51 protein-coding genes are annotated in these 56,020 nt (G+C 70.2%); 26 read left to right on the top strand and 25 right to left on the bottom strand.

All coding sequences use genetic code 11. From position 1 onward, the window contains the following. Positions 1 to 214 precede the first annotated feature (214 nt). The 5 genes from KLK06_RS63055 (at position 215) to KLK06_RS14825 (ending at position 3,802) form a co-directional block, all read left to right on the top strand. A complete protein-coding gene (locus tag KLK06_RS63055) occupies positions 215 to 298 on the top strand; it encodes a putative leader peptide (RefSeq protein WP_311132608.1) in 84 nt (27 codons plus the stop codon). Between the two features lie 108 nt (positions 299 to 406). Continuing rightward, positions 407 to 2,080: a nitrite/sulfite reductase gene (locus KLK06_RS14840; protein WP_214635998.1), complete on the top strand. Its 1,674-nt coding sequence runs from the start codon at positions 407 to 409 to the stop codon at positions 2,078 to 2,080. Continuing rightward, complete coding sequence (locus KLK06_RS14835) at positions 2,077 to 2,247, top strand: DpnI domain-containing protein (protein WP_214635997.1); 171 nt, start codon at positions 2,077 to 2,079, stop codon at positions 2,245 to 2,247. The genes KLK06_RS14840 and KLK06_RS14835 overlap by 4 nt, the downstream gene beginning before the upstream one ends. After that, complete coding sequence (locus KLK06_RS14830) at positions 2,244 to 2,972, top strand: phosphoadenylyl-sulfate reductase (RefSeq protein ID WP_214635996.1); 729 nt, start codon at positions 2,244 to 2,246, stop codon at positions 2,970 to 2,972. Before KLK06_RS14835 ends, KLK06_RS14830 begins: the two co-directional genes overlap by 4 nt. A gap of 8 nt (positions 2,973 to 2,980) precedes the next feature. Continuing rightward, complete coding sequence (locus KLK06_RS14825; RefSeq protein ID WP_214635995.1) at positions 2,981 to 3,802, top strand: CbiX/SirB N-terminal domain-containing protein; 822 nt, start codon at positions 2,981 to 2,983, stop codon at positions 3,800 to 3,802. A gap of 72 nt (positions 3,803 to 3,874) precedes the next feature. On the opposite strand, the gene KLK06_RS62305 is transcribed toward KLK06_RS14825, so the two are convergent. After that, a complete protein-coding gene (locus KLK06_RS62305; protein ID WP_214635994.1) occupies positions 3,875 to 4,435 on the bottom strand; it encodes a TetR/AcrR family transcriptional regulator in 561 nt (186 codons plus the stop codon). A gap of 86 nt (positions 4,436 to 4,521) precedes the next feature. On the opposite strand from KLK06_RS62305, the gene KLK06_RS14815 reads away from it, so the two are divergent. Continuing rightward, on the top strand, positions 4,522 to 4,917 hold the full coding sequence (locus tag KLK06_RS14815) for a nuclear transport factor 2 family protein (RefSeq protein ID WP_214635993.1): 396 nt from the start codon (positions 4,522 to 4,524) through the stop codon (positions 4,915 to 4,917). A 24-nt stretch (positions 4,918 to 4,941) separates the two neighbouring features. Here KLK06_RS14815 and KLK06_RS14810 read toward each other — a convergent pair whose 3' ends face one another. Continuing rightward, on the bottom strand, positions 4,942 to 5,634 hold the full coding sequence (locus KLK06_RS14810; RefSeq protein ID WP_214635992.1) for a DUF1707 domain-containing protein: 693 nt from the start codon (positions 5,632 to 5,634) through the stop codon (positions 4,942 to 4,944). Positions 5,635 to 5,772: 138 nt separating this feature from the next. On the opposite strand from KLK06_RS14810, the gene KLK06_RS14805 reads away from it, so the two are divergent. Further along, a complete protein-coding gene (locus KLK06_RS14805) occupies positions 5,773 to 7,119 on the top strand; it encodes an ankyrin repeat domain-containing protein (protein WP_250905378.1) in 1,347 nt (448 codons plus the stop codon). A 31-nt stretch (positions 7,120 to 7,150) separates the two neighbouring features. Here KLK06_RS14805 and KLK06_RS14800 read toward each other — a convergent pair whose 3' ends face one another. Together KLK06_RS14800 and KLK06_RS14795 are read right to left on the bottom strand one after the other, a co-directional pair. Continuing rightward, positions 7,151 to 8,047, bottom strand: coding sequence for a maleylpyruvate isomerase family mycothiol-dependent enzyme (locus KLK06_RS14800; protein WP_250905491.1), 897 nt, complete (start codon positions 8,045 to 8,047; stop codon positions 7,151 to 7,153). Continuing rightward, positions 8,047 to 8,604 carry a sigma-70 family RNA polymerase sigma factor gene (locus tag KLK06_RS14795; RefSeq protein ID WP_214635990.1) on the bottom strand — a complete coding sequence of 186 codons (558 nt, stop codon included), beginning with the start codon at positions 8,602 to 8,604 and terminating at the stop codon, positions 8,047 to 8,049. The genes KLK06_RS14800 and KLK06_RS14795 overlap by 1 nt, the downstream gene beginning before the upstream one ends. A 151-nt stretch (positions 8,605 to 8,755) precedes the next feature. Between KLK06_RS14795 and KLK06_RS14790 the strand changes: the two genes are divergently transcribed. Both KLK06_RS14790 and glgX read left to right on the top strand, forming a co-directional pair. Next, positions 8,756 to 9,181, top strand: a complete 426-nt coding sequence (locus tag KLK06_RS14790) for an OsmC family peroxiredoxin (RefSeq protein WP_214635989.1) — start codon at positions 8,756 to 8,758, stop codon at positions 9,179 to 9,181. 33 nt (positions 9,182 to 9,214) lie between these two features. Continuing rightward, the gene (gene glgX, locus KLK06_RS14785; RefSeq protein WP_214635988.1) at positions 9,215 to 11,317 is read left to right on the top strand and encodes a glycogen debranching protein GlgX; all 2,103 of its coding nucleotides are present in this window, start codon (positions 9,215 to 9,217) and stop codon (positions 11,315 to 11,317) included. 215 nt (positions 11,318 to 11,532) lie between these two features. Here the strand turns inward: glgX and KLK06_RS14780 are convergent, their stop codons facing one another. Further along, positions 11,533 to 11,937 carry a hypothetical protein gene (locus tag KLK06_RS14780; RefSeq protein WP_214635987.1) on the bottom strand — a complete coding sequence of 135 codons (405 nt, stop codon included), beginning with the start codon at positions 11,935 to 11,937 and terminating at the stop codon, positions 11,533 to 11,535. 167 nt (positions 11,938 to 12,104) lie between these two features. Here KLK06_RS14780 and KLK06_RS14775 point away from each other — a divergent pair, with 167 nt between their 5' ends. Genes KLK06_RS14775 through KLK06_RS14765 form a run of 3 tightly spaced genes read left to right on the top strand, consistent with a single transcriptional unit; the run spans position 12,105 to position 14,337 of the window. Continuing rightward, positions 12,105 to 12,827: a pyrimidine reductase family protein gene (locus tag KLK06_RS14775; protein ID WP_214635986.1), complete on the top strand. Its 723-nt coding sequence runs from the start codon at positions 12,105 to 12,107 to the stop codon at positions 12,825 to 12,827. Next, positions 12,824 to 13,957 (top strand): ATP-dependent DNA ligase, encoded by a 1,134-nt coding sequence (locus KLK06_RS14770; RefSeq protein WP_214635985.1) that lies wholly within the window; start codon positions 12,824 to 12,826, stop codon positions 13,955 to 13,957. The genes KLK06_RS14775 and KLK06_RS14770 overlap by 4 nt, the downstream gene beginning before the upstream one ends. 26 nt (positions 13,958 to 13,983) lie before the next feature. Then, complete coding sequence (locus tag KLK06_RS14765) at positions 13,984 to 14,337, top strand: hypothetical protein (protein ID WP_214635984.1); 354 nt, start codon at positions 13,984 to 13,986, stop codon at positions 14,335 to 14,337. A 214-nt stretch (positions 14,338 to 14,551) separates the two neighbouring features. Here the strand turns inward: KLK06_RS14765 and pgeF are convergent, their stop codons facing one another. The 4 genes from pgeF to KLK06_RS14745 form a co-directional block, all read right to left on the bottom strand. Further along, on the bottom strand, positions 14,552 to 15,259 hold the full coding sequence (pgeF, locus tag KLK06_RS14760; protein WP_214635983.1) for a peptidoglycan editing factor PgeF: 708 nt from the start codon (positions 15,257 to 15,259) through the stop codon (positions 14,552 to 14,554). A 258-nt stretch (positions 15,260 to 15,517) separates the two neighbouring features. Then, positions 15,518 to 18,718, bottom strand: a complete 3,201-nt coding sequence (locus KLK06_RS14755) for an efflux RND transporter permease subunit (RefSeq protein WP_214635982.1) — start codon at positions 18,716 to 18,718, stop codon at positions 15,518 to 15,520. Between the two features lie 242 nt (positions 18,719 to 18,960). Then, positions 18,961 to 19,632 (bottom strand): response regulator transcription factor, encoded by a 672-nt coding sequence (locus KLK06_RS14750; protein WP_214635981.1) that lies wholly within the window; start codon positions 19,630 to 19,632, stop codon positions 18,961 to 18,963. Then, positions 19,629 to 20,834 carry a histidine kinase gene (locus KLK06_RS14745; protein WP_214635980.1) on the bottom strand — a complete coding sequence of 402 codons (1,206 nt, stop codon included), beginning with the start codon at positions 20,832 to 20,834 and terminating at the stop codon, positions 19,629 to 19,631. Before KLK06_RS14745 ends, KLK06_RS14750 begins: the two co-directional genes overlap by 4 nt. A 178-nt stretch (positions 20,835 to 21,012) precedes the next feature. Here KLK06_RS14745 and KLK06_RS14740 point away from each other — a divergent pair, with 178 nt between their 5' ends. Together KLK06_RS14740 and KLK06_RS14735 are read left to right on the top strand one after the other, a co-directional pair. Continuing rightward, entirely contained in the window at positions 21,013 to 22,452 is a 1,440-nt protein-coding gene (locus tag KLK06_RS14740; RefSeq protein ID WP_214635979.1) for an aldehyde dehydrogenase family protein, read from the top strand. A 17-nt stretch (positions 22,453 to 22,469) separates the two neighbouring features. After that, complete coding sequence (locus KLK06_RS14735) at positions 22,470 to 23,348, top strand: lipopolysaccharide assembly protein LapB (RefSeq protein ID WP_214635978.1); 879 nt, start codon at positions 22,470 to 22,472, stop codon at positions 23,346 to 23,348. Positions 23,349 to 23,383: 35 nt separating this feature from the next. Here the strand turns inward: KLK06_RS14735 and KLK06_RS14730 are convergent, their stop codons facing one another. Further along, a complete protein-coding gene (locus tag KLK06_RS14730; RefSeq protein ID WP_214635977.1) occupies positions 23,384 to 24,019 on the bottom strand; it encodes a response regulator transcription factor in 636 nt (211 codons plus the stop codon). Beyond that, on the bottom strand, positions 24,016 to 25,134 hold the full coding sequence (locus KLK06_RS62300; protein ID WP_214635976.1) for a sensor histidine kinase: 1,119 nt from the start codon (positions 25,132 to 25,134) through the stop codon (positions 24,016 to 24,018). The genes KLK06_RS14730 and KLK06_RS62300 overlap by 4 nt, the downstream gene beginning before the upstream one ends. A gap of 124 nt (positions 25,135 to 25,258) precedes the next feature. Between KLK06_RS62300 and KLK06_RS14720 the strand changes: the two genes are divergently transcribed. Then, complete coding sequence (locus tag KLK06_RS14720) at positions 25,259 to 26,020, top strand: CPBP family intramembrane glutamic endopeptidase (protein WP_214635975.1); 762 nt, start codon at positions 25,259 to 25,261, stop codon at positions 26,018 to 26,020. On the opposite strand, the gene KLK06_RS14715 is transcribed toward KLK06_RS14720, so the two are convergent. Next, positions 26,008 to 28,308: a M20/M25/M40 family metallo-hydrolase gene (locus tag KLK06_RS14715; RefSeq protein ID WP_214635974.1), complete on the bottom strand. Its 2,301-nt coding sequence runs from the start codon at positions 28,306 to 28,308 to the stop codon at positions 26,008 to 26,010. The genes KLK06_RS14720 and KLK06_RS14715 overlap by 13 nt on opposite strands. 135 nt (positions 28,309 to 28,443) lie before the next feature. Between KLK06_RS14715 and KLK06_RS14710 the strand changes: the two genes are divergently transcribed. Together KLK06_RS14710 and KLK06_RS14705 are read left to right on the top strand one after the other, a co-directional pair. Beyond that, complete coding sequence (locus KLK06_RS14710; protein ID WP_214635973.1) at positions 28,444 to 29,013, top strand: helix-turn-helix transcriptional regulator; 570 nt, start codon at positions 28,444 to 28,446, stop codon at positions 29,011 to 29,013. Between the two features lie 39 nt (positions 29,014 to 29,052). Beyond that, entirely contained in the window at positions 29,053 to 31,104 is a 2,052-nt protein-coding gene (locus KLK06_RS14705) for an acyl-CoA dehydrogenase (RefSeq protein WP_214635972.1), read from the top strand. On the opposite strand, the gene KLK06_RS14700 is transcribed toward KLK06_RS14705, so the two are convergent. The 3 genes from KLK06_RS14700 to ligD form a co-directional block, all read right to left on the bottom strand. Beyond that, positions 31,101 to 31,781, bottom strand: a complete 681-nt coding sequence (locus KLK06_RS14700; protein ID WP_214635971.1) for a class F sortase — start codon at positions 31,779 to 31,781, stop codon at positions 31,101 to 31,103. The two genes, KLK06_RS14705 and KLK06_RS14700, sit on opposite strands and share 4 nt — an antisense overlap. 97 nt (positions 31,782 to 31,878) lie before the next feature. Next, the gene (locus tag KLK06_RS14695) at positions 31,879 to 32,376 is read right to left on the bottom strand and encodes a hypothetical protein (protein ID WP_214635970.1); all 498 of its coding nucleotides are present in this window, start codon (positions 32,374 to 32,376) and stop codon (positions 31,879 to 31,881) included. A gap of 269 nt (positions 32,377 to 32,645) precedes the next feature. After that, a complete protein-coding gene (gene ligD, locus KLK06_RS14690) occupies positions 32,646 to 33,653 on the bottom strand; it encodes a non-homologous end-joining DNA ligase (RefSeq protein WP_214635969.1) in 1,008 nt (335 codons plus the stop codon). A 367-nt stretch (positions 33,654 to 34,020) separates the two neighbouring features. Between ligD and KLK06_RS14685 the strand changes: the two genes are divergently transcribed. From KLK06_RS14685 to msrB, 3 genes are all read left to right on the top strand, one after another. Continuing rightward, on the top strand, positions 34,021 to 34,920 hold the full coding sequence (locus KLK06_RS14685) for an ABC transporter ATP-binding protein (protein WP_214636188.1): 900 nt from the start codon (positions 34,021 to 34,023) through the stop codon (positions 34,918 to 34,920). Continuing rightward, the gene (locus KLK06_RS14680) at positions 34,917 to 35,765 is read left to right on the top strand and encodes an ABC transporter permease (protein ID WP_214635968.1); all 849 of its coding nucleotides are present in this window, start codon (positions 34,917 to 34,919) and stop codon (positions 35,763 to 35,765) included. Before KLK06_RS14685 ends, KLK06_RS14680 begins: the two co-directional genes overlap by 4 nt. A gap of 470 nt (positions 35,766 to 36,235) precedes the next feature. Continuing rightward, entirely contained in the window at positions 36,236 to 36,637 is a 402-nt protein-coding gene (gene msrB / locus KLK06_RS14675; RefSeq protein WP_214635967.1) for a peptide-methionine (R)-S-oxide reductase MsrB, read from the top strand. Positions 36,638 to 36,920: 283 nt separating this feature from the next. On the opposite strand, the gene KLK06_RS14670 is transcribed toward msrB, so the two are convergent. The 4 genes from KLK06_RS14670 to hemG all read right to left on the bottom strand — a co-directional run bounded on the left by KLK06_RS14670 (position 36,921) and on the right by hemG (position 40,992). Continuing rightward, entirely contained in the window at positions 36,921 to 37,745 is an 825-nt protein-coding gene (locus tag KLK06_RS14670; RefSeq protein WP_308168252.1) for a patatin-like phospholipase family protein, read from the bottom strand. Between the two features lie 90 nt (positions 37,746 to 37,835). Beyond that, positions 37,836 to 38,789: a hypothetical protein gene (locus KLK06_RS14665; RefSeq protein WP_214635966.1), complete on the bottom strand. Its 954-nt coding sequence runs from the start codon at positions 38,787 to 38,789 to the stop codon at positions 37,836 to 37,838. A 93-nt stretch (positions 38,790 to 38,882) separates the two neighbouring features. Beyond that, positions 38,883 to 39,584 carry a hydrogen peroxide-dependent heme synthase gene (gene hemQ, locus KLK06_RS14660; RefSeq protein WP_214635965.1) on the bottom strand — a complete coding sequence of 234 codons (702 nt, stop codon included), beginning with the start codon at positions 39,582 to 39,584 and terminating at the stop codon, positions 38,883 to 38,885. Next, positions 39,577 to 40,992: a protoporphyrinogen oxidase gene (gene hemG / locus KLK06_RS14655; protein WP_214635964.1), complete on the bottom strand. Its 1,416-nt coding sequence runs from the start codon at positions 40,990 to 40,992 to the stop codon at positions 39,577 to 39,579. The genes hemQ and hemG overlap by 8 nt, the downstream gene beginning before the upstream one ends. A gap of 112 nt (positions 40,993 to 41,104) precedes the next feature. On the opposite strand from hemG, the gene KLK06_RS14650 reads away from it, so the two are divergent. Then, complete coding sequence (locus tag KLK06_RS14650; RefSeq protein WP_214635963.1) at positions 41,105 to 42,052, top strand: DUF4349 domain-containing protein; 948 nt, start codon at positions 41,105 to 41,107, stop codon at positions 42,050 to 42,052. Here KLK06_RS14650 and hemE read toward each other — a convergent pair. Continuing rightward, on the bottom strand, positions 42,040 to 42,990 hold the full coding sequence (gene hemE, locus KLK06_RS14645) for a uroporphyrinogen decarboxylase (protein WP_250905482.1): 951 nt from the start codon (positions 42,988 to 42,990) through the stop codon (positions 42,040 to 42,042). The two genes, KLK06_RS14650 and hemE, sit on opposite strands and share 13 nt — an antisense overlap. Before the next feature lie 652 nt (positions 42,991 to 43,642). Between hemE and KLK06_RS14640 the strand changes: the two genes are divergently transcribed. From KLK06_RS14640 to KLK06_RS14620, 5 genes are all read left to right on the top strand, one after another. After that, positions 43,643 to 44,239: a DUF3000 domain-containing protein gene (locus tag KLK06_RS14640; protein WP_214635961.1), complete on the top strand. Its 597-nt coding sequence runs from the start codon at positions 43,643 to 43,645 to the stop codon at positions 44,237 to 44,239. Positions 44,240 to 44,284: 45 nt separating this feature from the next. Beyond that, the gene (locus KLK06_RS14635) at positions 44,285 to 45,511 is read left to right on the top strand and encodes a ribonuclease D (RefSeq protein WP_214635960.1); all 1,227 of its coding nucleotides are present in this window, start codon (positions 44,285 to 44,287) and stop codon (positions 45,509 to 45,511) included. Between the two features lie 72 nt (positions 45,512 to 45,583). After that, positions 45,584 to 46,729: a Gfo/Idh/MocA family protein gene (locus KLK06_RS14630; RefSeq protein WP_214635959.1), complete on the top strand. Its 1,146-nt coding sequence runs from the start codon at positions 45,584 to 45,586 to the stop codon at positions 46,727 to 46,729. After that, positions 46,726 to 47,886: a dihydrodipicolinate synthase family protein gene (locus tag KLK06_RS14625; RefSeq protein ID WP_214635958.1), complete on the top strand. Its 1,161-nt coding sequence runs from the start codon at positions 46,726 to 46,728 to the stop codon at positions 47,884 to 47,886. Before KLK06_RS14630 ends, KLK06_RS14625 begins: the two co-directional genes overlap by 4 nt. Continuing rightward, positions 47,883 to 48,764, top strand: coding sequence for a sugar phosphate isomerase/epimerase (locus KLK06_RS14620; protein WP_214635957.1), 882 nt, complete (start codon positions 47,883 to 47,885; stop codon positions 48,762 to 48,764). Before KLK06_RS14625 ends, KLK06_RS14620 begins: the two co-directional genes overlap by 4 nt. 33 nt (positions 48,765 to 48,797) lie before the next feature. Here KLK06_RS14620 and KLK06_RS14615 read toward each other — a convergent pair whose 3' ends face one another. The 5 genes from KLK06_RS14615 to KLK06_RS14595 form a co-directional block, all read right to left on the bottom strand. Next, positions 48,798 to 51,497: a PEP/pyruvate-binding domain-containing protein gene (locus tag KLK06_RS14615; RefSeq protein ID WP_214635956.1), complete on the bottom strand. Its 2,700-nt coding sequence runs from the start codon at positions 51,495 to 51,497 to the stop codon at positions 48,798 to 48,800. 86 nt (positions 51,498 to 51,583) lie between these two features. After that, positions 51,584 to 52,555, bottom strand: a complete 972-nt coding sequence (locus KLK06_RS14610) for an alkaline phosphatase family protein (RefSeq protein ID WP_214635955.1) — start codon at positions 52,553 to 52,555, stop codon at positions 51,584 to 51,586. A 3-nt stretch (positions 52,556 to 52,558) separates the two neighbouring features. After that, complete coding sequence (locus KLK06_RS14605; protein WP_214635954.1) at positions 52,559 to 53,335, bottom strand: sugar phosphate isomerase/epimerase; 777 nt, start codon at positions 53,333 to 53,335, stop codon at positions 52,559 to 52,561. A gap of 397 nt (positions 53,336 to 53,732) precedes the next feature. Continuing rightward, complete coding sequence (locus KLK06_RS14600; protein WP_308168251.1) at positions 53,733 to 54,725, bottom strand: LacI family DNA-binding transcriptional regulator; 993 nt, start codon at positions 54,723 to 54,725, stop codon at positions 53,733 to 53,735. Positions 54,726 to 54,828: 103 nt separating this feature from the next. Continuing rightward, complete coding sequence (locus KLK06_RS14595; RefSeq protein WP_214635952.1) at positions 54,829 to 55,950, bottom strand: hypothetical protein; 1,122 nt, start codon at positions 55,948 to 55,950, stop codon at positions 54,829 to 54,831. Between the last annotated feature and the right edge of the window lie 70 nt (positions 55,951 to 56,020).

The raw sequence follows: 56,020 nt of genomic DNA, 5'->3' as shown, positions 1-56,020 counted from the left end.
CAACGTTCTACGAGGAATAATGCAAGGGTGATCTGCGAGAACTGCAAGGACAAGCGCCACGAGGAATGTCGCGGCGGATCCTGGTGCGATTGCCAGCACCAGCAGGCGGAGGAGCCGGCCGAGTCGGACCTGGACTGGCCTCGTCAGGGATAGGAGGCGTCCACAGTCTGGACCCTGTCTTGGACATAACGGATACCTAGCGTATCTTCGAGATATGCCAGCGGACCCCATGCTTGTCGGTCGACGACACGTCGATCTTCAGCGTGTCCGCAGTGCCATCTGTTGCGACGCCCGCTAACCCACCCGTTTTCTCCGTTGCGCGCGTCGCAAATCTCCTCCTTCACCCCTGCCCTCAATGATGAGGCGGGAGGAACCCTGCGCGCGCCCATCCACCGAAGGACGCGCAATGAGCACCCCTGCCAGCCGGCATCACAAACGCCCGCGCGGCGAAGGCCAGTGGGCTCTCGGTTACCGGGAGCCGCTCAACAAGAATGAAGAGAACAAGAAGAACGACGACGGACTGAACGTCCGCCAGCGGATCATCGACATCTACTCCAAGCGTGGTTTCGACTCGATCGACCCGGCCGACCTGCGTGGCCGGATGCGCTGGTACGGCCTTTACACCCAGCGCAAGCCCGGGATCGACGGCGGCAAGACCGCGATCCTGGAGCCCGAGGAGCTTGACGACCGCTACTTCATGCTCCGGGTGCGGATCGACGGCGGTCAGCTCAGCATCCCGCAGTTGCGGGTCATCGCCGACATCTCCAACGACTACGGCCGGGGCACCGCCGACCTGACGGACCGGCAGAACGTCCAGTTGCACTGGATCGAGATCGAGGCGGTGCCCGACATCTGGGAGCGGCTCGAGGCGGTCGGCCTGTCGACCACCGAGGCATGTGGCGACACCCCGCGCGTCATCCTGGGCTGTCCGCTCGCCGGGATCGACACCGAGGAGGTGCTGGACGCCAGCGAGGAGATCCGCCTGCTGAACGAGCGGTTCATCGGCGACCCGGCCTTCTCGAACCTGCCGCGCAAGTTCAAGTCGGCGCTGAGCGGGTGCCCGTCGCACTGCACGGTGCACGAGATCAACGACGTGGCGTTCGTGGGTGTCGAGCTGCCCAGCGGGGAGAAGGGCTACGACCTGTGGGTCGGCGGGGGGCTGTCCACCAACCCGATGTTCGGCAAGCGGCTCGGGGTGTTCGTACGTCCTGAGCAGGTGGGCGACGTCTACGGCGGCGTCATCGGGATATTTCGTGATTACGGGTATCGGCGGCTGCGGCACCGGGCGCGGATCAAGTTCCTGGTCAACGACTGGGGCGTGGAGAAGTTCCGGGAGATCCTCGAGACCGAGTACCTCAAGGAGGCGCTGCCCGACGGGCCCGCGCCCGAGGCGCCCCGAGGCTCCCGCCGCGACCACGTCGGGGTCTACCCGCAGAAGGACGGCAACTTCTACGTGGGCTTCGCGCCCAAGGTCGGCCGCCTCGACGGCGACAAGCTGCACGTGATCGCCGACATCGCCGAGCGGCACGGCTCCGGCCGCGTCCGCACGACGGTCGAGCAGAAGATGGTCGTCCTCGACGTCGCGCCCGACCGGGTCGACTCCCTGGTCGCCGAGCTGGAGGCGAACGACCTCCAGGTCAACCCGTCGACGTTCCGCCGTCAGACGATGGCCTGCACCGGCATCGAGTTCTGCAAGCTGGCCATCGTCGAGACCAAGGCCACCGCCGCCAATCTGATCGACGAGCTGGAGCGGCGCCTGCCCGACTTCGCCGAGCCGCTCACCATCAACGTCAACGGCTGCCCCAACTCCTGCGCCCGCATCCAGGTCGCCGACATCGGCCTCAAGGGCCAGCTCGTCGTCGACGAGAAGGGCGAGCAGGTCGAGGGCTACCAGATCCACCTGGGCGGCTCGCTCGGCGTCAACCCCGGCTTCGGCAGGAAGGTACGCGGCCTCAAGACCACCGCCGAGGCGCTGCCCGACTACGTGGAGCGGGTCGTGAAGCACTACGACGCCCAGAAGAAGGAAGGCGAGTCGTTCGCCGACTGGGTGCAGCGAGCGGACGAGGGGGACCTGAGATGACCACGCGGGCCGTCCCCTTCCACTGCCCTTACTGCGGCGAAGAGGACCTGGAGCCCTACGAGGGCGATCCCGAAGCCGCCGACTCCACGGCGCACGGCGGCTGGTACTGCCGCTCCTGCGCCCGCGCCTTCAAGCTCAAGTTTCTCGGAATCGGAGTGAAGATATGACGCTCGTCGACATCGAGGTCGGTTTAAGAGAACAACGCGGCACGCTCGACCTGCAGGACATCGTCGAGTCCGCCGCTGTGTTCCTGGAGGAGGCGTCCGCCCGCGAGATCATCCGGTGGGCGGCGGCGACGTTCGGCGACCGGCTGTGCCTGACCTCCTCGATGAGCGACGCCCTGCTCATCGACCTGGTCAGCCGGGTCAAGCCGGGGGTTGACGTGTTGTTCATCGACACCGGCTTCCATTTCGCCGAGACGATCGGCACCCGTGACGCGGTTCAGCAGGTCTATGACGTCAATGTGATCAATGTGCGGGGGCCGCGCACGGTGGAGGAGCAGGAACGCGAGCTCGGGCCGCGCCTGTTCGGCCGCAATCCGGACCTGTGCTGCTACCTGCGCAAGGTGGAGCCGCTCAACCGGGCGCTCGAACCGTACCTGGCGTGGATCTCGGGCATCCGCCGCGACGAGGCGGCCACCCGCGCCGACACCAAGGTCGTGGAGTGGGACGCCAAGCGGCAGATGGTCAAGGTCAATCCGATCGCCAAGTGGACCCAGGACGACGTCGACAACTACATGGCCGACAACGGGGTGCTGATCAACCCGTTGCACTATGACAACTACCCCTCGATCGGCTGCGCTCCCTGCACCCGGCAGGTCGCAGAGGGCGAGGACCCGCGCAGCGGCCGCTGGGCGGGGCTGGGGAAGGTCGAATGCGGCATTCACCTGTAAACCCCGGCATGTGGCCCGTCTCGTTGGCAGACGGGACGGGCCAGAACGTGCCACTGGTCGCGGTCGCGCACGGGTCCCGCGACCCGCGCGCCGCCGCGACCGTGGAAGCCCTGCTCGACGAGGTACGGCGGGCCCGGCCGGGGCTGCCGGTGCGGACGGCGTACCTCGACCACGCGACCCCGTCCCTGGCGCAGGCGCTGCGCGGGCTGGACGAGGCCGTGGTGCTGCCGCTGCTGCTCACCGAGGCGTACCACAGCCGGGTGGACCTGCCGGCGGCGCTCAACGAGGCCAGGGCGCGCGACCCGCGGCTGCGCGTGCGCTACGGCGCGACGCTGGGACCGCACCCGCTGCTGCTGACGACGCTGGAACGGCGGCTGGCCGCGGCGGGAGTGGTGATCGGAGATCCGGACACGGCGGTCGTGCTGGTGTCGGCCGGGTCCAGCGATGGGCGGGCCAACGGCGTGGTCGCGCGGATGGCCCGCGACTGGGGGCGTCCGGCGCTCTCTGGGGCGGGCTTCAGCGCCCGCTCGGGCTTCAGCGGTGTCGAGGGGCGAGGGTGGTGGGCGGTGACGGCGGCGTACGCGTCGGCGGCCGAGCCGACGCCCGCGCAGGCGGTGGCGCTCCTCCGTGAAGCGGGCGCGCCACGGGTGGCCGTCGCGCCGTACCTGCTGGCGCCCGGTTATTTCGCCGACAAGGTGCGGCGGACCACTCTCGAAGCAGGCGCCGACGTGGTCGCCGACGTGCTCGGCCCGGCTCCCGAACTGGCCGAGGTCCTCCTGGAGCGCTACGCCACCGCCGCCCGCACGCCCGCTGGAGCGGCGGCCTCGTAACGCGCCGCCGCCGGTTCGCCGTTCGACTACCCGCTCTCGAGCCGGTTCGACGAGAACGGCGCCCCATGGCCGTCAGCCCGACTCCCCCGCCAGGCTCTCGAAGCAAGGGCGCAGGAGGGCGAGGATGTCGTCGGCGGGGGCGTCCGCCAGGGAGCTCAGCTTGAGCAGGTAGCGATCGAGCACCACCCCGTTGATGATCGCGCTGATCAGCCCGGCCCGCAGCTCGGCGTCGGCGGCCGGGATGGCCGCCCCCACCCGGTCGAGCCAGGCCGCCGCCGCCACCCGGAACTCCCCCGACGCCTCCGCGTGCGTGAGCATCGAACGCAGCACGACGAGCGAGGCGACCGGTTCGTCGTCGAGTCGCCGGCGCAGCGAGGTGAGCAGGGCCTCGGCCGGATGCCCCACCGGCAGCTCCTCCTCCGGCAGCATGGCCGCGCGCGAGAACAGCTCCTCCTTGCTGCCGAAGTAGTGCATCACCAGCCCCGCGTTGACCCCCGCGGTGGAGGCCACGCCCCGGATCGTCGTGCGCTCGTAGCCGAGCTCGGCGAAGGTGGCGCGGGCGGCGGCGAGGATCCGGTCCTCGGTCTCACGGCGCTGTTCGGCGCGGGTACGGCGCGGCTTCTCGGCGGACACCGATTCATTGTACGGGCGTTGACCGAACCGCGATTCTCGTTATACGGTCGTTCAATGAATACGTGTTCAACGAAAGAGGTGTGGCTGTGACAGCGCGTGAAGTGGCCGAGCGGGTGCTGGAGCTGAGCCTGTCGGGGGACGTGGAGCGGTTCGTGGAGTCGATGGCTCCCGACGGGGTCATCGAGTGGCCGTACCGTCCCGAGGGCGTCCCGGAGACCCTCGTCGGGCGGGACGAGATCCGCGCGTTCATGGCGACGGGCGGGCGGCTGATCGAGTTCGAGACGCACGTCGATGTGATGATCCACGAGACGGCCGATCCCGAGGTGGTCATCGTCGAGTACACCGTCCACGGTCACGTCAGGGCGACCGGGGCGCCGTTCACGCAGCGGGTCGTCGCCGTGCTCCGGGTGCGTGACGGGCTCATCGTGCACTATCGCGACTACATCAACCCGCTGCCGCTGATGGCGGTGCTGGGCTCGTAGGGGCGCGCCCAGCCCCCGAACGCGTCAGTAGCCGCGGCGCAGGCTGCGGTGGTCGTCGCGGAGCTGCCTGCGCAGGCTGCGCCAGTCGTCGCCGTGCAGCTTGCGCCACTGCTCGCGCCAGGCGGCCAGACCGCGCTGGAGCGGCTGCGCGCGGGAGTCGCCGATCACCTTGATGTCGCCCATCACCGCGTACGCGTGCACCCGGATGACCGGCGCGTTCGTGCCCGGCGGAGCTTCCAGGACGTCGACCCGCTTGTCGCCCATGACGGCCATGCCGTCGAGATCCACGTTCACGCCGTCGGGGACGATGATCTTCACGTCGCCCATCACCGAGACGGCCATGATGTCGACCACGTTGGTGCGGACCTCGGCCTCGCGCAGGTCGAGCAGCACGTCGCCCATCATGGCGACCGCGCCCAGCTCCTGGTCGATCCGCCAGGTGCCGCGCCGCTTGGAGTCGCCCATGATGCCGACGAACCAGCGCCGCTTACGCACGGGAAGCTCCTGGTGGGCCGGCGGCACGGGCGCGGCACCGGAAGCGGGCAGGTCCTGGACGAGCATGGCCAGCTCGGCGTGGGTGGTGGCGGTGTAGGCGGCCTCCGTGCGGTCGGTCAGCTCGACGAGCGTCAGCCGCCCGTCGACCGAGGCGACGCGGAGCTGCTCCACGACGGCTTCACGTTCGGCGTCCGAGGCCCTAACCTCGCCAGGGTCAGTCATACTCGCAACATATCGCGTTTCAGGAAGATCTGGCTCCTCCTGTGGGAGGAAGAGTCATACCTCTAACAGCTGATCCGGACGGCGAGCTCCCCAGAGGGCGGACCCGGGCTTGACCTGATCCAAGCTAGGGTCCAAGTCATGCATGAGGAACAGCTCTACCAGGCCGCGTTGAACGGCGAGTCGGAGAAGGTGAGCGAGCTGCTCGCCGGTGGCACCGACCCCAACCAGGCCAGTGCGGGCGAGGAAGGCGGGTTGCCGCTCTGCGCGGCCGCCGCCTGGGACCGGGCCGAGGTCGCGGGCCTGCTGCTGGCCGCCGGGGCCGACGTGAACGGGCGGGAGAACGGCGGCTGGACCGCGCTGCTCTGGGCCGCGGCCAAGGGGCACGCCGAGACGGCCGAGTCGCTCATCGAGGCGGGAGCCGAGGTCGACACCGCCAACGACGACGGCGACACCCCGCTCTCGCTGGCGGCCAGGCGCGGCGCCCTGGGCGTGGTGCGGCTGCTGCTGGACAGCGGGGCCGACGCCGGCAAGTACGACGGAGACGGCGACAGCCCGCTCGACATCGCAATCGACTGGGTGGGCGTGCATCTGGAAACCGCGCTGCTCGACCAGATCGGCCAGGACGACTGGGAGTACGTCGTGGCGCGCCAGTTCGCCAAGGACGGCACCGAGCTCGTCACCGTGGCCGGGCGCTCCCCCGACGGCGAGCAGACCGAGCAGGTGCAGGCGCAGCGCGGGCACGCCGCCGTCGCGACGCTGCTGGAGGAAGCCATGAGCGTCTACACGCCGGCCGACCAGCTCGTGGCGCGGGCCCTGGCGCACCGCGACACCGACGAGGACGCCGAGACGTGGTGGATCGTCGCCGACTCGCTGGGCAAGCGGGCCGACGACGAGACGTACGAGGTGCTGGCCAAGCTGTGCGTGAGCGAGGACGCCAGGGAGCGGGAGTTCGGGGTCGACGCGATCGCCCAGTTCGGGTTCGCCGAGGACGCCAAGCCGTACCTGGAGCAGACGCTGCCGCTGCTGCAGAAGATGGCCACCACCGAGGGCAACCCGCAGGTGCTCCGTTCGGTGCTGGCGGCGCTCGGCCATCAGGGCGACCCCCGGGCGCTGCCGCAGGTGCTCGACATCATCGGCCGTCCGGACCACCGGCGCACCATGACCGACGCGATCGCGCTGGCCGACGTGCTGCCGCCGGACCACGAGGAGGGGCTGGAGCTGCTGATCAGCATGACGCGGGACGACGAGGCGGAGATCCGCGACTGGGCCACCGCCGGGCTGGCCTCGCTCAAGGCCGACACGCCGCAGATCCGCGAGGCGCTGGCCGACCGGCTCGACGACGCCGACTTCCGTACGGTGGCGGAGGCCACGCGCGGGCTCGCCGACCGGGGCGACCCGCGGGCCGAACAGGGCGCCAAGCGGGTGCTGGCGGAGAGCGACGACGAGTACGCCAGGGATCTGGTGACGCAGGCTCAGTCGTCCTGACCGCCTGCCCTGCGCAGGCGCCGGTCCCGCGTCAGGGGCCCGAGAGGGCCGGGGCGGTGTCGAGGACGTCGTGGGCCAGGGCGAGGTCGCCCTCGAGGTCGGCGGGGAACGACCGCGGGTCGCCCCGCCCGCCCAGCAGGAAGCAGAACCCCACCACGTCCGCCGTAATGTGCGCGTCCGGGGCGTCGCCACCGGCGGCGGCGTCCTCCACGCCCAGCGGAAGGTGCCACTCGCCGCCCCCCGGCCCGGTCAGCGTGAGCAGGAGCGTGCGCCCGCTGCCGTCCAGGCCGGACAGGAGCATCGTCCACGGCAGCAGCCGCGCGCACAGGTCGGCCGTGGGGTGGATGTGCTCGGGGATCGGGTGCGGCAGCCGGAGGCTGGCGGTGCGGGCGGCGTCGTCGGCGTGTACCCACGTCTCCAGGCATCTGGCCAGCACGTGGTCGGACACCGGCGCGTCGAGGCCGTCGAGGGTCGCGACGGTGCCGGGGGCGAGGGCGGCCAGGTGGCGGCAGAGGGCGTCGGCCTGGGCGCGCCAGTCACGCCTGGTCTGTTCCGGGCTGCGGGCCCGCTCGTAGTTCTGGACGTCGGCGGTACGGCCCAGCGAGTCGGTCGCGCCGATGGCCGGGCCCAGTACGGGGGCGCCGACCGAGGCCGCCAGCAGGCCGTCCTTGGCGGCGAGGTGGGCGACGAGTTCCTGGAGCGTCCAGCCCTCGACGATGACCCGCGACCAGTCGTCCTCTCCGGCCGAGGCGAGCAGCGCGTCCATGGCGGCGACCCGCCCCGCGTACGGCTCCGCCCAGGGCGCGGTGGGAGCCGCGGGCCTGCGGCGGGCCCTGGCCCCGGCGAGAAGCTGGGGTCGCAGAGAGCGTTCCGGTACGGCCGGGTCCTCCATCAGCGCGTCCAGATAGAGACGCTCGACGGGCTCCATCACACCTCTTCCTCTGCCAGCGCGTCGGCCAGGCGGCGCAACGCCAGCCGGATCCGCGACTTGACCGTGCCCTCGGGCACGCCCAGTTCCTCGCCCACCTGGCGGTATGTCCTACCACCGTAGTAGGCCAGTTCGACCGCTTCCCGCAGGCCCTCGGGCAGCGCCGTGACCGCCTGCCGTACCCGTTTGGCCTCGTCGGCCGCGAGCACGTTGTCCTCCAGCCTGGCGGGCTCCGGCTCGTAGAGCCTGGGGCCCAGCGTGGAGACCCGCCTGCGCTCCTCGGCCCGCACGTGGTCGACCGCGCGGCGGTGCGCGATCGTGGCGAGCCACGCGCGCAGGGTGCCACGGTCCGGGTCGTAGGCCAGCGGCCGTTCCCAGAAGACCAGGAACACCTCCTGTGTGATGTCCTCGGCGATCACACGGTCTCTGGTGACCCGCAGGGCGAGACCGAAGATCAGCGAGGAGAGCCGATCGTAGACCTCCCCGAGCGCGGCCTCGTCGCCGCCGACCACCCGCTGATGTAGCAGGCGGTCGTCGTACGGTGCCTCCACTGGCACCACACTCCCGTGATCCGGACCAAGGCGGCGGGTGCGCCGCGACCCGAGCATGTCATTATTCGCCGGAAAAGTGCACACGGATGACCGAGCCGCAGAACTTTGTCGAGCTCGCGATAGGGTCGGAATTCCACGATCAGAGGGAGCAACCGATATGGCCACCACTCGCACCGCCACCACTCAGTGGAAGGGCGCGCTGCTCGACGGGTCGGGCACGGTGTCGCTCGACACCTCGGGTGTCGGCACGTTCGAGGTCTCTTGGGCTTCCAGGGCCGAGGCGGCCAACGGCAAGACCTCGCCCGAGGAGCTCATCGCGGCCGCCCACTCCTCCTGCTTCTCCATGGCGCTCTCGCACGGCCTGGCCGGCGCCGGCACGCCGCCGGAGTCGCTGCAGACCAGCGCGGACGTGACGTTCCAGCCGGGTGAGGGCATCACCGGAATCGTCCTCAGCGTGAAGGGACACGTGCCCGGGATCACGGCCGAGCAATTCCAGGAGGCGGCGGAAACCGCGAAGGCGAATTGCCCGGTGAGTAAGGCGTTGGCGGGCACGACGATCAGCCTCAACGCCGAACTCCTCTAGCGGGACCGCGATCGCGTGCGACAATTGGGTCACATGCGCGAAGTCTGGCCGGGAGAGCCCTATCCACTTGGCGGCACCTGGGACGGCGTGGGCACCAGTTTTGCGGTGTTCTCCGAGGTGGCCGAGCGAGTTGAGCTATGCCTGTTTCACGATGACGGCTCCGAAGAACGCGTGGATCTGCCGGAAGTCGATGGATTCGTCTGGCATGGCTACCTACCGGGCATCGCGCCAGGACAACGTTATGGATATCGCGTGCACGGCCCGTACGAGCCGTCGCACGGGCACCGGTGCAATCCGGCGAAACTGCTCCTCGATCCCTATGCCAAGGCGATCGACGGTGATCTGACGTGGAATGAGTCATTGTTCCCGTATCACTTCACCGACCCGACGCGGCTCAACACGGCCGACAGCGCCCCCTTTATGCCGAAAAATGTGGTTGTCAACCCGTTCTTCGAGTGGGGGAACGACCGGGCGCCGCACACCCCGTACCACGAGACCGTGATCTACGAGGCGCACGTGCGGGGGCTCACCATGCGCCACCCGGCGGTGCCCGAGGACCAGCGCGGCACCTACGCGGGCGTGGGGCACCCGGCGATCATCGACCACCTGCTCTCGCTCGGCGTGACGGCGGTCGAGCTGATGCCGGTGCACCACTACATGCCCGAGCACTTCCTGGTGGCGCGGGGGCTGACCAACTACTGGGGCTACAACACGATGGCCTACCTGGCCCCCCACGGCCGCTACAGCAGTTCGGGCACGCGGGGCGAGCAGGTGCTGGAGTTCAAGGCCATGGTGCGGGCGCTGCACGAGGCGGGCATCGAGGTCATCCTCGACGTGGTCTACAACCACACGGCCGAGGGCGACCACATGGGGCCCACGCTGGGGTTCAGGGGGATCGACAACTCGGCCTACTACCGGCTGCACGACGGTGACCGGCGCTATTACCTCGACTACACGGGCTGCGGCAACTCACTGAACGTCCGGTCGCCGCACGCGCTCCAGCTCATCATGGACTCGCTGCGTTACTGGGTGCTGGAGATGCATGTCGACGGGTTCCGGTTCGACCTGGCGGCGGCGCTGGCGCGGGAGCTGCACGACGTCGACCGGCTGAGCGCCTTCTTCGACCTGATCCAGCAGGATCCGGTGATCTCGCAGGTCAAACTGATCGCGGAGCCGTGGGACGTCGGCCCCGGCGGCTACCAGGTCGGAAATTTTCCGCCATTGTGGACGGAGTGGAATGGGAAATACCGCGACATAGTGCGAGATTTCTGGCGGGGCACCCACTCGGCGCTGCCCGAGTTCGCCTCCCGCCTGACCGGCTCCGCCGACCTCTACGCCTCCTCCGGCCGCCGGCCCGTCGCCTCCATCAACTTCGTGACCTGCCACGACGGCTTCACCCTCACGGACCTGGTGTCGTACGACCGCAAGCACAACGAGGCCAACAGCGAGAACAACCGTGACGGCACCGACGACAACCGCTCCTGGAACTGCGGCGCCGAGGGGCCCGTCGAGGACCCCGAGATCGTCCGGCTCCGCGACCGCCAGCGCCGCAACTTCCTGACGACGCTGTTCCTGTCGCAGGGCGTGCCGATGCTCTCCCACGGAGACGAGCTCGGCCGCACGCAGCGGGGCAACAACAACGGCTACTGCCAGGACAACGAGATCGCCTGGATCGACTGGTCGCAGCTCCACACCGAGTCGGAGATGCTGGAGTTCGTCCGCGAGCTGTCGCGGCTGCGGCGCGAGCACCCGGTCTTCCAGCGCCGCCGCTTCTTCCACGGGCGCCACCCGGAGGACGGCAAGCGTGACCTGGTGTGGCTCACGCCCGGCGGCACGGAGATGACGGCCGGCGACTGGCACATCGGCTACGCCAAGTCGCTGATGGTCTACCTCAACGGCGAGGCGATCACCGAGCCCGGGACGCGCGGCGAGCGGATCGTGGACGACTCGTTCCTGTTGCTGATCAATGCCCACCATGAGGACATGACCTTCACCTTGCCGGGCGCGGAGTTCGGCGAACACTGGCTGCCGATCATCAACACCGACGACAAGGGCGTCTCCGACGGAGATTATGAGTGCGCTGCTCAGGTGGTGGTGACTTCTCGCAGCATGCAGGTGCTTCATCGGCCGCGCTGATTACAAGCGTTTTGTTTTTACGGCAGGCACGGTGAGCCCCACCCGCCATACGTGGTCGGCGTCTGTCCAGGGGAACGCTCCTGCGGTTTACGTGGCTGGGCGCCGTGACGAGACGGTGAGACCGGGGCCTTCCCGGTCTGCTTGCCTCATCGACCGGTAGACGTGCAGGAGTGGCGGGCCTTCCCGGTCTGCCTGCCCTATCGGCCGGTAGACGTTCAGAGGTGGCCGGCCAGGCTTGCGGTGAGTAGGACCAGGACGAATGTCGCTACGCCTGCCAGGCCGTGCAGGAGGACCGCCAGGAGCGGGAAGCGGCGCTCCGCGCCTCGGGCGTGGCGTCCTGTGCCGAGCCAGCGGGTGAACATCGTGAAGCCCAGCAGGGCCGCCGCCGCCAGCACCCCGAACGCCGTCCAGGCCATCAGGCGGCTGCCTGTGATCAGGAAGGCAATCCAGCAGGTCAGCGCCGACAGCGCCAGCACCGGGTGGGAGAAGATCAGCGTCACCGGGAAGCGGGTGACCTTCGTCGCCTGTTGCCGCAGGCCGCCGCCCGACAGCCAGAGGTAGAGCAAATAGATCCCTACGAGCGCTGTGAACAGCCATGTCACGGCAGTGATCAGCCCCATTGGGCCTCCCTCGCGTGCCCGATCCCCAAGTGCCCCGATCCCCATGTGCCTGCCGCCACGTTATGCGCATCACGCTACGTGTGTCCCTCGATACAGCAAAGTGCTCTCCCTCCCGTCAAAGGCCCCTACATCGGCTCGTTGTCGGAGGCGTGTGCCAAGGTGGAGGAGTGCGTCGCATCCATCCCGACATTCAAGACGAACCAGACATCGAGCAGGCTTACGCCTATCCGGCGGGGCGGCCATGGCTGCGCCTCAACATGGTGGCCAGCGCCGACGGGGCCGCCTGGCTGAAGGGGCTGTCGGGCGGGCTGTCCAGCGAGGGCGACCGGCGGATCTTCCGGGTCCTGCGCGGGATGTCCGACGTGGTCATGGCGGGCGCCGCGACCGTGCGCACCGAGGGGTACGGGGCGGTCAAGCCGCGCGAATCATGGCAGACACTGCGGGAGGGCAGGCCGGCGGCCCCGCCGATCGCGGTGGTCACCCGCCGGCTCGACCTCGATCTGGGCAGCCCGCTGTTCACCGAGGCCGTCAGCCGGACGATCGTCATCACCTGCGAGGCCGTGCCCGCCGAGCGCCGCGCCGACGCCTCCCGGGTGGCCGACGTCGTGGTGGCGGGCGGCGACCTGGTCGACATGTCGGTGGCCGTGCGCGAGCTGCACGAGCGCGGCCTGACGCGGATCCTGTGCGAGGGCGGCCCCCGGCTCAACGGGCAGCTCGCGGCGGCCGACCTGATCGACGAGCTCTGCCTGTCGATCAGCCCGCTGCTGGTCGGGGGCGGGGCCGCGCGCATTCTGAACGGCGAGGCATCGCAGGTCGAGCTGCGGCTCAGCCAGGTGCTGGAAGAGGAGGGGGTCCTCTTCTGCAAGTACACGAGGGAGTCAACGACATGACCGAGCCCACCCAGCCGCCCGTCGCGGTCGCCGAAGAGCCGGAGCCGGTGCCCAATCTGCCGGTCCGGCCGCCCGTGGCGCCGATGCTGGCCAAGCCGGTCAAGAAGATGCCCGAGCAGGACGGCACGCTGTTCTACGAGCCGAAGTGGGACGGGTTCCGGTGCATCGTGTTCCGCGACGGTGACGAGGTCTATCTGGGCAGCCGCAACGAGCGGCCGTTCACCCGCTACTTCCCCGAGCTGGTCGAGGCGGTCAGGGCAGAGTTGCCGGAACGGTGCGTGGTCGACGGCGAGATCGTGCTGCCGCAGGGCTCGCAGCTCGACTTCGACGCGCTGCAGCAGCGCATCCATCCGGCGGCGTCGCGGGTCACGATGCTGTCCGAGCGGACTCCCGCGTCGTTCGTGGCGTTCGACCTGCTGGCGCTGGGCGACGAGTCGTTGATGGAGGCGCCGTTCAGCGAGCGGCGGGCGCGGCTGGAGCAGATCTTCCCGGAGAAGGGCCGGTCCATCCGGCTGACCCCGGTCACGATCAACACCGAGCAGGCGTCCGAATGGTTCGAGATGTTCGAGGGCGCGGGGCTCGACGGCATCATCGTCAAGCCCGGCGACCAGCCGTACATCCCCGACAAGCGCACGATGTTCAAGGTCAAGCATGAGCGCACCGCCGACGTGGTGGTGGCCGGTTACCGCGAGCACAAGACCGGGCCGATCGTGGGCTCGATCCTGCTCGGCCTCTACGGCGACGACGGCCGGCTGCATCATGTGGGCGTGGCGGCGTCGTTCCCGATGGCGCGCCGGGCCGAGCTGGTCGAGGAGCTCAAGCCGTACCTCGCCGAGCTGGGCGAGCATCCGTGGGGCCACTGGGCCGAGCAGGCGGCGGCCGGGCCCGCGACGGGCGGGCAGCGGGTGCCGGGCGCGGTGTCGCGCTGGAACGCCAAGAAGGACCTGTCGTTCATCCCGCTCCGGCCGGAGCTGGTGATCGAGGTGGCCTATGACCAGATGGAGGGCGACCGGTTCCGGCATACCGCGCAGTGGCGGCGGTGGCGGCCGGACCGTACGCCGGAATCGTGTACGTACGAGCAGTTGGAGAGACCGGTCTCATACAACCTCGACGACATCCTTGCTCGATAGCCCTTTAACCCGTTATATCTCGACATATGAGTACCGGTGATGAGTTGCGGGCGGCGGTGGGCGCCCGTCGCGACCTCGGGCCCGATTTCGAGGACGCGATCGTTGAATCCTTCCTCGAGAAGATGGGGCAGGAGGTCGACCGGCGAGTCGACGAACGGCTCGCCACCTTGGGGCCCAAAGGCAAGGGCAAGGGCAAGAACGTCGCCAGGCAGCCGGGGCCGAGCGAGGGTCAGCGGCTGGCGCTGGCGATCGTGTCGCTCGCCCTGGGCACCGTCCTGACCCTGGCCGTGATCGTCGGCGGCAAGGAGATGTGGGTGATCGCGCCGATCTGGTTCGCGGTCATCGTGATCAACGGGATCTTCGGCAGCAACCGAAACTGACCTCAACACCCACCGCCGGAACGGGCACTCCAGATCAACCGGGGTCAACCGAGCCTGGGTCCGCTGGGTCAGGCCCAGTCGGGTTAGCCGGGGTCAAGCCCAGTGGATTTCAGGCGAGCCAGATCAGCCGGGGTCAAACCGAGCCTGGGTCCGCTGGGTCAGGCCCAGCCGGGGTTGCGCCGAGCCGTGTCCGGTCGGTCAGGTCCAGTCGGGGTCAGGCGAGCCAGATCAGGCCGGCGAAGCGGCCGCCTGGCTGTTCGCGGCGGTGGGAGTAGAGCTCCTGCGACTCGATCGTGCACCGGGCGTCGTGCCGTACGTCGGCGACGCCCGCTGTGCGCAGCTGGGCCTCAATGCCTGCCCGGAGGTCCAGGGCGGGCGTGTCCCATGAGGTGGTGGACCAGGTCTCCGGCACCTGGGACGCGACCCGTTCGCGCAGCTCGGCGGGCACCTCATAGCAGCGGCCACACGCGCCGGGCCCGATCAGCGCCACCATCCGCCCGGGTGCCGCGCCCTTGGCCGTCATCGCCTCGACCAGGGCGGTGGCGATACCCGCCTCGGTGCCGGGCCGTCCGGAGTGGGCGGCGGCGACCATGCCCGCGACCGGATCGGCGACGAGCACGGCCGGGCAGTCGGCGCCGAGTGAGGCGAGCGCCAGCCGGGGCTCGGTGGTGAAGACGCCGTCGAGCGGCGGCGCGTCGTCGCCGAACGGCTCGCTGACGTACGCGACATCGGCGCTGTGGACCTGCCGCATGAACACGACGGCCCGCACACCCAACTCGGCCGCGACACCCGCCCGGTTGGCGCGCACCGCATCGGGGTCGTCGCCGACGAGGCCGCCGAGATTCCGCGACGTGTACGGCGGAGCACTCACTCCCCCGTGGCGATCGGTGATGGCGACATGCACTCCGGGGGCCAGCTCCATGCCTCCGATCTTAGGGCCGCCCCGCCATCCCGCCTGCCGATGGCCCTGCCTTACGTGGCCTTGCCTTGCATGACGCGCTGCCGTGCACCCTGCGCGCCCTTGCCCCCTGCGTGGCCTTGCCCTCCGTAGCCTCGCCCCGCGTGGCTCTGCCCGTCTGCGCGTCGCTGCCTGACTGCGTGTCAGCCCCGGCCGTACGCCAGCGCCCCTGGCCTGCCTTTCGGGGCTCAGGGGCGGGTGTGTCGGCGTAGTGGTGCGGGGTCAGCTGGAGTGGGCCGGTTCCTTGGGGGTTTCGGCCAGGGGTGGTGCGTCGGCGCGGCCTGCGCGGCGGGTTCGGATTTTCTCCTTTCTGCTTTCCACCACGGTGTAGAGGGTCGGGACCAGGACGAGGGTGAGCAGGGTGGAGCTGATCAGGCCGCCGATGACGACGATGGCGAGGGGTTTGGAGATGAATCCGCCGCCCCCGGTGATGCCCAGGGCCATCGGCAGCAGGGCGAAGATCGTGGCCAGTGCGGTCATCAGGATGGGGCGGAGGCGGTTGCGGCCGCCTTCCACGACTGCCTCGTACAGCGGCATGCCCTGGCGGCGGTACTGGTTGATCAGGTCGAGCAGCACGATGGCGTTGGTGACGACGATGCCGACGAGCATCAGCAGGCCGATCATGGCGGCCAGGCCGAGGGAGGTGCCGGTGATGAGCAGCAGGCCGATCGCGCCGGTGGCGGCGAACGGGATCGACACCAGCAGCAGCAGCGGCTGGATGAGGCTGCGGAAGGTGGCGACCATCACGAAGAACACCAGCGCGATGGCCGCCACCAGGGCCAGCCCGAGGCTGCCGAAGGCTTCGTCCTGGTCGGCGCTGGCGCCGCCGATGGAGTAGGTGGCGCCCGCGGGCAGGGTCAGCTTGGCGAGCCGGCTGTCCAGGTCCGCGCTGATGGCGCCGAGGTTGGCGCCGGTGCTCTTGCCGGAGACGGTGACGGTGCGATCCCCGTCGATGCGGGTGACCGAGACGGGCCCGTTGACCTGCTTGACCTCGGCGACGTTGGAGAGTTCCACCTTTCCGGGCAGATCGAGTTTGCGCAGTTCACCGAGCGAGACGGGGGCGTCGCCGGTGTGCACGAGGACGTCGGCGGTGGTTCCGTCGAAGGTGAGCTGGGTCACGGTGCTGTCCCGGAACGCCTGGGAGACCGCCTGGCCGATGGCGGCCTCGGACAGGCCGTGCTCCGCGGCTTTCTTGCGGTCGACGGTGACGTCGATGCGGGGCGCGGTGTCGGCCAGAGTGCTGGTCGCCTCGGTGACGCCGGGCATCGCTGCCATGGTCTGCTGTACGGCTCGCGACGCGTCGCGCAATGTGTCCTGCTCGCTCGCGTGGACCAGGACCTCGAGCTTGTCGCCGCCGAACCCGCCGCTCTCGCCGATGCTGATCTGGCCCGCGTCGGTCAGTTTGCCCAGCCGGTCGCGCAGGGTGTTCTCCACGGCCGCGGTGTCGCTACCCTCGTGCAGGGTGAGGGAGTAGCTGGCGCGGGCCGTACCTCCGCCGCCACCGCCGCCCGGACGCCCGCCGCCGAAGCCGACGCCGCTCGCGCCTCCCACGGTGACCTGGTAGGACTTGATCTCATTGAGGCCGGTCAGGATCTTCTCGACCTCCTTGGCCTTGGCATCGGCTGAGGCCAGGGACGTGCCGACGGGGAGGTTCTGGGTGACGCTGACCGTGTTCTGCCCCGCGTTGTCGATGAAGCTGGTCTGCAGGCTGGGGACCAGGGCGAGGGTGCCGATGAGGATCGCCAGGGCGCCGGCGACCGTGGTGAGCCGGTGCCGGGTGGCGAAGCGGATCACCGGGACGTAGGCGCGCTGGAGCAGGCTGCGGCGTTCCTTCTCCTCGGCCTTGTGGCGGTCGCCGTCCTTGGGTGGCTTGAGGAACCAGTAGCTCAGCACCGGTACGACGGTCAGCGACACCAGCAGGGAGGCGATCAGGGCCACGGTTACGGTGATGGAGAACGGGCCGAACAACTCGCCGACGAAACCGCCGACGAAGGCGATCGGCAGGAACACCGCGACCGTGGTGAGGGTGGAGGCGGTGACGGCGCCCGCGACCTCGCGTACTCCGTTCTCGATCGCCTGCCGTTTGCGCTCGCCGTAGGACAGATGGCGCTTGATGTTCTCCAGGACCACGATCGAGTCGTCGACGACGCGGCCGATCGCGATGGTCAAGGCGCCGAGGGTGAGCATGTTCAGGGAGTAGTCCTTGACCCACAGCCCGATCAACGCGATCAGCACCGACAGCGGGATGGAGACCACGGTCACCAGTGTGGAGCGCACCGAGAACAGGAAGACCAGGATGACCAGCACGGCCATGGCCAGGCCCAGCAGGCCCTCGGTGGTCAGGCTCTCGATCGACTTCTCCACCTCCGGCGCCTGGTCGAACACGATGGTGAGCGCGGCGTCCGTGCCGAGCGCGGTGGCGAGGGCGGGCAGTTTGGCGCGTACGTCCTCCGAGATCGACACCGCGTTGCCGTCGGGCTTCATGGTGATCGAGACGCCCAGGCTGGGCTTGCCGTCGGTGCGGGTGAGCGTGGCCGCCTCGGCCAGCCCGAGCTTGACGGTGGCCACGTCGCCCAGCCGTACCGGCTTCGGCTTCGCGGGCACCGTCTTGGCCTGCGGCGGCGAGCCCGGCCGCTGAGCCTGGGCTGTGGGCTGGGCCGGGGACGCCGGGGACGCTTGGGCGGCGGGGGCGAGGTAGAGGTCCTTGAGGTCCGCGATCGAGGCGAACCGGGCGCCGACCTGGACGCTCAGGGTGGTGTCCGACTGGGTGAGGGAGCCGGCCGGAATCGGCTGGCCCGCACCCTGGATGGCGGTGGAGATCGCGCTGGTGTCCAACCCGTGCTTCTTCAGCTCATCGGTGTCGGGGGTGATGGTGATGACCTGATCCCGGGTACCGGTGACCGTGGCCTCCTTCACCCCCTCGATGCCGGTGAGCGCCGGCACCACCTGGGTGTCCAGTCGCTCGGCGAGCCGCTGCTGGGAGCCGTCGGAGGCGGCGGCGAGCTGGATGACCGGCAGGTCGTCGGTGCTGCCCACGACCACCTGCGGCTCCACCCCGTCAGGCAGCCGGCTGGACAGTCCGCCGACCACCTGCTGGATCTTGCTCTGCGCATCGTCGATGTCGGTGCCGAAGTCGAAGGCCACCTGGATCGACGCGCTGGACTCCCGCGAGGTCGAGGTCACGCCGGTGACGCCGGCGACCCCGCGTACCCCCTCTTCCAGCGGTACCGTGACCCGGTCCTCGACGATCTGTGGCGCGGCACCGGCGTACGTCGCCACGACCGACACTTGCGGAAACGACAGTGAGGGCAAGAGCTGCTGCTGCAACGCCGGGGTGATGTAGGCGCCGAACGCGACCACCACGATCGTGATGAGCGCGATGAGCCCCCGATTCGCCAGGCTCAATCTAGCCAGAAACGACATCTTTCCACTTCTCTTCAGATGGGTGTCAGACCGCACAGCGCGCAGGAACGGGAGAGCGTGAGGCGACGGCTGCTCGTACGAGTCGTGCCGCCTCACCACGACCGGAGCGCGGCATCGTCGTGGTCACTACTCAAGACTCGTGGCATCGCCCCGGCGGAGCGTCCGCCCGCAGGACGGTTCTGAACTGCGGCGATCGCAGTAGACGCGGCGAGCGGGCTACCGCGCCCGCGGTCCCCGGCCGGTCAGCGGACCTGGGGACGGATCAGGCCGGTCTCGTAGGCGATGATCACCAGTTGGGCGCGGTCGTGCGCCTTCAGCTTGATCATCGCCCGGTTGACGTGCGTCTTGGCGGTCATCCGGCTGATCCCCAGCAGGTCGGCGATCTCATCGTTGGTACGCCCGCAGGCCACCAGGATCATCACCTCCCTTTCGCGCTCGGTCAGCACGGCCAGGTCGTCCAGTACGTGCTCGGCCGAGGCGCCGGGGCTGGCCAGGAACCGGGTGATCAGCCCTCTGGTCGCCGACGGCGACAGCAGCGCCTCGCCCCGGGCCACCACCCGGATGGCCTCCTGCAACTCGCCGGCCTCCACGCTCTTGCCGAGGAACCCGCTGGCGCCCGCCCGCAGCGCGGCGAAGACGTACTCGTCGATCTCGAACGTGGTCAGGACCAGCACCCGGACCCCGGCCATGGCCTTGTCGGAGGTGATCTCACTCGTCGCGGCGAGACCGTCCATTCCGGGCATGCGGATGTCCATCAGCACCACGTCGGCCAGGGTCTCCCGCGCCAGCCGTACGGCGTCATGGCCGTTGGCGGCCTCGCCGACCACCTCCAGGTCGGGCGCCGAGTCGACCAGCACCCGGAAACCGGCGCGGACCAGCGCCTGGTCGTCGGCCAGCAGGATTCTGATCGTCATGGGCGGCTCTTCCTGGAGGTGGGGAGCACGGCGTGTACCCGGAACCCACCGTCTTCCACGGGCCCGGCGACGAAGGTCCCCCCGACCGACCGGGCCCGCTCCCGCATGCCGATCAGCCCGTGACCGGTCCCGGAGGAGACCCCACCCGGATCGCTCTCACCGTCATCGGCCACGTCGACGACCACCGCATCGGAGGCGTAGTCGATCCGCACGGTCGCGGTCGCCTGCGGCGCGTGCTTGCTCACGTTGGTCAGCGCCTCCTGGACGATCCGGAACGCGGCGAGGCCCACCGGAGCGGGCAGCGGCCTCGGGTCGCCGTAGATCAGCCAGCCCAGTCGCAGTCCGGCGGTGGTGAACGAGTCGACCAGGTCAGGCAGCCGATCCAGGCCCGGCGCCGGCTCGGTGAGGAGCTCGTCGCGGCTGCCCGGACGGCGCAGCAGCCCCACCGTCGTCCGCAGCTCGTCCAACGCCTCCTTGCCCGCATGCCGGACATGGCCCAGCGCCGTACGGGCCTGCTCGGGTTCGGTCGCCAGCAGGTGCGCGGCGACCTGCGCCTGCACGTTGATCAGCGCGATGTGGTGGGCGAGAACGTCGTGCAGCTCCCGGGCGATGTGCAGGCGTTCCTCCATCACCCGGCGTTCGGCCTCCTCCTCGCGCGTCTCCTCGGCCCTGCGCGCCCGCTCCTCGATGGCGGCCACATAAGCCCGGCGGCTGCGCAGCGCGTCCCCGATGGCGGTGGCCATGCCGATGGGGGCGACCTGTGCCAGCACTTCGGGCGCCAGCCACGTGTCCCCGACGAACACGACCTTGGCCACGGTGACCACCAACGCGACGAGCCCTCCGTAGGCCCACACGTCCCGGCGTGGGTAGCGCGAGGCCACGGTGTACACCGCGATCCCCAGCGCCAGGTCCAAGGGGCTGCGCCCGCCGCCGACCATGAGGTAGGCCACGAACCCGGTGACCGTGACCGCGAGAACGGCGCGCGGCCACCGGCGCCGGAAGACCAGAGCCCCACAGACGATCGTCGCCAGCGCGATGCTGTACGCGGTGAGGGGCTGCATCTGGACGCGCCACATCGCCCCCGGCGGCGGGGGCGCGTCCGGCGTCAGCAGCGTGGACGCGTACAGGAACACGGCCAGGATCGTGTCCGCCACATAGGGTCGGGAACGGAGTTCCTGTCTCAGCCAGGTCAGCGGACGCACCCCTACACGTTAGGTCTGAGCTGGGCGCATTCCCTCATCCGGTGGTACCTATCCGCGCTACTGCGACCGCGGTACGCGGGCCGGGGTCTGTGCAGGCCGGGGCTGCGATCGCCGGTCAGCTCAGCGCGGCCGTCACGTCCCTAGCCCGTACGAGGCAAGCAAGCATATGCTTGGCCGCGTGGCTCACTATCGCAATCTCATCGGCGGCAAGCTGGTCCCGGCCGCCGATGGTAAGACCATGGACTCCGTCAATCCGGCCACCGGCGAGGTATGGACCACCATCCCGGCCGGCGGCCCCAAGGACGCCGAGGCGGCTGTGGCGGCGGCTCAGGAGGCGTTCCCCCGCTGGTCGGCCATGCCGGCGCTGGGCAGGGCGCACTTCCTGCGCAAGGTGTCCGAGCTGTTCGCCCAGCATGCCGAGGAGCTGGCCCGGCTGGAGACACGCGACAACGGCCGGATCCTGCGCGACACCCTGAAGAAGGACCTTCCGGGCATGTCCTACCTGTGGCAGCTCGCCGCGGGCCAGTGCCTCGACGCGGTCAAGGGGGACACCGTCATCCTGGGGCCCGATGCCCTGGGTATGACGCGTCGCGAGCCGTACGGCGTGGCCGTGTGCATCATCCCGTGGAACTCCCCCATCTCGACGTTCTCCGCGAAGGCGGCATTCGCCCTCGCGGCCGGCAACACCGTCATCGTCAAACCCGCCGAGCAGGCGAGCGTGTCGGTGTTGCGGCTGGGCGAGCTGCTCGCGGAGGTGTTCCCGCCCGGGGTGCTGAACATCGTCAGCGGCATGGGTGAGGACGTGGGCGACGCTCTCGTACGGCATCGGGGCGTCGGCAAGATCAGTCTCACCGGTTCGACGGCCACCGGTCAGGCCATCACCCGCGCCTCCGCCGACTCGCTCAAGCCGATGACATTCGAGCTGGGCGGCAAATCGCCAAATATCGTCTTTCCTGATGCCGACCTGGAGGCGGCGGCCCAGGGCATCACGGTGAACTCCATTTTCACCGGCAACGCCGGGCAGGTCTGTGTGGCCGGTTCGCGGATCCTGATCCACCGGTCCATCTGGGATGAGGTGCTGGAGCGTACCCGGCAGATCGCGGAGAGCCTCATCCTGGACGACCCGCTCGACCTGGCGACCACGATGGGACCGATCGTGTCGGCCGGCCAGTACGAACGCGTCGTGTCGTACCTGGAGGTGGCCGAGAAGGAGGGCGCCGAGCTGGTGTTCGGCGGCCGGGCGGGCGCCGAGGTGGTGCCGCATCTGCCTGGCGGCTACTGGGTCTCGCCCACCCTCTACACGACCGGCGACAACGCGCTGCGCATCTGCCAGGAGGAGATTTTCGGGCCCGTGGCGGTGGCGATCCCGTTCGACACGGACGAGGAGGCGCTGACGATCGCCAACGACTCGCCGTACGGGCTGGCGGCCGGTCTGTGGACGCGTGACCTGGGCCGCGCCCACAGGTTCATCCGCGATCTGCGGAGCGGGACGGTCTGGGTGAACACCTTCCGGCAGATGCCGCCGGGGCTGCCTTTCGGCGGCGTGAAGGACAGCGGCTACGGGCACGACTCGGTCCTCGCATACACCCGGGAAAAGGCGGCCATCATCCAGATTTAGTTAGATAGATTCCCCTCATGAGCGAGGGGATCAACAAAAAGCCGGAGCTTTCCGAGGCTGCCGCACAGTCTCGCGCCTCGGTGCTGCGCAGCCGGGCCGAGTCGTACATCGCGCTGTCGAGACACGACGCCGCCATCGCCGATCTCACGGAGTCGATCGCGCTCGTACCGGACAATGCCCGAGCCTGGCGGCTGCGGGGTGAGAGCCATCGCATCATCGAACGCTACGAGGCCGCTCTGTCCGACTTCGACGAGGCGCTGCGGCTGGAGTCGGACAGCGCGTACGCCCTGGGCTCGCGCGGCCAGACCTACGCCGCGCTCGGCCGCCTGGAGGAGGCCATGGCCGACTTCGAGCACGCGCTGACCCTCTCGCCCGAGTCGCTGTGGATCCTGGAGGCCAAGGCGGACATTCTTGCCGATCTCGACCGCCTGGACGAGGCCCTGGAGGAGCACGCGAAGATCATCGCCCTGAACGAGGAGATCGCGTACTCGTGGCTGGCCAGAGGCGACCTCTACCAGCGCATGCACCTGTACTCCGAGGCCATCGACGACTACACCCGGGCGCTGGAGGTGGAGCCCGAGTACGTACGGGCGTTCAGCAGGCGCGGCGAGGCGCTGCGCATGATCGACCGCTACGACGAGGCCCTGTCCGACCTGAACCGGGCCATCGAACTCGACCCGGAGAACGACCGCGCGCTGGGCAGCCGTGGCGCGGTCCTCAGCGAGATGGGCGACAACGAGGCGGCGGTGCTGGACCTGGACCGGGCGATCGAGCTGGACGAGAACTACACCTGGGCCTACCGGGTGCGCGGGGAGGTCCTGCAGGAGATGGAGCGGCACGAGGAGGCGGTGGCCGACTTCACCCGGGCGCTGGACCTGGAGTTCGGCGACTCCTGAGGCAGCCTCCTGAGGCAGCCTCCTGAGGCAGCCGCTCACGAGCCGGACAGGTGCAGGGCGAGTTGGGTGCGGTCGCGTAGTCCCAGTTTGCGCAGCATGCTCGACACGTGGTTCTTCACCGTGCCCTCGGTGATGAACAGCCGGGCGGCTATCTCCCGGTTCGTCGCGCCCACCGCGATCATCCCGGCCACCTCGAGCTCCCGGCTCGACAGGAGTTCCTGGCCGCGAAACCGGCTCGGCGCGCCGCGCGGCTGCCCGCGCAGCTCGGCCACGAGCCGGGCGGCCACCGGCCCGTCGAGCACGGTCTCGCCCGCGTGCGCCTTGCGGATCCCGGCGATCAGCTCCTCGGGAGAGCAGTCCTTCAGCAGGTAGCCGCGGGCTCCGGCGTGCAACGCGCCGAAGATGTACGCGTCCTCCTCGAAGGTGCTGAGCATCAGCGCGGCGACGCGCGGGTGCTCGGCGGCGAGCCGCGCGGTCAGCTCGACCCCGTCCATCCGCGGCATCCGGGCGTCGACGAGCACGACGTCGGGCGCGCACTGCGGCACGGCGGCCAACGCCGCCCAGCCGTCGGCGGCCTCGCCCACCACCTCGATCCCGTCCTCGATCTCCAGCAGCTTGCGCAGCCCCCGGCGCATGAGTTCCTGGTCGTCCACGAGCAGCACCCGGATCATGGCCGCGCCACCGGCACCTCGGCCCGCAGCTCGAACCCGCCGTCGCGGGCGTTGGCCGCCCGGAAGCTGCCGCCGATCGCCCGCACTCGCTCGGCCAGCGAGGACAGGCCGAACCCGGCCGCATCCACCGCGCCCTTGCCGTCATCACCGATCACCAGCACCACCCGATCCTCGCCGAAATCCAGGCGGGCGCGCACCTGACGGGCCTCGGCGTGCCGCAGCGCGTTGGTGAACCCCTCCTGGAGCACACGGTAGAGGACCAGCTCGGAGTCGGGGTCGATGCGGCGTTCGATCCCGTCGACGGTGAAGCTGACCTCGACGCCGGCCCCCTCGAAGGAGCGGGCCAGCCGGCCGAGCGCGGTGCTGCCCACCTGGCCGTCCAGCGCGAGGGGACGCAGCGCGCGCACCCAGCGCCGCGCCTCGGCCAGCGCCTGGACGGTCATCTCCTTGGCCTGGCGTACTTCCTCCCAGATCAGTTCGGGATGCCGTTCCCGGTAGCGTTCGGCGTTCTCCAGGTTCACCTTGATCACGGTGAGCTGGTGCCCGATCGAGTCGTGCATGTCCCTGGCCATCCGGGCGCGTTCCTCGGCCACCGCCAGCTCTCTGATCCGCTCGATCAGCCGCTGCGCCGCCGCGCGCTGCCTGCCCGCCTCCAGCAGGGCGGACGTCATGACCAGGGAGAAGACGGCGAGCAGGGTCATCGGTACGAACTGGTCGAGCGCTTGGAGCCAGCTCGCGTCGAACAGCAGCGGGATGGACCCGCCCACGCAGAGCAAGTAGATCGCCGTGATCACGATCGCGGTGCGCATGCCGTACACGAAGGCGAGGTTCACGATCGCGACGAACACCAGCGCGATGTGCCATCCGCTCAGGACCTGGCCGATGAGCAGGACCGTCACCATCAGCGTCGGAGCGGCCAGTTTGCGCACCGGGCTCGCCGCCGGGCTCCACGGCATGATCAGCCAGAGCGCCGCCACCAGCGCCATCACACCGGCGAAGAGCGCGAAACGCGGCCAGGAACCGGCGGTGCCCGCGCCGCCGGCCAGGACCGTCGCGAATATCACCCAGAACGCCACCGAGAGCAGAACCGGCCGGTCCGGGTCGCGAAAGGTCACATCTGCGGACCCTACGCGGCTGCCGGCCTCCGCGGCATCCCCCCAGCGACACGGTACTTCGGTCATGTCTGGATCTACCCCGCGCTCGATGTGCGCCCCGGCGGGTGGTCCCTAGCGTGCCGTCATGCGAATCCTTGGTGCTGTCCTGGTCACGATCGCGATGCTGTTCGCGGCCACGTTCGGAGTCATGGCGATCAGCAATGTCCTGTTCGGCGGCTCACAGGCGGTGGCGCCGTTGATCACGGTGCTGGTGCTCCTCCTCGTCTACGTCTATCGGCGCTTCGTGAGCCACCGCCCGTGGTCCGGCCTGCGGGTCACCTGGACCTGGTGGGCCCTGCCCCAGGCGGTGCTCGGCATGGTGGTGGGCCTGGCCGCCCTGCTCGGGGCCAACGTCGTGTCCGTCTGGGTGGGCGCGGCGAGGTGGCTGCCGCCCGCGGACGTCCCACCTCTCATGATCCCGCTCGCCATCGTCGTGATCGCGCTTAAAGCCTCGTTCCCGGAGGAGCTGCTGTTCCGCGGGCATCTCTACGACACGCTGTCCGACCGGCTGAGCCCGCGCGCCGTCCTGGCGGTCACCACGCTGTCCTTCGGCTCGATCCACATCCTGTCGCAGAGCCCCGCCTCGGGGATCGCGGAGAAGCTGCTCTATGTCGTGATGGCCATCGCGCTCGGGCTGCTGTGCGGGGCGGCCCGGGCGCGGACGGGGGCGTTGTGGATGTCGGTGGGTGTGCACAACGCGGTCTACCTGAGCAGCGTCTTTCCCGCCCAAGAGATCAACTACGGCGTGCAGCTCACCCTTCAGGCCGCCGCTCTCGCGCTGTCCGCCGTCGCGGTGCTCGCGTTCCCGGCGGCCCGGCCGACCTTGCTCGATCGTCAAACGGCGTAGAGCTTGGTGACGGAGATCTTGGTGTCGCCGAGGAACAGCCAATCCGGCGGGGCGATGAAGCCGGGCAGTGCGGACATCTCACTGGGATTCGGGCTCACATCGGTGACCCGCAGCCCGATCTTGCCGCCGGAACCCTTGACGACCAGCGATACCTCGACTCCCTCCGGTCCGGGGGCGCGGAAGAGGAATCCCGCCGGATCGGCCGTGATGGAGCGGCCCCCGACGGTCAGCGAACTCACCGTCGCGGTGTCCCCGTCCACCCGCAGGCCGACCGCGCTCGCTCCGCGTTCGGAGTGGATCCGGACGCGCAGGGTTCGTACGCCCTCCCGGGTCGTGTCCGCGAGCACCCGCAGCGAGGGCGCCGGCAGCTTGGCGGCCTTCGCCGGGCTGAGCAGCTTGGACCCGCCCCACAGCTCCGCCGGCGGCTGGCCGGTCGGGTTGGTGCCGCCATAGCGGCGGGCCCACTGGTCGGGCGCCTTCGAGGTCAGCCAGACGGCCTTGCCGGTGTCGGCGTCGAGGCCGTACGCCAGGCTGGTTCGCCGCGGGTGCTCCTTGTCGATCGGCTCGACCAGCAGGCCCGCCGCCACCAGGGCGATCGAGACGACCAGCGCGGTCAGCGGGATCAGCGGGGAACGCCGGTGCGGCCAGACCGTCTCGATCAGCGGCAGCAGGAGGCCGCCGAACAAGATCACCAGGGGCATGGGGGCGTAGCCCACGTACTGCAGGCCCGTCGGCAGGGTGTTCCACGCGCTGGGCAGCAGGATCAGGGCGGCTGGCACGAGACCGGCGGTGAGGATGAGCACCCGCCACCGCGGCGGGCAGCGGAGTGCGGCCAGCCCGCCCAGCGCCGCTCCCAAGGCGGGCCAGGCGGCGAGGTGCGACGCTCCGGGCGACACGATGCCGAGGCCGAGACCGATCAGGGCCGCCCAGGTCAGCATGCCCAGCGCCAGTTCGGCGGCGCCGACGCGACGGCGCAGCAGGGCGTACCACGCGACCAGGATCGTGCCCGCGAGCATCACCACGGCGAGCCAGAACAGCTCCGGCCGATACGGCGTCGTGGTGGCGGTTCCGCCGAATTTGGGCTGGATCACCTTGAGCAGGTCCCAGAAGGAGAGACCGACGCCCACCGCGAGTCCGATCGGGATCAGGGCGAGCGCGGTGCCGAGGAGCGTGCGCCGCAAGGTGACCAGGCCCCGGCGGCGGGCCAGGAAGATCAGTGCCAGTGCCGCCAGCAGGGCGGCGGCGCCCAGCAGGGTGGCCGCCCAGGTGGGATAGCGGACCAGCAGGCCGGGCGGGACGTTGAAGTAGACCAGGTCGTTCCCGGTGGTCAGCCGCGCCAGGTCGGTGCCGCCGAACGCGCGCACGAGCGCCAGCGTGTTGTCGCCCATCTGCTGCAGCGCCGCGAGATCGACGTGTGCGGGGTCGTCGAGAACGCTGTGGTACAGGGTGCCCGCGTTGGCGTAGGCGGAGTCGAGCACGGCCATCCCGCCGGGTTTGAAGGCGGTGAAGTCTGTGTCGTTGTTGAGCAGTTTCATCAGCTCGGCGTACACGGAGTCGGCCACGGGCATGGGCGCCGCCGATCCGAACATGGAGATCAGGCCGGAGTTCGCCTCCGTGCTCCGGAACATCAGCACCGGCCCCTTGGCCCCGCGCGCCTCGTTGTTGAGCACCACGCTCCGCCCCTTCGCGAGCGGGTGCCCTGCGACGAACGCCTCCGAGCCCAGGAGCCCGGCCTCCTCGGCGTCGGTGATGAGGAACACGACGTCGTTGCGCAACCGCGTGCCGTCCGCGACCAGCGCCCTGGCCGTCTCGATCGCGCTCGCCGTACCGGCCCCGTCGTCGTTGGCGCCCGGCCCCTCGGGGACCGAGTCGTAGTGAGCGGTGACGAAGACCCGGCCGGTGGGAGCGGTCCCGGGTATCACGGTGACGATGTTGAAGACCCGCCCGGCGGTGATGGGGTCGCCCTGCTCGTCGATCGGTGAGACGCCCACCGCCTCGTGCACCTCGGGCCGCAGGCCCAGCCGTCGCAACTCGCCGACCAGGTAGTCGCGGACCCGGGTGTGCTCGGCCGTGCCGACGGGGTGGGGTGCGACGGCGAAGCGCTCGACCTGGGCGAAGGCCCGCTGCGCGCTGAACTCCCGGTCGGGGGCACTGGCCGGGCTCACCGCGGTGGGGGTGGCGTCCCTGATCGCGCCGATGGCGATCAGCAGGAGCACGCACAGGGCCATGAGCCCGGCAGCGAGTGAGCGCCGTCTCGATGCGTGCTCGGCTGCGGCCACTGGTGTCATCCTCGTTCACTCCCCGTGTCTTGTGTCCCAAATGTCCCTGGTGGTGGCATCGGGAGCACCGCGACGGAGTATTGCAGAAGAAATGCTGCAGCGAAAGTTCTGCAATGTTGGGGCGAAGAGTTGTAGGCTCGCAGCGTGGCGAACAGACCGGCGATCCGGCAGCTCAGTGATCCAGGCGCGCTCAAGGCGCTCGGCCATCCGCTGCGACAGCGGATCCTGCGGCATCTCGGCATCCACGGCCCGGCTACGTCCACCACGCTCAGCCGGGCGCTCGGCGAGAACACCGGGACGCTCAGCTATCACCTGCGCCAGCTTGAGCAGAACGGGTTCATCGAAGACATCCCCGAGCGCTCGAACGGACGGGAGCGCTGGTGGCGGCAGATCAGCCGCGACCTGCGGTGGCCCTCGGCGGATGAGCTGGACGAGGAGTCGCAGCAGCTCCTCGACGAGATCACCGAGTTCAAGGTCGAGGAGGAGCTGGAACTCGCCCGGCGCTTCTTCAGAGACCATCGGCGGTACGGGGAGTGGGCGAAGGCGTCCCGCGGGCTCACCCACCTGACGCGGGAAGAAATCGACGAGTTCTTCGAGGCGTACATGGAGCTGCTGTCCAGATTCAGCCGGGCGCCGGACAACGCCTCGCCCGGCGCGCGGCCGGTGTTCCTGAGATTTTTCACGATGCCCGCTGCCGAGGACCCGCCGTCCTGACTCTGGAGATCCACCGAATAAGGTTCTAGATTCGGTGGCATGGGGATCGGGCTGACCGAGGAGCACCGGGCGCTGGCCGCCTCCGTACGCGGGCAGGCCGGGCGGGACACGAGCCAACGAGCGCTGGCCGAGCAGGGCGTGCTCAGGCTGCACCTGCCCGAGGAGTACGGCGGGCAGGGTTATGGGCTGCTGGAGCTGGCCGTGGCGCTGGAGGTGCTCGGCGAGCGGCGCGTGCCCGGCGCCTACCTGCCGACCGTGCTCGCCTCCGCGGTGCTCGCGCGGTCCTCGGGGCCGACGGATCTGCTGACCGGTCTCGCCGACGGGTCGCTCACCGCGACGGTCGCCCTGCACGGTACGGCCGGCGGCGACACGCTGCTCGCGCTAGGGTCCGCCGAGGCCGATGTCTTCCTGCTGCCCGTCGGGGACGGGGAGTGGTCGCTGTTCGATCGGGAGGATGTCACCGCCGAGCCGTTCGAGGGCGTGGATCTCGACCGGGCCGTGTGCTCGATCGTGGGGTTCGCCGGGGCGCGGAAGCGGCCGCTCGGTGTCGTACCGGTGCGTGAGGTGGCCGCCGTGCTGCTGGGCGCGGACGCGTGCGGGGTGGGGGCGTGGGCCGTGGCTACGGCCGCCGAGTACGCCAAGGTGCGGGAGCAGTTCGGGCGGCCGATCGGGCAGTTCCAGGGGGTCAAGCATCGGGTGGCGGCGGCGCTGGTGGCGCTGGAGCAGGCACGTGCCTCCGTATGGGACGCGGCCAGGGCCCTGGACGACACGGGTCGTACGGGATCGTGGATCATCGGTGATGAGGCGCGGCTGGCGGTCGGGGTGGCGGCGGTGCTGGGGCCCGATGCGGCCGTACGGTGCGCGGCCGACGCGATCCAGGTTCTCGGCGGCATCGGTTACACCTACGAGCACGACGCCCATCGCTACTACCGCAGGGCCCTGTCCGACAGGATGCTGGCCAACGACCCGGGTGGGTGGGCCGAGAAGGTGGCCGGGCTGGCCATGGCGGGGGTACGGCGGCGGATGGAGCCCGATCTTCCGGAAGAGGCGGCGAACGTACGGGACGCGATCCGGGCCGAGGCAGCGTCCCTGCGGGCGATGGAGCGGGGAACCAGGCTGGCGAGGTTCGCGCGGGAAGGGTGGATCATGCCCTTCCTCCCGAAGCCGTGGGGGCGGGCGGCGTCACCGCTGGAGCAGGTGATCATCCATCAGGAGTTCCGCGACCTCAACCGCCCGAACCTCGGCATCGCGGCCTGGGCCGTGCCGTCCATCGTCAAGTACGGCACCCCCGAGCAGGCGGAACGCTTCCTGCCCAGGACGTTCACCGGCGAGATCGTGTGGTGCCAGCTCTTCAGCGAGCCGGGCGCAGGCTCCGACCTGGCGGGCCTCTCGACGAAGGCGACGCGGGTGGAGGGCGGCTGGTCCTTGACGGGCCAGAAAATCTGGACCTCTCTCGCTCAGTACGCACATTTCGGGATATGTCTGGCGCGGACATCTCCCGAAAAATCCAAGCACGAGGGCATCACTTACTTCCTGGTGGAGATGTCCACGCCGGGCATTACCGCCAGGCCGCTCAAGGAGATCAACGGCGAGGAGATCTTCAACGAGGTGTTCCTGGATGACGTGTTCGTACCCGATGACCAGGTGGTCGGCGAGGTCGACGGCGGCTGGCGGGTGGCCCGCGACACGCTGTCGCACGAACGGGTCGCGCTCGGCGACTCCTGGGGCCCCGGCTCCCAGCACACCGACATGATCGAACTCATCGGCAAGCTGCCCGGCCTCCGGCAGTCCCAGCGGGAACAGGCGGGCCGCCTCTGGGCGGAGGGCCAGGCCATCTCGGCGCTCGGCCTGCGCGTGACGCTCTCCCAGCTCTCGGGCGCCGACCCGGGCACGGCTCCCAGCGTGCGCAAACTCCTCGGCATGCGCCACGCCCAGGCCATCTCCGAGTACTGCTGGTCGCTCGACCCCTCGAACGCCCGCTGGTCACGGACGATCCTGACCACCAGGGCGTTCACCATCGGCGGCGGCACCGCCGAGGTCCAGCTGAACATCATCGCCGAACGCGCCCTCGGCCTCCCCCGCGATCCCTAGCTTTTCGGATAGTACGGCGCCGCCAGGTGGGCGAACACGATGGTGTTGTCGCGATAGCTGTGCGCCTGGCGGTCAAAGGTCCCCCCGCAGGTCACCAGCCGGAGCCCCGGATAGTTGATCTTCCCGTACACCTTCTTGGCGGGGAAGCTCCGCTTCGGCGTGTGCTCGACCCGGTCCACCACGAACACGGCCACGGACCGGTCGGCCCGCAGCACCTGCACCTGTTCGCCGCGTTTGACGTTCTTGAGGCTCGCGAACACGGCCGGGCCGTTCTTCGTGTCGAGGTGACCGGTGATCACGGCGGCGCCGCGCCCACCGGGGACGGCGCCGTAGCGGTACCAGCCGGCCAGGTTCGGCGGGTCGAAGGGCGGGTTCTGGATCGCCCCGGCGGCGTCGAGCCCGAGCTCCATCAGCGGCGCCGACACGCCGATCGAGGGGATGTAGACGGCCGTGGGCCGCGCGGCCTTCATCGGCTTGGCGACCTTGTCGAGCGGCACGTCCAGCGACGGCAGGCCGGTGGCCTTGACCGCCTGGGGCCCGGCGGCCGCCGCAGTATCGGGCTCTGGCTCGCCGTCCTCGAGCATGCCGTTGATCCCGAACCCGATCAGCAACACCCCGGCCAGCGACACCACACCCGCCCCGGCCCAGATCAGCTTCGCCCCGGCCGCCCGTGTCACCGGCCCGTCACCCACGCCATCGTCTACACCGCCCGCTTCGCGCCTTCGTCACCGCCGGCCGACCTGCTTCGTCACCACCGACCGGTCTGCGCCCGTGTCACCGCAGGCCCGCCTGCGCCATCCTCGCCGCGTCATCCTCGCCCTTGCCGCGCCGCACGGCGAACCCGGTCAACCCGGCCCCGGCCAGCAACGCGACGCCACCCGCGGCGAACGGCCACACCGGCGGCTCGGGCACCAGCCCGCCCGCTCCCGTCTCGGGATGGCCCTGCGGCATCCGGTGCTCCTCTTCGTCGACCGGCTTCCACGGCCGGTCGGGCTCCTTCGAGGGCTCCGGCTCACCGGGCGGCGGCGACCACGAGTCGTCCGGCGCGGGCGCGCTCGACCAACTGTCGAGCGGGTTGGGGATGGGCAGGTCAGGCACCCCGAGCGACGGCTGAACCTCGCACGGCAGGATGGGCAGCAGGCAGGTGGCCGCCGTGTTCGGCTCGTCCCGAGTGGCGGCTGAGGCGGTCCCGATGCCCGCCGCCATGCTCACGCCACCGGCCACGAAGGCCGCCAAGGCTCCGGCGGCTGCGAGACTTCGCGCTCTTGTCATAACACGGCTCCCGAATCGGTTGTCACGCCCCGAGATAGAAAGAGAGCCTCGCGAACTATTAGACCAAGAGTCAAGTAATGTGATCGAAGTGAAATCAGTCACTTACTCAGCGTTTTGTCCAGGCCGACTAACCGCGGAAGTGACCTACAACCAGTGACCGCAACACCTGCGGTGGGCGACCTTGGCCACCCACCGCTTCCGACACAGCAGCCTCATCGAGATCGTCGACCAGGTCTTCCTGCCGATGGTGCGGCACTGAAACCCGCCGCTCAGTCTTGGTCGCTGTCCCTGGCCTTGCTGGGCTGCACGCGCTTGGGCTCCCCCGGCATCTTCGGGTAGTTGGGGGGATAGGGCATGTCGCCGCGTTCGTCGCCGTCGAACCATTCGAGCAGGGTGTCGAGCGAGTACGCCTGGTCGTCGATGGCGGCGTGGACGTCGCCCAGCTTGGCGAAGCGGGCCGGGACGGTGCGAATGTCGAAGTCGCGCGGGTCGGCGTCGGCCAGCTCGTCCCAGGTGAGCGGAGTGGAGACGGTGGCGTCCGGCCTGGCCCGGACGGAGTAGGCGCTGGCTATGGTGCGGTCGCGGGCGTTCTGGTTGAAGTCGATGAAGACCCGTTCGCCGCGTTCCTCCTTCCACCAGGCGGTCGTGACCAGGCCGGGGTCCCGCGCCTCGACGGCTCTGGCCAGGGCGATGCCCGCGTACCGGACCTGGACGAAGTCCCAGCGCGGCTCGATCCGCACGGCGATGTGCACGCCGCGGTTCCCCGAGGTCTTCACGAACCCGGTCATCCCCAGGTCGTCCAGCACCTCGCGGGTCAGGAACGCGGCCTTGCGCGCGGCGTCGAACTCCAGGCCGGGCTGCGGGTCGAGGTCGATGCGGAGCTCGTCGGGGTGCTCGGTGTCGGCGGCGCGCACCTGCCAGGGGTGGAAGTCGATGGTGCCGAGGTTCGCGCAGTAGGCGATGGCGGCCACCTCGGTGACGCGCAGCGAGTCGGCCGTGCGCCCGCTGGGGAACGTGACGGTCACGGTCTGGAGCCAGTCGGGATGCTTGGGCGGCATCCGCTTCTGGTAGATCGCCGGACTGTGCACCCCGTCGGGGTGGCGTTTCAGGTTGGTCGGCCGGTCCTTCAGCGCGCGCAGGGCGCCGTCGCCGACGCTCACGTAGTACTCGACGAGCTCGCGCTTGGTCGCCCCGATCTCCGGGAAGTACACCTTGTCGGGATTTGTGACCTTAACGGTCCGCTCCCCCACCTCAATCTCAACAAACGGCGACGCCATGTGCCCAACTTACCCGCCTTTCTTTTTTCGATCTTGTACGGCAGGCCGGGTGAGCCCCACACGCCTTACGGGGCTGGGGTCTGTCCAGGGAAACGCTCCTCCGGTGGGGGTGGCCGAGCGCCGTGACGTGACGGCACAACCATCCGCGTGGAATGGCTGAGACGAGCGATCACTCGCACCAAGCAACCCGCGTTGACTAATCTGAGATTAGTCAACTACGGTTTCTTGCATGCCCGGTGCTGAGATCCCCGTATCCGAAGAGCCCGCCGATCCGTCGGCGGCCGTGGCTCGAACGCCGGGCCGCGAAGGCGTCATGCGCTTCGGCCGGGTCCAGCCGCGCGAAAAAGCCCTTCACCACCCCAACCACATGAAAGGCGAGACGATGGCGACGAGCGAAGTCGTGCTCGATGTCGACGGCCTGCGTATGCGCTACGGAACGACCGACGTCCTGCGTGAGGTGAACTTCCGGGCGCATCACGGCGAGGTGCTGTGCCTGCTCGGGCCGAACGGGGCCGGAAAGACCACCTCGATCGAGATCATGGAAGGCTTCCGGCTGCGGTCGGCAGGCCGGGTCGAGGTGCTCGGCACCGATCCGGCACACGCCGACGAGCATTGGCGGGCACGGGTGGGGATCGTCCTGCAGTCCTGGCGTGACCATGGCAAATGGCGGGTCCGCGAGTTGCTGGAGCATCTCGGCCTGTACTACACCGCCTACTCCACCCAGTCGATCAAACGGCCGTGGAACGCGGATCAGCTCGTCGCGGCGGTCGGCCTGACCGAGCAGGCGGACAAGAAGGTCAGGATGCTCTCCGGCGGGCAGCGGCGCCGACTGGATGTGGCGATCGGCCTCGTGGGCCGCCCCGAGCTGGTGTTCCTCGACGAGCCAACCGCCGGGCTCGATCCGGTGGCCCGGCGCGGTTTCCACGAACTCGTCGAAGGCCTCGCCGCGGCGGGAGAGACCACGATCCTGCTCACCACCCACGATCTGAACGAGGCCGAGAAACTCGCCGACCGCATCCTGGTCCTCGACGGAGGGCAGATCATCGCGGACGGCACGGCGGCGGAGCTCGCCCGGCAGATCGCCGGCCAGGACGAGGTGCGCTGGACTCGTGACGGGCAGAGCTTCCGGCAGTCGACCACCGAGTCGACCCGGCTGGCCTTCGACCTGTTCAAGCAGTACGGCGAGGAGATCGAGAACCTCGAGGTCACCCGGGCCTCACTGGAGGACACCTACCTCTCCCTGGTACACCAGGCGGAATCCCGATGAATCCGACCACTGTGGCATGGCGTGCGGGCTGGTCTCGCGGCCTGATCGAGCTGCGGCAGTCGCTCACCAACGCCGGTGATCTGGTCAACCACTTCTTCTGGCCCTCGCTGATGCTGATCACCACGTTCTTCCTGCGCGATGTGTCCTTCGGGCAGAGCGGATTCTCCCTCGGCACCCTGGTCATGCCGAGCATCCTCGGCATGAACGCCGCGATGTCCATGATGACCATGAGCCAGCAGCTCACCGCCGACCGTGAAGACGGAACCCTCCTGCGGGCGAAGGCAACACCGAACGGAATGGTGGGTTACCTGCTCGGCAAGATCGTCTCGGTGTCCGGCGGCCTGCTGGTCCACCTTGCGATCTTCCTGATTCCCGGCATGTTCCTCGTTTCCGGCCTCGCGATCGGCGACCCGGGTTCCTGGCTGACCCTGAGCTGGGTGCTGGCGCTGGGGCTGGTGGCGACCCTGCCGATCGGGGCGGTCCTGGGCTCGGCGTTCGTCAGCGCGCGCAGCCAAGGATTGCTCACGCTCCCGATCCTCGGCATGATCGCGATCTCCGGAATCTTCTACCCGCTCACGGTGCTGCCGGAATGGGTGCAGTGGATCGCCCAGGCCTTCCCGATCTACTGGCTCGGCCTCGGCATGCGCTCGGCCCTGCTGCCCGACAGCGCGGTCACCGTCGAGATCGGCGAATCCTGGCGACACCTGGAGACCATCGGGGTGCTCGGCGCCTGGGCCGTACTCGGCCTGCTCCTCGCGCCGATCGTCCTACGCCGGATGGCCCGCCGGGAATCGGGCTCCAGCGTGGCAGAACGCCGAGAGAAGGCCCTGCAACGAATCGGGTAAGGCAAAACGACCGCCCCCGCCCACGTATCGACCACGGACTCGGCCAACCATGCGCACGTAACGGCGCCCAGCCCGCTCCACCAGAGGAGCGTGCCCCTGGACAGACCCCAGCCCCGTAAGGCGGGTGGGGCCCACCGTGCCTGCCGTAAAGAAAAATAGAGAATTTGATTTTTATATGGATGAGGCGGTCCGCCCGGAGCCGCCGCGGTGGCGGGACCGGGGGCTCGACGGGACGGACCTAAAGATCACTCAACACCGTTCCGGGCGCTGGCGCGCCACCCGGCCGGTTTTCGGATCGTCGGCGGCGCCAGCACGGGCGTGGGCTGTGCCGCCCAGACGATCCGGCGAGTGATCTCACCTCTGGGCAGGAGGTGACGACACCCCCTTGTCGTCAAAGACGCGAATTAGTCCCAGAAGGGATGCTTCACCCAACGGAGATCTCTTTTTGCCGGATCTCGTACGCTGGAAGCATGGAAAAGGTGGTCAAGAGCGATGCCGAGTGGCGGATCCAGCTCTCTCCCGATGAGTTCCACGTGCTCAGGGAGGCGGGCACGGAGCGCCCGTTCACCGGCGAGTACGTCGACACGATGACCGAGGGCGTCTACTCCTGCCGGGCGTGCGGGGCTGAGCTGTTCAGGTCGGACACGAAGTTCGAGTCGCACTGCGGGTGGCCGAGTTTCTTCCAGCCGTCGGAGTCGGACGCGGTCCGGCTGATCGAGGACTCCAGCCTCGGCATGGTGCGGACCGAGGTGCGGTGCGCGCGCTGCGACTCTCACCTGGGGCACGTCTTCCACGGCGAGGGGTACGCCACACCGACGGACGACCGTTACTGCATCAACTCCGTGTCCCTGCGGCTCGAACCCAGTGCGTGAACAACCGGCGACACCGCGTATCGATCGTACGGGGCGGGTAAGAAAAAGGCCGTGAATCTTGTTCATCTTCGCCACCGCTGGCTGACGATCGAGGCCATCGGCCGCATCGTCACCCAGCGGTGCGAAGTGTGCTTCAAGACCCGCACGCGAGTGCGCTGACCGGGCGCTCCCGCCGAGCGCCCGGTCGAGGCTGCCTGCGGCCAGGAAAGCACCCAGGAGAGGTGTCTCCGTTCAGGAAGCACGCTGAGAAGAGACGTCTTCGGTCAGGAAAGCACGCTGATCGTCACGTCCACAGCGCGGCAATGCGGTCGACGAGCGCGGTGCCCTGGGCGTATCCGGCCTCGGCGCTGACGCCGCGCACCTCGGGGTTGAGCGGGTCGGCGCCGGCCGCCGCCACTGACGCCTCGTCGGGCTCGATCACCTCGATCTTGCCGCCCACCGCCTCGAAGCCAGGCAGGAGCTCGGGCATCGGCGCGAGGATGAGGATCCGGTCGTAGCCGGAGGCGAGGTCGGCGTTGGTCGTCGAACGCACACCGCCGTCCACGTAGCGCACGCCGTCGATCGTCACCGGTGGCCAGACGCCCGGGACCGCGCAACTCGCCGCCACCGCGTCGACCAGCGCCACGCCCGAGCCGGGCCGGAACAGGGCGGGCTCGCCCGTGACCGCCTCCACGGCCACGATGACGAGGTCGCGGTCCGGCCAGTCGTGAACGGGCAGGCGCGCCTCGATCACCTTGCGGCGTTCGGCTTCGCTGACGGTGTCCGTGGCCAGAGCCATCGCACCGACCCTGCGCCGCTGCTCGGCCGGGTCCCCCGTGCTCTCGTAGATCTTCTGGAGGGTCGCCCACAACTGGTCCATGGGCACGCCACTCGGGAGCTCGGGGGCCTGGAGGGCGGGGTTGGTCTGGCGTTCGAGGAGTTCGGGGAGCGACAGGCCGCTGGTGACCTGCGCGGCGACGGCGGATCCCGCCGAGGTGCCGACGATCTTGTCGGCGGAGCCGGCCACGTCCACTCCGCCGGCGGCCAGGGCGGCCAGCAGGCCGGTGGTCCACGCGATCCCGGCGACCCCGCCGCCGCCCATCACCAGTGCCCGCTTGATCTCGCTCACGAAAGGCCCCCTCGCCCGCTCCGAAAAATGTCGATCACACAACCTCAAACCAGCAGGAAGCCCATCATCTTCCCTGCTGCGGACGGGTAGTTAGTCGGGTTCGGGGTGGGTGACGCGGCAGCTCTTGTCGGCGGGGCCGAGGATGTTGGCCAGGACCGGGTTGCCGTTCTCCCCGAACTTGGCCTGGACGAAGACGATCGGGTTCGGCTCCCCGCTCTCCCTCAGGTACTGCAGGCCGCGTTCGCACAGCGTGATGGCCTGGCTGGAGTTGCCGGCCGACTCCGGGAGGTCGGTGTATATGCGGAGATATCCGCCCACGCTGCGGATGTCCTTGAGGCGTCTGGCCGCCTTGTCGTCCGGGGGCCAGTGGGTGCGGAAGTACTCGGCCGCCTCCTGGTCGGTGTGCGTCGAGGGCCCGTCGGCCTTGTAGTCGGACGGGTCGTCTCCCGTCGACGGGTCGACGGCGCCGGCGTCCAGGGGCGCTTCAGCCTGAGGATCGCCTCCTGTGACCGAACCCGGCGTGGCGCCGGCCGGGGTGCCGTTCTTCGAGCCGCCCGAGGGCGGGGCGCCTCCGGAGCGGGAGGTGCTCGCCGGGGTCGGGACGACGCTCATCGGGATGCGGGTCGTGCCGCCCCGCGCGCGGTCCGGCTCTCCCGAACCACCGTCCCCGGCCGAGCCGCTGTCGGTGCCGGGACTCGTACCTCCGGACGGGCGCGCGTCTTCGAAGACACTCCGGCTCGCGTCCGATCGGGGCGCCGGCGTGCCGTCCGTGCCGAGCAGCCACAAGGTCGCACCCGCCAGCACCGCCGCCCCCGCGGACAGCCCCACGGCCCACGAACGCCGGGCCTTGGTACGGCGCCGCCGCCCAGCCCGCCGGGACCTCGGCGGCGGCGCGTACGTGGAGACCGCCGCACGCCGTTCGGGGGGTTCGAAGAGCGTGCGGGGGCCCGGCGGAGGCGTGCTGGACCGGACCGCCGCGTGTCGCCCAGAGCCGTGCTGCCCTTCCGACCGCCGCACTCCGCCCGCCCCCTTGGAACGTGACACCCTCGCTCAGGCAAGGGATTCCCACGATTGTGACAAGAGGCGGTAGATCAATTCAGTTGGATCCCCAACTTGGGGCGCCAGTGACGAATGTGACTACGGCAGCGCCGCGATGAGCTCCTGGGCGGGCTTGCGCACGCCTGTGTAGAAGGGCACCTCGATGCGCGTGTGCTCGCGCGCCTTTGCCCCCCGCAGATGACGCATCAGGTCGACGATCCGGTGCAGCTCGTCGGCCTCGAACGCCAGCATCCACTCGTAGTCGTTCAGCGCGAAGCACGACACGGTGTTGGCCCGGACGTCCGGATAGTCACGCGCCATGTGACCGTGCTCGGCCAGCATCGCCCGCCGCTCGGCGTCGTCGAGCAGGTACCACTCCAGCGAGCGGACGAACGGGTAGACGCTCACGTAGGCACGCGGCTCCTCCTCGGCCAGGAAGGCCGGGATGTGTGACTTGTTGAACTCGGCCGGCCGGTGCAGCGCCATCGCCGACCAGACCGGCGCGCTGTGGCGGCCTAGCGCGGTGCGGCGGAAGCGGGAGTAGACGTCCTGCAGGTCCTCGGCCGTCGGCGCGTGCCACCAGAACATGTAGTCGGCGTCGGCCCGGAACCCCGCCACGTCGTAGAGACCACGGGTGACGACGTCCTTCAGCGCCGCCTCCTCCAGCAGGTCGACGACCTCGCCGGTCATGCTCTCGCGGTTGTCAGGACATGGGTCGGTCGCCTTGAAGACGGACCACATCGTGTAGCGGATCACCTGGTTCAGATCGCGGGCCTTCGGCCGCGGTGCGCCCTCAGTCATGAGTCCATTGTCCTTCCGGCGAGAGGTGGTCCAGAATCCGGGCCGCGGCCGTACGCGCGGTGGAGACGCACGCGGGGATGCCGAGCCCGTCGTAGGCCGCCCCGCACACCGCCAGCCCGGGTTGCACGGCGACCGCCGCGCGGATCCGGGCCACCCGGTCGAGGTGGCCGACGTTGTACTGCGGCAGCGCCCCGCCCCAGCGTGACACCCGGGTGTCGACCGGCAGCCCGCGTACGCTCATCACGCCGCCCATCTCGGCCGTGGCCAGCGAGACGAGTTCGGGGTCGTCGCGCTGGAGCAGTTGTTCCTCGCCGATCCGGCCGATGGAGCAGCGCACCAGCACCAGGTCGCCCGCCAGGTGCGGCCACTTGACCGAGCTGAACGTGACCGCCTTGACCGGCCGCCCCTCGACCGGCGGGACCAGATAGCCGCTGCCCGTCGGCGGTGAGGGAAAGGCGTCGACGGCGTAGGCCAGGGTGACGATGGCCATGCTGGCGTAGTCGATCCGGTCCAGCTCGCCGGCCGCCTTGGGCACCTCGGCCCGCAGCAGCCTGGCGGCGGGGGCTCCCGGCGTGGCGACGATCACCGCGTCCGCGTCGATGATCTCGGGCCTCGGCACGGGGCCGGTCACGAGCCGCCAGCCGTGTTCGGTGCGGTGCAGCTCGCGTACGGTGACGCCGGTCCTGACGTCGGCGCCCGACGCCTTGGCGACCGCTTCCGGCAGGCTGCCGAGCCCGGTCCTGAGCGAGGTGAAGACGGGTCCCGCGTCCCGGGGCGCCTCCTCCACGATCTGCCTGGTCACCGTGAGCAGCGAACGCTCGGCGCGCGCGGCGGCGGCGATCCCCGGCATCGTGGCCTCCAGCGACAGCCGGTCGGCCCGGCCCGCGTAGACACCGCCGAGCAGCGGCTCGACCAGCCGGTCGAGCACCTCGCCGCCCATCCTGGCCCGGATGTAGGAGGCTACGGAGACGTCGGTGCGTACCAGGGTGGCGGGCAGGATCTGGTCGAGCGGCACGCGCGCCAGCCCGCCGGGCGACACGATGCCGGATTTCGCCAGCTCCATGAGGTCGGCGGGCACGCCCATGACCTGCCCCTTGGGCATCGGCCGCAGCGCGCCCCGGGTGTAGATGGCGGCGCGGGTGACGCCGGGGTCCACCAGGTCGTCGCCGAGCCCGACGGCCTTGGCCAGCTCCTTGCCCTCGGGCCGCCTGGCCAGCATGGCCTCCGCGCCGGCGTCGACGTTGACGCCCGCGACCTCGGAGACGAGCAGCTTGCCGCCGATGCGCGGGCTGCCTTCCAGCACGGTCACCTTCACGCGCTCGCCCGCGCCCTGCTTGAGGTGCCACGCGGCGGCCAGCCCGGAGATCCCGCCCCCGATAACAACCACGTGCGCTTGTTTCCCTGCCACCCCCTGACGCTACCGTCTCGCGGGCTCGACCAGCCGCTCGGGGCCACACGCACGTGACCGGACCGTGACGCCCGCGGTCAAACCCGCCCGAGTCGCGACCCGTCTTATGTTCATGGAGAGATTCCGGTTCGGCGTAGCGTTAACGGCCGCCTGCGCGGTCCTGGTCCTGTCCGGCTGCGGTGGCAGTGGGTCGCCTACCGAAGACAGGGCCATAGCCCCGGCGGCGGCGCCCGAGGCGGCGTCCGGCCAGAGCAGTGACTCGAAGGCCGCCCAGGACAGCGCGTCCACCGCGCAAAGGCAGCCGGCCGCCAAGTCCGCCGAGAACATCGCCTCGAACGTCAAGGTGACCCAGGAGGACCGCCAGGTCATCTACACGGCGAGCATGACCGTACGGGCCAAGGAGGTCACGGGGGCGGCGCTCCAGGCCAAGCAGATCGTCACCGCGGCCGGCGGCTACCTGTCGAAGGAGGAGTCGAACTCGGCCGAGGGCAGCGAGGCCAGCGCCATGCTGGAGTTCAAGATCCCGCCCGCCCGCTACGGCGAGGTGGTCAACGCGCTCGGCAAGAACCTCGGCAAGCAGCTGTCGCTCCAGCAGGGCACCCAGGACGTCACGCTGCAGGTGGCCGACGTCAACAGCCGGTTGAAGTCGGCCCAGCAGGCCCTCGACTCGCTGCGCACGCTGCTGAAGAAGGCCGACACGATCGGCCAGGTCCTTCAGGTCGAGCGGGAGATCTCCGGCCGCGAGGCCGACCTGGAGTCGCTGCAGGCCCAGCAGAAGGAGCTGGCCACCCAGGTCGGCATGGCCACGCTCTCGCTCCGGCTGGTCGGCCCCGTCGCGGTCGTGGAGGAGCCGTCGGAGGAGCCGGCCGGCTTCCTCGGCGGCCTGAAGTCGGGCTGGGCGGCGCTGGTCGGGTTCGTCCAGGTCGCGCTGACGGTCGTCGGCGTGCTGCTGCCGTGGCTGATCGTGGCCGTGCCCCTGACCGTCCTGACGGTCTTCCTCGTACGGCGCCGCCGCCCGGCCCGCCCGGCGCCGGCCCCGGCGGAGACTCAGGCTTCGTGAACCAGGTCGGTCAGCCGCTTCAGCTGGTCGGGGTCGGTTGAGGGCAGCACGCCGTGACCGAGGTTGAAGACGTGGCCCTCGGCCGCCTCGCCACGGCGCAGCACCTCGCGGGCCTTGCGCTCGACGACCTCCCACGGGGCCAGGAGGAGGGCGGGGTCGAGGTTGCCCTGCAGCGCCTTGCCCGGCCCCACGCGGCGGGCTGCCTCGTCGAGCGGCACCCGCCAGTCGACGCCCACCACGTCGGCCCCGGCCTCGCCGAGCAGGCTCAGCAGCTCGCCGGTGCCCACACCGAAGTGGATGCGCGGCACGTCGAGGTCGGCCAGCCCGTCGAAGATGCGACGCGTGTGAGGCAGCACGAACTCGCGGTAGTCGTCGGGGGCCACCGCGCCCACCCACGAGTCGAACAGCTGGACGGCCGACGCCCCGGCCCGGACCTGGATGCGCAGGTGCTCCAGGACGATGGCGCTGAGCCGGTCCATCAGCGCGTGCCACAGCGCCGGTTCGCCGTACATCATGGCCTTGGTGCGGTCGTGGTTCTTGGACGGGCCGCCCTCGATGAGGTAGGAGCCGAGCGTGAACGGCGCGCCCGCGAAGCCGATCAGCGGCGTGGCGCCCAGCTCGCCGGTCAGCGCCTCGATCGCCTCGCTCACGTAGGTCACGTCGCCGGGCTCCAGCGGGCGCAGCGTCTCGATCCCGGCGGCGTCGCGGATCGGATCGGCCACGACCGGGCCGACTCCCGGCTTGATGTCGAGGTCGACGCCGATGGCCTTGAGCGGCACGACGATGTCGCTGAAGAAGATGGCCGCGTCGACGCCGTAGCGGCGGACGGGTTGCAGGGTGATCTCGACGATGAGGTCGGGCGTCGCGCACGCGGTGAGCATCGGCACGCCCTCGCGGATCTTCAGGTATTCGGGCAGCGAACGCCCTGCCTGCCGCATGTACCAGACCGGGGTGTGCGGAACGCGCTGGCGGCGGCAGGCGCGCAGGAACGCTGAGTCGGCGAGATTCACCCTCCAAGGGTGCCATGACCTCGCGCTGGTCCGGCCACCGGTGCGAGGTGTCGGAAAAGTATGCATTGATTGGGCCAAATCATGATCAGATAGCCAGATGGATGTTTACCGGCCGGCTCGGCATCGGCGGCGCACACGGGTCGTCCACACCCCATGGGCGACCAGAAAGCCGGTCTCGTCTGGACCAAAAGTTGGCCAAGCCACCGCGCGGCATCGATTCAGCATCCACTTTCGGGACACGCCGAGCGCGTTGCGGCGAATTGTCAGCGTGCCGTGCCAACGTCGGAGCGACGACCCGAAGAAAGGCTCCGGTGCGATGACCGCGTTGTGGGGTTCCCCAGGACACCGCAGTGAGCACTGCGCTCTCTGCGCCGGCGAGCGGCTGTTCGAGCAGCCTCCGTGTCTCGACGGACACGAGCCGGGCGACTGTCCGGAGTGGGCCTGCGTCGACTGCGGCCACGCGATCATCCTCGGCGGGATCACTCTGCCGGTCCGTCAGCTAGCTATGGCATCGGTTTGATCGCGAACTATGAGCACCCCCGTGGTCCCCTTCCGCCCGTCTTCGACCTACGCTTCGGCTATGACCCTCGGTGAGCAGCCGCCGGCCCCCGCCTCCTTCAGGCGCGCGGTCGAGAGCCTGCGTCAAGCCGAGGTCCGGCCGGAGATCGAGCTCGAAGACCTGCCCGCGCCCCAGCGGCTGGCCCCCTTCTCGGCCGCGATCGGCGCCTCGGTCTACCGCGAGGACGACGAACTCGCGGTCGGCAGGCTGATCCTGCTGTTCGACCCCGACGGCCAGCGCGGCTGGGAGGGTCCGTTCCGGCTGGTCGCCTACGTCAGGGCCGACATGGAGCCGGAGATCACCTCCGACCCCCTGCTCGGCCCCGTCGCGTGGAGCTGGCTCACCGAGGCGCTCGAGGCCCATCAGGCCGACTACTCCGCCGCTGGCGGTACCGTGACTAGAGCCGTGTCCGAGGGGTTCGGCAACAAGGCCGAAGATCCGGTCACCACCGAGCTAGAGCTGAGGGCGTCCTGGTCGCCCGCGCATGAGGATCTCTCCGGCCATGTGGCCGCCTGGTGCGATCTCATGTGCCTGGCGGCCGGGATCCCACCGCTCCCTCCCGACGTGGCCGCCATGCCACGCCGACGTGAAGATCCGGAGAGTGACCGTACGAAGTGAGGGCACCAGTCAATACCGCACAAGGGTCATGAGAGCGGTGAACTCATGACAGAAGAACGAACCGTCGTCCCACTGCTGGAGCCGCGTGAGGGCATCCCGCCGGTCGTCGAGGATGCCGCGTCTTTGGCGCGCGTCGTCGAGGCCTTCGGGGCCGGCACCGGTCCCGTCGCGGTCGACGCCGAGCGGGCCTCCGGCTACCGCTACGGCAACCGCGCGTACCTGGTGCAGCTACGCCGGGTGGGCGCGGGCAGCGCGCTGATCGACCCGATCGCCTGCCCCGACCTGTCGGAGCTGGACGATGCCGTGTCGGGCGCGGAAATCGTGCTGCACGCCGCGTCGCAGGATCTGGCGTGCCTGCTGGAGGTCGGGTTCAGGCCGCGTGACATGTTCGACACCGAGCTGGCGGGCCGGTTGCTCGGCTACGAGCGGGTGGGGCTCGGCACGATGGTCGAGACCGTGCTGGGGCTGCGGCTGGAGAAGGGCCACTCGGCGGCCGACTGGTCGACCAGGCCGCTGCCCGAAGACTGGCTGCGCTACGCCGCGCTCGACGTCGAGGTGCTGGTCGAGCTCCGCGACGTGCTCTACGACGAGCTGGTGGAGAGCGGCAAGCTGGAGTGGGCGCGCGAGGAGTTCGCCGCCGTGCTCAACACCCCGCCGCCGGTCCCCCGCTCCGATCCGTGGCGTCGTACGTCGGGCATCCACAAGGTACGCAACATGCGGGCGCTGGCGATCGTGCGTGAGCTGTGGACCATGCGCGACCGCATCGCCCGCGAGAGCGACCTGGCGCCCGGCCGGGTGCTGCCCGACTCGGCGATCGTCACGGCCGCGCTGGAGGTGCCCCGCACCAAGAAGGCGCTCACCGAGATCTCGGCGTTCACCGGACGCAGCGCGCGCAGGCACATGACCGACTGGCTGGCCGCGGTGAGCAGGGCGCGCGGGCTGCCCGAATCCCAGCTTCCGCAGCCGAGCACGCCCGGCGACGGGCCGCCCCCGGCCAACCGCTGGGCCGACCGCGATCCGGCGGCGGCCAAACGACTCGCCGCCGCCCGCGCCGTCGTGGCCGCGCTCGCCGACGAGCATCGCATGCCCACGGAGAACCTCCTGCAGCCCGACGCGGTGCGCAGGCTCACCTGGGAGCCGCCGGAAGAGATCACCGACGAAGCCGTGACCGCCCGGCTGCGTGGGCTCGGCGCCCGCGAATGGCAGCTCTCCCTCACCGCCCATCCGCTCGCCAAGGCCCTGGCCCGCCTGGAAACCAAGGGCGAGCTCTAGGTACGGCCTACTTGACGCCCCCACGGGGGCGGCCTTACCGTTCGGGAAAGCGCTTTCCGTGAAAGGATCCTCATGAGCGTGCGCACCATCGGCGTCGTGATGAACGGCGTCACCGGCCGGATGGGCTACCGCCAGCACCTGGTCCGCTCCGTTTTGGCCATCAACGAGCAGGGTGGGGTCGTCCTCTCCGACGGCAGCCGGGTCAAGCTCAGGCCGGTTCTGGTGGGCAGGAGCGCGGACAAGCTTTCCAAGATCGCTGCCGATCACCATATTTCCCGCTACACCACTGACCTCGACGCGGCCCTGGCCGACAACGACAACCTCATCTACTTCGACGCCCAGGTCACGGGCGCCAGGGTGAAGGCGGTGCTCAAGGCCATCGAGGCCGGCAAGCACATCTACGCCGAGAAGCCCACGGCCGAGTCCGTCCAGGAGGCGGTCGCGCTGGCGGAGGCGGCCACGGCCAAGGGCGTCAAGAACGGCGTGGTGCAGGACAAGCTGTTCCTGCCGGGCCTGCTCAAGCTGAAGCGCCTCATCGACGGCGGCTTCTTCGGCCAGATCCTCTCGGTGCGGGGTGAGTTCGGCTACTGGGTGTTCGAGGGCGACTGGCAGGAGGCCCAGCGGCCGTCGTGGAACTACCGTGCCGAGGACGGCGGCGGCATCGTGCTCGACATGTTCCCGCACTGGCACTACGTGATGGAGAACCTGTTCGGCCGCGTCGAGTCCGTCTACGCCAAGGCCGTGACGCACGTTCCCCAGCGGGTCGACGAGCAGGGCCAGGTCTACGCGGCCACCGCCGACGACGCCGCGTACGGCATCTTCGAGCTGGCGGGCGGCGTGGTCGCCCAGATCAACTCCTCCTGGACCGTCCGCGTCAACCGTGACGAGCTGGTGGAGTTCCAGGTGGACGGCACGCACGGCAGCGCGGTCGCGGGCCTGCGCAACTGCCGCTTCCAGCACCGCGCCGCCACCCCCAAGCCGGTCTGGAACCCCGACCTGCCCGCCACGGCCCGCTTCCGCGAGGGCTGGCAGGAAGTGCCGGACAACGCCGACTTCGACAACGGGTTCAAGATCCAGTGGGAGCAGTTCATCCGCCACGTGTGCGAGGACGCGCCGTTCCCGAACGACTTCGCCTCGGGCGCGCGCGGCGTGCAACTCGCCGAGCTGGGCCTGCGCTCGTCCGCCGAGGGCCGCCGGATCGAGGTGCCGCACCTGTGAACATCAACCTGCCCGGCGGCGCGTACACCCTGCGTGAGCCCGTGACCTGGCCCGTCGTCGAGCGGCCGGCGGCCGGTCGCGTCGTGTACGCGGCCGCGCACGTGGTGGCCGACCCGCTCGGCGACAACACGCCCGGCTCCCCCGCCGCCGTCGACTGGGACGCCACGCTCCGGTTCCGCAGGCACCTCTGGTCGTACGGCCTGCGCGTCGCCGACGCCATGGACACCGCCCAGCGCAACATGGGCCTGGACTGGGCCGCCACTAAGGAGCTCATCCGGCGCAGCGCCGACGAGGCCCGCTCGTTCGGCGACCCCGCCGCGCTGGTGGCCTGCGGCGCGGGCACCGACCACGCCCCCGACGCGGCCGACCTGCGCGCGATCACCGCCGCCTACGCGGAGCAGTTGGAGACCGTGCAGACGGCGGGCGCCGGGGTGATCATCATGGCCTCGCGGCAGCTCGCGCGGGTGGCGAGCGGGCCCAAGGACTACCACCAGGTGTACGGGGAACTGCTCGAGGGGGCCGACCGGCCGGTGATCCTGCACTGGCTGGGCCCGATGTTCGACCCGCAGCTGGCCGGTTACTGGGGCTCGCCGGACGTGGGTGCGGCCACGGAGTCGTTCCTGGAGCTGATCCACGCCCACGCCTCGATGGTGGACGGGGTGAAGGTGTCGCTGCTCGACGAGGAGCACGAGGTGGGGCTGCGGGCCGCGTTGCCCGCGGGGGTCAGGCTCTATACCGGGGACGACTTCAACTACCCGTCGTTGATCAAGTCGGGGTCGCACGCGCTGCTGGGCATCTTCGACGCGATCGCTCCGGCGGCGGCCGCGGCGTTGCGGGCACTCGACGCGGCCGAACAGGGCACCGGCGCAGAGGCCACCCGAAATTTCGCACTTTACGATGAGATATTGGCCCCGACCGTGCCTCTGTCCCGGAAGATCTTCGAGTCGCCGACGTACAACTACAAGACCGGCATAGTCTTCCTGGCCTGGCTGAACGGCCACCAGGACGCGTTCGCCATGGTGAACGGCGCCCAGTCGGCCCGCTCGCTGGTCCACCTGTCGGAGGTGTTCCGCCTGGCCGACCAGGCCGGGCTGCTGGCCGACCAGGAGCTGGCCGTACGGAGGATGCAGGCGTTGCTGGAGGTGAACGGGCTTTGAGCCTCGCACTCAACCAGCGGACGACCAAGCGGTGGTCGGTGGCGGAGGCCGTCGAGGGCTGCGTACGGCATGGCCTGGAGGCCGTGGGGCTGTGGCGCGAGGAGGTGGCCGAACAGGGGCTGGCCGAGAGCGTCAAGCTGGTCCGCGACGCCGGGCTGCGCGTGTCGTCGCTGTGCCGTGGCGGCTTCCTCACGACCCCAGGCGGCACGGCTTCAGGTGGCGGCGGCGCGGGCCGGGCCCGGCAGGCGGCGCTCGATGACAACCGGCGGGCCATCGATGAGGCCGCGGAGCTGGGGGCGGCCTGCCTGGTCATGGTCGTCGGCGGCCTGCCGGGCGTGCGGCCGGGCGAACCGCTGCCGGACGCCGGGGTCTCGCGCGATCTGGCCGGGGCACGCGAGCAGGTGGCCGAGGCGCTGGAGGTGCTCGCCCCGTACGCCGGTGAGCGGGGCGTCAAGCTGGCGCTGGAGCCGCTGCATCCGATGTACTGCGCCGACAGGGCCGTCCTGTCGACGCTGGCCCAGGCGGTCGACCTGTGCCTGCCGTACCCGGAGGAGCAGGTCGGGGTGGTGGTCGACACCTTCCACGTGTGGTGGGACCCGCGGCTGTTCGAGGAGATCGCCAGGGCCGGTCGGCGGATCGCGTCGTACCAGGTGTGCGACTTCCTGCAGCCGCTTCCGTCGGACGTGCTGCTGGGGCGGGGGATGATGGGCGACGGAGTGATCGACTTCCCGCCGATCACCCGTGCCGTGGCCGAGGCCGGATACGCGGGGGACGTCGAGGTGGAGATCTTCAACGCCGACCTCTGGGCCGCCGACCCGGACGAGGTGGTCGCCACCATGAAGCGCCGTTACGCCCAGGTGGTGACCGGCACCCCGTAACGCCCCGAGCGTGGCCGGCCTGGCCACTGTGGGTCAGGCCGGGCTGGTGGCCGGTTCGTCCTTCGCCGCGTCCTCGTTCTCGACGGCCGGCTCAGGCTCGGTGATCGTCACCGTGCCCGCGGCTCCGTTCACCGTGATCTCCTGGCCGGTGACGATGCGGTGGGTGGCGTCCGGGACGCCGACCACCGCCGGGATGCCGTACTCGCGGGCCACCACCGCGCCGTGCGACATGGCGCCGCCCATCTCCATCACCAGCCCACCCGCCGTGAGGAACAGCGGCGTCCAGCCGGGGTCGGTCGACGGGCAGACCAGGATCTCGCCCGGCTCCAGGTGCGCCCCGACCGGGTCGAGCACCACCCTGGCGCGGCCGGTGACCGTGCCCGCGGAGGCGGCGCTGCCGATCAGCGCGCCCTCCGCGGCGACGGATGCCAGAGCCTCGGGCTCGGTGCCGTCCGACAGCACGATCCTGGGCACGTGCCTGCGGCGCGACTCCCGCTCGTAGGCCGCCCGCCGCTCGGTCACCAGCTCACGCAGATCGCCTCCGCCCAGCGCCGACCGCGCCTCCTCGATCCGCAGGAAGAACACGTCGTCCGCCGTCTCCAGCACGCCAGTGGTCACCAGGTGCTCGCCGACGACGAGCAGGCTCCGTCGTACCGCGGCCAGGGTCTGCACCGCGTAGTACTTCGGCATCTCCCGCACTCCCGCGAACATCCTGGTGCGCCGCAGCCCGAACCGGGCGACGGCGCCCCGGAGCGCGCCCTTGCGGCGGGCCGTCGCCACGATCCGCGCGACGGCCGCCTCGGCCTCGGCCGCTCCCCTCGCGAACATCTTGTCGGGCGCGAGGTCGCCGCCGTCCTCCATGCGCAGGTAGTTGGCCAGTACGCCGAGGATGTGCGTCGGGTCCTCGGACCAGCGCGGGAGCCCCAGATCGATCTCGGCGACCCCGCGATGCCCGTACTTATCCAGAAAGGCGGTGATTCCTCGCTGGGCCTTCGGGGGCAGCTCGGCGGCTCTGAAGCGGCGTAGGAGCTCGCTCACCGGCTCGTTCCTGAACGGTTCCGGCTCGATCCGCGTCGCCAGCGCCCAGAGTTCGAGGTCCATCTCGGTGGTCGGGTTGTTGGGGACGCTGCGGAGCACGTCCTGCATGTCGCTGATGGACAGGCCGGACAGCTTCGCGGCCAGCCCGAACAGGCCATAACCGGTGATCGCGATCGGCATGAGCGAGACGATCACCGGGAACGCGCCGCTGAGCATCCGCTCCGCGTGGTCGAGGCGCTGGACGGGCGTGGCGGAGCCGGGCACCCGCAGTCGCCGGTCCAGATCCACGCCGAGCCGCCTGGTGTAGGCGAGCGCCCTGGTGGGCCTGATCAGCGCCTGGAGCACCCGCGTCGGGGCGTGCACGCGGCGGGCGAAGCGCGCCACCGCGCGGAGGAACGGGCGGCGCGAGGTGTGGATCACCGAGAACCGGGGGTCCGCGAACAGGTCCGTCAGCATCGCCGCGGCTCTGGCCTCGCCCATCGTCAGTACGCGCGGCAGGATCGCCCGGCCCATCCGGCTGCGCAGGGCCGTGGTGAGATCCAGCCAGGTGCGCTCTCCCGCCTCGAACATGAACGCGGCCCCATCCCGCGCCCTCGCCGGACCGTAACCGAACAGCCCCGCGGCGCCCGCACTGATCAGCTGGAACGCGGACAGGCCCATCGGGGTGACCGGGCCCATGACGCCCTGGGCGACATTGACCGAGAAATAGGCCCGCAGGCCCTCCCTGGTGGTCTCGGGCAGCGGGTACAGCGTGGTGATCGGCCTCGCCTGGGTGAGCCAGAGCGTGCCGTCGGCGTCGATGGCCCACTCGGTGTCCTGCGGCGCGCCGTAGTGGTCCTCCACGCGGGTGCCGAGCGCGGCCAGGTCGCGTACCTGCTCGTCGGTCAGGCAGAGGCCGTCGTGGGCGGACTCGACGCGTTCGGTGCCGCCGCCGGGCAGGGCGCGGATCGCCAGCCGCTTGTCGCCCGCGTGCCGGTCGAGGATCTCGCCGCTGGCCGAGTCGACCACGAACCGGTCGGGGTTGACGGCGCCGGACACCACGGCCTCGCCCAGGCCGGGGTTCGCGTCGATGACGGCCTCGTGCCTGCGTCCGGTGAGCGGGTTCGCGGTGAACATCACGCCCGCCGTACGCGAGTCGACCATGACCTGGACGACCACCGCCAGCCGTACGGAGGCGTGGTCGATACCGTTGGAGTCGCGGTAGGCGACGGCGCGTTCGGTCCAGAGCGAGGCCCAGCAGCGCCGTACGGCGTCGAGCACGGCGTCGGCGCCGACGACGTTGAGGTAGGTGTCCTGCTGCCCGGCGAAACTGGCGAACGGCAGATCCTCCGCCGTAGCCGACGACCGCACCGCGACCGGCACCACGACCGGCACCGCGGCATCGGCTGCTTTTGGCGTCTGTACGGCCTGGCCCAGCGTGGTGTACGCCTCGCGGATCGACTCGGCGATGGCCTCGGGGATCGGGGCCTCCAGCAGCCGGGTCCTGGCGGCCGCCGCGAGCCCCGGGCCGCCGGTCGCGATGACGTCGTCCAGGCCCGCCGCCTGTGCCACCTCGTGGTACGCCTCGGTGGTGAGCACCCAGCCGGGCGGGACCGGGAGCCCCGCCCGGGTCAGCTCACCGAGGTTGGCCGCCTTGCCACCGACTTCGGCCAGCATGCCGCCGTCGATCTCGGAAAAGTCCAGTGCCGTCTTCATCGGGTGTACTCCCACCGTTCAGCGTCTCGTTACGAGTCTCACGCTTGGCGGCAAAGAATTCAACACTTGATGAACTGTGGCTTCGCTCACACCTCCAGAGGCACGCCGTCGAGGCCCCAGGCGGGGTCGGCCTCGATGCCGAGCAGGGCCAACGCGGTCGGGCCGACGTCCACCAACCTCGGGCCGCCGAGGTCGGCGCCGCCCAGATCCTCGCTGAGAGGGGCGGCGATGACGAAGACCGTGCGCTCCTCGACGGAGGTGCCGCCGTGACCGCCCTCGTCGACGTGGCCGTGGTCGGTGGTGACCAGCACGGTCCAGCGCTCGTCTTCGAACGTCCGCCGTCCTCGGATCGCGTCGAGGAGGCGGCCCAGGTAGGTGTCCTGGGTTCGTAGCGCCTCGGTGTATTCGGGGCAGTGCGGGCCGAGGTCGTGGGCCACCTCGTCGGTCTCACCCAGGTACACGAACGTGAGGTCGGCGCCCGTACTCGCGAGGTGACGCTCGGCGGCCTCGGCGACCTGTTTGTCGGCGATCGGCCAGTCGATCGCGTAGCCATCGAGGACGAAGCGGGTGTCGATGACCGGGCCGAACGCGCCGTGCTCCGCCAGCGCCGCCCAGGAGAAGAACGCCGCGGTGACCAGGTCAGGGCGGGCCGCCTTGGCGCGAGTCAAGAAATCAGGATATTTCGCGAACTGTTGGCGGGTGAACGCGTTGTCGACGACGCCGTGCTTGTCAGGCCACACCCCAGTCGCGATCGACGACCACCCGGGCCCGGAGTCGGTCCGAGATCTGATGGCACGGACGACACTCCGCGGGTCGAGCTGATCGCCCGCCCCGACACCGTGCACGGCGGGCTCGGCGGGCTCGGCGGAAGAGGCGGTGGCCTCGGGGACGATCTCGCCGGGGGACTCGGTGCGAGGGGCGGCGGCCTCGCCGTACGGGAGGAGGCTCGTTCCGTACGCGCCTCTGGACATCAGTCTGGTCAATTCCGGTGGCCCCACCGCGAGCAGGCGGTCGAAGCGCAGACCGTCCATGCCGACGACCAGTACCTTGTCCCTCACGGGCTACTCCCTTCGGAAACGCCGCACCCATTCGGCGGCCCCAGGCAGTATCTCCTCCACCGGGGCGACCTGGGGATACCAGGTGCGCTCCCACTCGAGTGACACCCAGCCGGAGTAGCCCCACGCGCGCAGCAGTTCGCCGGCCTCGTCCAGCGGTACCGTGCCGGTCCACATCGGCACCGGCGTGGTGTCCTGGGCGGAGACCGCGTCCTTCACCTGGACGTAGGCGAGGTACGGGCCGAGCAGGGCCAGGGTGTCGGCTGGGGACTCGCCGTGACGCCACGGGTGGAGCAGGTCCCAGAGCGCTCCGGTGGTCTCGGGGGAGGCCGCTTCGTCGAGCAGCCGGGCGACGGCCGCGCCGGTGGCCATGTGGTCGTGGGTTTCGACGAGGACGCGCAGGCCGAGTTCGGCGGCCGTACCGGAGACGGCTTTGAGCCTGCGTGCTCCGATCGTGGGGTCGTCGCCGCGCGGGAACACCCGGACGCCCGGGGCGCCGAGGTCGGCGGCGAGTGTCAGGTCGGCGATGAGCGCCTCGACGAGGGGCTCATCGGGGCCTGGTTCGCATACGCCGACATATCCTGCCAGCGCGGATATTTCCAGACCGGCTGCTTCGACCCGGTCCCGCACCGACGACCGCTCGGCCGCGGACAGGCCCCGGTGTACGCCGGTGTCGGGGTGCAACCGCAGCTCCAGACCCTGGCACCCTTGCCCGGTTGCCACCTCGATCGCCCTGTCGAGCCCGTCGCCCGGCATCCCGAGCGTGCTGACCGCCAGTTTCATCGTGCCCTCCCGAGCGACCGTACCGCCTGTGCGGCACCTCCCCTTCGGAGGCACCCTTGTCCCTGAAGCCCGGCGAAGTTCCCTGGAGCCCTGCGAAGGCTCCTGAAGCCCTGCGAAGGCCCCTGGAGCCCTGCCAAGCGCCCCTTCCACCTGGAGCCCTGCCGTGCGCCCCTTCCACCCGGAGCCCCGCCGTGCGCCCCTTCTCCCAGGAGAGAGCGCCCTCCCGCCGGGGGCCACAACCTCGGCGCGCCCCTCGCACGACCATCGGAAATGTCCCATGCGCGATTTCGGGAAGCGCGTCCCTCGTGCGATTTCGGGAAGCGCGTCCCTCGCTCGGCTTCGGGAAGCGTCCCTCGCGCGAAGGCGTCAATCTCCCCTCGCCGGGAAGCGCGTGAACTCACCGCACCGCCCGCACGCTCTCCCGCAACACCACCTCGCCCGCCACCTGCTCCACCGTCGGCTCCTCCCCCGCCGCCAGCGCCAGCTCAAGGGCGCGGGCGCCCATGTCCTGCAGCGGCAGCCGTACCGTGGTCAGTGCGGGCACCTGGTCCCGCAGCGTCGCGATGTCGTCGAAGCCGGCCACCGACACGTCGTCCGGCACCCGGATCCCCCGCTCCCGGTACGCGGCGAGCGCCCCCACGGCCATCACGTCGTTGACGGCGAACACGCACGTCGCCTCGCCCGTCTCCTGAGCCGCCCGGTAGCCGCCGTCGCGGTCGAAGGGGCCCTGGATGACGCGCGGCTCCGGCAGACCGAGTTCGGCCAGTGCCGAGGCGAATCCGGCGCACCGGTCGCGGGCGGTCATCAGGTGCGGCGGCCCGGCCAGTATGGCGAAGCGGGTGTGGCCGAGTTCGGCCAGCGAGCGGGCCAGCGCGGCGGCGCCCTCGTAGTTGGCGGGCGCGACCGTGTCGACGCCGAGCAGGTCCTGGCCCACGCAGGCGACCCGCCCGCCGCTGGCCTGGTAGCGGTCCAGCTCGCCACGGAGCCGTTCGGTCACGCCGGGATCGGCGACCCGGGAGCCGACCAGCAGCACGGCGCGCACGCGCTGGGCGTTCAGCGTCGCGACGTAGGCGATCTCCTGCTCGGGATCGCGGTGCGTGGTGCCCACCATGACCAGCAGGTTCTCGCCGGCCGCGGCCCGCATCGCGCCGTCGGCCAGCGCGGCGAAGTAGGGGTCGGTCAGGTCGTGCACCACGATGCCGATGACGTTGCTCGCCCCGCGGGCCAACGTCTGCGCCGCGATGTTGGCGCGGTAGCCGAGTTCGTACGCGGCCCGCTCGACTCGGGCTCGCAGGTCGGCGCCCACCTGGCGGGTGCTGCCGTTGAGCACCCGCGAGGCGGTCGCGAGCGAGACGCCCGCCTGCTTGGCGACGTCTTCCAGCGTGACCACGAGACCTCCAGGAAAGCGGTTTCCAGTGTGCCAGACAGACACCTGGGTCCGCATCCTTACACGCCTCAGGGCCGGCGCGACAGGAAGCCGCCGCCGAAGGGCATCAGGACCAGGGGAACAGGATGTCGAACAGACCCTTGCTCTGCGTCTGGGTCGGCGCCGGGGCCTGCGTCTGGACCGCCGCCTGCGTCGGCTGGCTGGTCTCCTGCTTGGCCGACGGCTGCTGGGTCGCGGTGTCGGTGTCCGTGTCCGCGTCCGTGATGGTCTCCTGCGGCGCCCTGGTGGCCCGGCTGCTCGGCTTGGCGGTCGGCTGGCCGATGCGCGTACGGGTGGCCCGGGGCGTGGGGGTACGGGTGGTGCGTACCTTGGCGGCGGTCGGGCGGGGGCTCTGCGACGTGGTCGGCTCGGTGGTGTCGGTGTCCGTGGGATCGGCGACCGGCTCCTCCGTGTCCTCGCTCGCCTCCGACTCCGTGGGAGAGGCGGCGGGCCCGTTCACCTGCTCGGCGCTGGCGCACTTCGCGCCCGCGCACGGGTCGTCGGACGACGTGCCGGTCAGCATCCAGCCGGCCCCCGCGCCGAGCACGACGACCGCGACGGCCGCCATGAGCAGCACCTTGGTACGGCGGCGCACCTCCTTGTCCCCGTCGGCCTGGTGGCCGCCACCCTGGGAGCTGTCGGTCCAGCCGGAGCCGAGGAAGCCACGCTTGGGCGCCTCGGGCTCCCCATCGTCGTACGGGGACTCGTAGCTCTTGTCGAGCGGCAGGTAGGCGTCGCTCGACTGGTCACCGGTATAGAGCGGGGCGCCTTCCGTGTCTTCGCCGGTGTAAAGCGGACCGCTGGGCGCGTCGCCGGAATAGAGCGGACCGCTGGCGGGGTCGCCGGTGTAAAGCGGGCCACTGGGCGCGTCGCCGGTGTAGAGCTGGTCACCGCCCGGGTAGAGCGAGTCCCCATAGAGGGCGCCACTGGGCGCGTCGCCGGCGTAAAGCGGGCCGTCACTCTCGATGCTCTCAACGCGGTGCTGCCCCTCGGCATGCGGGGTGTACAGCTCGGGCGCGCCCCTGTCCGGTGGGAGGATGTAGGTCTCGTTGCCCGAGACCACGATGGCCGGCTGCTCGTCGGTGTCATCCGTGCTCCACCGCGGGGACAGAACGTCGCCGGTCAAATCCGGGTTCAGCGACCTTCCCTGCCCATCCTCATATGGCCTGTCGTTCTCGTCGCGCGCCACGATGGAACCTCTCTAATACGAATCTGGACCGCGACCTTTCCTAACAGACTCCACCACCACTTGTCCGGAA

It is taken from the genome of Nonomuraea sp. NEAU-A123 (assembly GCF_018603905.1).
GTDB lineage: Bacteria > Actinomycetota > Actinomycetes > Streptosporangiales > Streptosporangiaceae > Nonomuraea.
Note: the sequence above shows the minus strand (reverse complement) of the source record. Positions and strands in the feature narration are given on the sequence as shown.

What these genes read in the sequence shown, in the direction of transcription:
- KLK06_RS14715 (WP_214635974.1), bottom strand. Translation starts at nt 28,308, where the DNA reads ATGACACCAGTGGCCGCAGCCGAGCACGCATCGAGACGGCGCTCACTC.
- KLK06_RS14800 (WP_250905491.1), bottom strand. Translation starts at nt 8,047, where the DNA reads ATGGAGCCCGTCGAGCGTCTCTATCTGGACGCGCTGATGGAGGACCCG.
- msrB (WP_214635967.1), top strand. Translation starts at nt 36,236, where the DNA reads ATGGAAAAGGTGGTCAAGAGCGATGCCGAGTGGCGGATCCAGCTCTCT.
- KLK06_RS14830 (WP_214635996.1), top strand. Translation starts at nt 2,244, where the DNA reads ATGACGCTCGTCGACATCGAGGTCGGTTTAAGAGAACAACGCGGCACG.
- KLK06_RS14790 (WP_214635989.1), top strand. Translation starts at nt 8,756, where the DNA reads ATGGCCACCACTCGCACCGCCACCACTCAGTGGAAGGGCGCGCTGCTC.
- KLK06_RS14805 (WP_250905378.1), top strand. Translation starts at nt 5,773, where the DNA reads ATGCATGAGGAACAGCTCTACCAGGCCGCGTTGAACGGCGAGTCGGAG.
- KLK06_RS14615 (WP_214635956.1), bottom strand. Translation starts at nt 51,497, where the DNA reads ATGAAGACGGCACTGGACTTTTCCGAGATCGACGGCGGCATGCTGGCC.
- KLK06_RS14770 (WP_214635985.1), top strand. Translation starts at nt 12,824, where the DNA reads ATGACCGAGCCCACCCAGCCGCCCGTCGCGGTCGCCGAAGAGCCGGAG.
- KLK06_RS63055 (WP_311132608.1), top strand. Translation starts at nt 215, where the DNA reads ATGCCAGCGGACCCCATGCTTGTCGGTCGACGACACGTCGATCTTCAG.
- KLK06_RS14780 (WP_214635987.1), bottom strand. Translation starts at nt 11,937, where the DNA reads ATGGGGCTGATCACTGCCGTGACATGGCTGTTCACAGCGCTCGTAGGG.
- glgX (WP_214635988.1), top strand. Translation starts at nt 9,215, where the DNA reads ATGCGCGAAGTCTGGCCGGGAGAGCCCTATCCACTTGGCGGCACCTGG.
- KLK06_RS14680 (WP_214635968.1), top strand. Translation starts at nt 34,917, where the DNA reads ATGAATCCGACCACTGTGGCATGGCGTGCGGGCTGGTCTCGCGGCCTG.
- KLK06_RS14650 (WP_214635963.1), top strand. Translation starts at nt 41,105, where the DNA reads ATGGAGAGATTCCGGTTCGGCGTAGCGTTAACGGCCGCCTGCGCGGTC.
- hemQ (WP_214635965.1), bottom strand. Translation starts at nt 39,584, where the DNA reads ATGACTGAGGGCGCACCGCGGCCGAAGGCCCGCGATCTGAACCAGGTG.
- KLK06_RS14840 (WP_214635998.1), top strand. Translation starts at nt 407, where the DNA reads ATGAGCACCCCTGCCAGCCGGCATCACAAACGCCCGCGCGGCGAAGGC.
- KLK06_RS14755 (WP_214635982.1), bottom strand. Translation starts at nt 18,718, where the DNA reads ATGTCGTTTCTGGCTAGATTGAGCCTGGCGAATCGGGGGCTCATCGCG.
- KLK06_RS14695 (WP_214635970.1), bottom strand. Translation starts at nt 32,376, where the DNA reads ATGACAAGAGCGCGAAGTCTCGCAGCCGCCGGAGCCTTGGCGGCCTTC.
- KLK06_RS14810 (WP_214635992.1), bottom strand. Translation starts at nt 5,634, where the DNA reads ATGACTGACCCTGGCGAGGTTAGGGCCTCGGACGCCGAACGTGAAGCC.
- pgeF (WP_214635983.1), bottom strand. Translation starts at nt 15,259, where the DNA reads ATGGAGCTGGCCCCCGGAGTGCATGTCGCCATCACCGATCGCCACGGG.
- KLK06_RS14630 (WP_214635959.1), top strand. Translation starts at nt 45,584, where the DNA reads ATGAGCGTGCGCACCATCGGCGTCGTGATGAACGGCGTCACCGGCCGG.
- KLK06_RS14685 (WP_214636188.1), top strand. Translation starts at nt 34,021, where the DNA reads ATGAAAGGCGAGACGATGGCGACGAGCGAAGTCGTGCTCGATGTCGAC.
- KLK06_RS14730 (WP_214635977.1), bottom strand. Translation starts at nt 24,019, where the DNA reads ATGATCCGGGTGCTGCTCGTGGACGACCAGGAACTCATGCGCCGGGGG.
- KLK06_RS14735 (WP_214635978.1), top strand. Translation starts at nt 22,470, where the DNA reads ATGAGCGAGGGGATCAACAAAAAGCCGGAGCTTTCCGAGGCTGCCGCA.
- KLK06_RS14705 (WP_214635972.1), top strand. Translation starts at nt 29,053, where the DNA reads ATGGGGATCGGGCTGACCGAGGAGCACCGGGCGCTGGCCGCCTCCGTA.
- KLK06_RS14835 (WP_214635997.1), top strand. Translation starts at nt 2,077, where the DNA reads ATGACCACGCGGGCCGTCCCCTTCCACTGCCCTTACTGCGGCGAAGAG.
- KLK06_RS14640 (WP_214635961.1), top strand. Translation starts at nt 43,643, where the DNA reads ATGACCCTCGGTGAGCAGCCGCCGGCCCCCGCCTCCTTCAGGCGCGCG.
- KLK06_RS14765 (WP_214635984.1), top strand. Translation starts at nt 13,984, where the DNA reads ATGAGTACCGGTGATGAGTTGCGGGCGGCGGTGGGCGCCCGTCGCGAC.
- KLK06_RS14750 (WP_214635981.1), bottom strand. Translation starts at nt 19,632, where the DNA reads ATGACGATCAGAATCCTGCTGGCCGACGACCAGGCGCTGGTCCGCGCC.
- KLK06_RS14635 (WP_214635960.1), top strand. Translation starts at nt 44,285, where the DNA reads ATGACAGAAGAACGAACCGTCGTCCCACTGCTGGAGCCGCGTGAGGGC.
- hemE (WP_250905482.1), bottom strand. Translation starts at nt 42,990, where the DNA reads ATGCGGCAGGCAGGGCGTTCGCTGCCCGAATACCTGAAGATCCGCGAG.
- KLK06_RS14825 (WP_214635995.1), top strand. Translation starts at nt 2,981, where the DNA reads ATGTGGCCCGTCTCGTTGGCAGACGGGACGGGCCAGAACGTGCCACTG.
- KLK06_RS14720 (WP_214635975.1), top strand. Translation starts at nt 25,259, where the DNA reads ATGCGAATCCTTGGTGCTGTCCTGGTCACGATCGCGATGCTGTTCGCG.
- ligD (WP_214635969.1), bottom strand. Translation starts at nt 33,653, where the DNA reads ATGGCGTCGCCGTTTGTTGAGATTGAGGTGGGGGAGCGGACCGTTAAG.
- KLK06_RS14605 (WP_214635954.1), bottom strand. Translation starts at nt 53,335, where the DNA reads ATGAAACTGGCGGTCAGCACGCTCGGGATGCCGGGCGACGGGCTCGAC.